The following is a 53,294-nucleotide window of genomic DNA, read 5'->3' as shown; positions in this document are numbered from 1 at the left end:
CGGCACCGGGGGCGCCGGTGCCCTCCACCACGCGGCAGCGCAGGAGCCGGATCCGCTCCTCCCCCGCCATCGTCCAGGCGCCTGGAAAGGGCGAGAGACCGCGGATGAGGGCGCTGACCTCTCCGGCGGGGCGGGTCCAGTCGATGCGGGCCTCGGCCTTGTCGATCTTGGCCGCATAGGTCACGCCCTCCTCCGGCTGGGGCTGCGGGACGAGCGAGGGCAGGTGCATGAGCACGTCCACCATCGCCGCCGCGCCGATGCCGGACAGACGGTCGTGCAGGTCGCCGGTGGTCTCCTCCGCCCCGATGGGCGTAGTCACGCGGCTCAGCACCGGCCCGGTATCGAGCCCCGCCTCCATCCGCATGATGCAGATGCCCGTCTCGGGATCGCCCGCCATCACGGCGCGGTGGATCGGCGCGGCCCCGCGCCAGCGCGGCAGGAGCGAGGCATGCACGTTGAGGCAGCCGTGGCGTGGCGCGTCCAGGACCGGGCGGGGCAGGATCAGCCCGTAGGCCACGACGACGGCGACATCCGCCCCCAGCGCGGCGAAGGCGGCGCGATCCTCCTCGCCCTTCAGCGTCGCGGGGTGGCGGACCTCGATCCCCAGCGCCTCGGCCCGGGCCTGGACCGGCGAGGGGCGCGGCTTCTGCCCGCGTCCCGCGGGCCGGGGCGGCTGGGTGTAGGCGCAGATGACCTTATGCTGCGCCGCCACCGCATCCAACACGGGGACCGAGAAGTCGGGCGTGCCCATGAAGACGATCCGCATCACGCCCCCCGCAGCTTCGCGTACTTCGCCAGCAGCCGGTCCCGCTTCAGCCGCGACAGGCGGTGGACATAGAGCCGCCCGTCCAGGTGGTCGATCTGGTGCTGCACGCTTGTCGCCCAGAGGCCGACGAAATCGCGATCCTGCACCGTCCCGTCCGCGCCGAGGAACCGGACGGTCACCGCCCGGGGGCGCGAGACGATTGCCGAGACGCCCGGCAAGTTGGGCGAGGCCTCCTCGTGCTCGCGCGGCTGCACGCTGGCATGGAGGATCTCGGGATTGGCCATCCGCACCGCCTGGCCCCGCGCGTCCGAGGCGTCGACCACGGCGAGGCGCAGCGGGATGCCCAGCTGGACGGCGGCGAGGCCGACGCCCGGCATCGCCTCCATCGCATCCACCATCTCGTCCCAGATCGCGCGGATCTCGTCCGTGATCGCCCCGACCGGCGCGGCGGGAATCCGCAGCCGCCGGTCGGGCCAGAGCACGAAGGGGCGATGGCCGGACGGCGCGCTCACGCCGCCGCCTCTTCCGCCCGGTCGGTGCAGAGGATGCCGTCCAGATGGTCGAGCTCGTGCAGGATGCAGCGCGCCGCGATGCCCTCGAACCGGCCCTCGCGGGGGGTGCCGTCCACCTCCTGCCAGGCGAGGTCCACCCGGACGGGGCGGCGGACGCGGCAGGGCGTATCGGGGATCGACAGGCAGCCCTCCTCCACCACCTCGGTCGCGACGGACAGGCCCATCACGACCGGGTTCACGAAGATCATGGGCGCGGGCGCGCCCTCCTTCCAGGCGGTGTCGACGACGAAGAGCCGGATCGCCCGCCCCACCTGCGGCGCGGCGAGGCCGCGGCCGGGGGCGGCGTACATCGCCCGCAGCATCGCGTCCGCCAGCGCGGAGAGGCCGGGCCCGAACCGCGTGACGGGGTCGCACAGCTCGCGCAGGACGGGGTCTGGCACGAGACGGATCGACAGCTCGCCCTGCCCCGCAATCTCGTCGGCCAGCGCCCCGGTCACGCCCGCGCCCGCTCGCGCTTCAGCTTCTGCATCTTGCGGGTGATCATCTGGCGCTTCAGCGGCTTGAGGTAGTCGATGAACAGCTTGCCGTCGAGATGGTCGATCTCGTGCTGGACGCAGACCGCCCAGAGCCCGTCGAACCGGTCCCGGTGGGTTTCGCCGTCGAGGCCGAGCCATTCGACATCGACCTCCGCCGGCCGTTCGACATCGGCATACTGGTCCGGGATCGACAGGCAGCCTTCCTCGTAGGTCCGCACCTCCTCCGAGGCGCCGACCACGCGCGGATTGAAGAGGACCATAGGCTTCGGAGCCGCGTCCTCCTCCTTGACGCAGTCCATGACCAGCAGGCGGATCATCTGCCCGACCTGCGGCGCGGCGAGACCGATTCCCGGCGCCTCGTACATGGTCTGCAGCATGTCCTCGGCCAGCCGGCGCAGGTCGTCCGTCACCTCGGCCACGGGGGCGGCCCTGGCCTTCAGGCGCGGATCGGGATGGATCAGGATCGGCAGCGTCGTCATGCGGCGGCATGTAGGCGAAGGCCGGGCGTCACGCAACTGTCGCACGGCGCCGACGCGGGAGGGGTTGCGCCCGCCCGCCCGATGGCTAGCGTCCGCGCATTCCCCAAAAGCAGCGAGGCCCGCCCATGTTCGACGATCCCAAGCCGCGGCGCGGCACCGGCTCGACCAAGTGGGACGGGATGGCGATGCTGATGGGACCGGACGTGCCGGGCGACGCGATCCCGATGTGGGTGGCGCAGATGGATTTCGACCCGCCGCCGCCGGTCGAGCGGGCGCTGATGGCGACCGTCGCGGCCGGCGAGCTGGGCTATTTCACCACCACGCCTCAGATGTTCGAGGCGACCGCCTGGTGGATGGAGACGCGGCACGGCTGGGCGGCGGATCCGGGCCAGATGTTCGCGACCCACGGTCTCGGCAACGCGATCGGCCTGCTGCTGCAGACCCTGACCGCGCCGGGCGACGGTGTGGTCATCTTCGCCCCCGTCTACCACGAGTTCCGCAATAAGATCGCCCGCAACGGACGCCGCGCGGTCGAGGTGCCGCTGGCGATCGGGTCCGACGGCGTGTTCGGGATGGATCTCGACGCCGCCGCCGCGATCCTCGACGGGACCGAGCGGATGGTCATCATCTCGGCCCCGCACAACCCCGCCGGCCGGGTCTGGACGGTCGAGGAGCTGCGCGCCCTCGCCGCCTTCAGCGCCGAGCGTGACCTGATCCTCGTCTCGGACGAGATCCACCAGGACCTGACGCTGCCCGGCTTCGCCCATGTTCCGGCCCTGACGGCGGCGCCCGAGCATCGCGACCGGATCGTCGTGCTGACCGCGGCCTCCAAGACCTTCGACATCGCCGGGCTGCGGACCGGCTGCGCCCACATCCCCGATGCGGGCCTGCGCGAGACCTTCGGGCAACTGCACCGCGCGCTCGACATCCAGCCCAACCGCATGGGCGTCGAGGCGACGCGCGCCGCCTACAGCCCCGAGGGGGCGGAGTGGGTGGACGCGCTGGTCGCGCATCTCGACGGCAACCGGCAGGCCTGGGAGGCGGCGCTCGCCGCCATCCCGGGGGTGAGCGCGATGCCGATGCAGGGCACCTACCTCTCCTGGGTCGACTTCTCGGGCACCGGCATGGACCAGGCCGAGATCGACCGGCGGGTCATGCAGGCCGCGCGCCTGATCCCCTCGCCGGGACCGGCGCTGGGTCCGGGGGGCGAGCTGCACCACCGGTTCAACCTCGCCACGACCCGCGGGCGGGTCGAGGAGGCGGGCGCCCGCCTCGCCGAGGCCTTCTCCGACCTGCAGTAGCCTTCAGGACTTGCGGGGGCGGATCCGGCGGTAGAGCCGCCGGTTCAGCCCCACGAACTCCTCGAAAAGCGCGCCAGGCCCGTAGCGCATCCCCTTGAGGTAGAGGTATCCCAGCCCGCCGCCGAGGATCGCGCCGAGCGTGTCGACGATCAGGTCGCCCATCGTGTCGGGCAGGCCGCTCTTCTGCATGTTGGTGCCGAGGGTCTGGTCGACCGCGTATTCGAAGATCTCCCACACGACGCCGATCGCCATCGCGACGCAGGCCGACAGCACCGCCAGCGCCCAGGGCGGGGCGGCATAGCTGTCGCCCTCGAACAGCATGAAGATCATCAGGAAGGCGAAGATGCCGAAGGCGGCGGCCGAACCGAAATGCAGCGCAAGGTCCCACCACCAGAACCGCTCGTAATAGCCCGACATCTCGCCGAGGAAGATCGTGGCGAAGATGAACAGCACGATGAGCGTCAGGAAAGTGGCGGGCAGGCGCACCCCCATCATCCGCGCCACCTTGTCCGGCAGGAACGTGGCGCCCAGCGTCAGGACGGCCACGGTCAGCTGCAGCCAGTTCTGCTGCCATCCCAGGGTCACCGCCTCGACCGCCAGGACCGCGCGGATCGCCCAGAGAAGTAACGGATTCATCGTATCGGCCTCGTCATATGCGCCCCGCGCCCCCTATATTGCCCGACATGGAGCACAAGCATAACGGCACGCTCACGGTTGCATCCTACAATGTCCGCGCCGGCCTCGGCAGCGACCTGAGGCGGGATGCGCGGCGGGTGTTGCACACGATCGCGGGCCTCGGCGCCGATATCGTCGCGCTGCAGGAAGCCGACTTCCGCATGGGACCGCGCCCGACCGCCCTGCCCTTCGACATGGTGCGGGCCGAGACGGGGCTCGAGCCGGTGGCGGTGGAGAGCGAGGTGTCGATCGGCTGGCACGGCAACGCCATCCTCGCCCGGCCCGGCCTCCCGGTGGAGGAGATCCGCCGCCTCGACCTGCCGGGGCTGGAGCCGCGCGGCGCGCTGGCGGTGGATTTCGGCGGCGCGCTGCCGCTGCGGGTGGTCGGGGTGCATCTGGGGCTGCTGCGCCGGTCGCGGCGCCAGCAGCTCGACGCGCTGCGCGACACGCTCTCGGACTGGCCCGCCCTGCCCACCGCGATCCTCGGCGATTTCAACGAATGGTCCGGGCGGCGCGGCCTCGGCCGGATCGCGCGGGACTACCGCATCCTGACGCCGGGCCGGACCTTCCCCTCGACGCTGCCGATCGGGTCGCTCGACCGGGTGGTCCATTCGCCGGATCTCGACGTCAGCGTGCTGCACCTTCCCCGTCGCCGTGGCCCGCATGCCTCGGACCACCTTCCGGTGGCGGTGCGGATCGCCCGCGCCGGCTAGGTCCCGGGGCGAGGCCCGGCGGGATCAGAGCAGGCGCGGGATCAGCCCGGCGGGACGCTCCGAATCCGGCGCGTAGTCCAGCGGCGGGCGGTCCAGCGCGGCGGTCTGACGCTTGTACTCGTAGAGACGCTCGCCCTCCGCCTCCTCGCTGCCGATGACGAGGCAATCGGCGACATGGCGCGGCCCGTCATAGAGCGCGACATGCCCCCGCAGCAGCGGCGCCCCGGCCGCGTCGAGCGAGAAGCCGCCGTCCCAGATGCGGCGCAGGCGGAACACGTTGTCCCCGTCATGCACGCAGAGCCGGTTCGACTTGCGCAGCATCGCCACCCGGGCCTCTTCGAGGCCCTTGCGCACGGCTTCGGGAAGAATGTCGTTCATGGTCGGGCCCGTCCTGTCGTCGGCGCCGCCCCCAGATTGGGGCGCTCGCCGCGAAGGATGAAACCATCAACGTAAATTTCAAGTAACCGTTTTTGCCGCATCGCGGCGTGCGACATGCCCGCATTCCGGGCCGGATGCCCGGATATTCAGCGCGCCTTGGGCCGCAGCAGATGCGGCCGCGCAGCATCGTAGAGCGCGCTGTCCGGAAAATCCTGCGCCGCGCCCAGCGCGGGCCCCACGAGAATCAGCGCCGTGCGCGTGATCTTCGCGTCCCGCACCTTGCCGTGGATGTCCGACAGCGTCCCGCGGAGAATCGCCTGGTCCGGCCACGAGGCGCGGTAGACCACCGCCACCGGACACTCCGCGCCATAGAAGGGCGTCAGCCGCCGTTCGATGTCGCGCAGCGCCCGGATGCCCAGATGGATCGCCAGCGTCGCGCCGGTGGCGGCGAAGTTCTCCAGCGTCTCGCCGTTCGGCATCGCGGTCGACTTCATGCTCATCCGCGTCAGCACGATCGACTGCGCCACGTCCGGCACTGTCAGCTCCTGCCTCAGCGCCGCGGCGGCGGCGGCATAGGCGGGCACGCCGGGCACGATCTCGAAGTCCACGCCGTCGCGCCGGAGCAGCCGGATCTGCTCGGCGATCGCGCCGTAGAGCGAGGGATCCCCCGAATGGACCCGCGCCACGTCCTGCCCCCGCTCGCGGGCGGCGAGGATCTCGGCATGGGTCTCCTCCAGCGTCATCGGCGCGGTGTCCAGGACCCGCGCCCCCTCGGGCGCCCCCGCGACTACCGCCTCCGGCACCAGGCTGCCGGCATAGAGACAGACCGGACAGGCGGCGATGATGCGCTGCGCCTTCAGCGTCAGCAGCTCGGGATCCCCGGGGCCGGCGCCCACGAACCAGACCTTCATCGCGCGGCCTCCCCCGTCGTCCGTGCCCCGGACAGGTCCCCGTCGATGCGGCGCGCATAGCCGCGCGGGGTATACATCCGCGGCCCCTCGCCGAGCCGGGCGAGCCGGCTGTTCGAGGACCCCACCAGCACCACCGTCAGCATGTCCACCTCGTCCACCTCCAGCGCGTCGAGCCGGCGATGGACCAGCCGCTCCCCCTCGCGCCCCAGATTGGTGGCGAGCAGGACCGGCGTGTCCGCGGGGCGATGCGCCAGCAGGATGTCCCGCGCCTCGGCCAGCAGGGTGCGCCGCGTCTTCGAGACCGGGTTGTAGAAGGCGACGACGAAATCCCCCTCCGCCGCCGCATGCAGGCGCCGCAGGATGTCGTCCCGCGGGGTCAGCAGGTCCGACAGCGAGATCGTGCAGAAATCGTGCCCCAGCGGCGCGCCCGCCCGGGCGGCGGCCGCCTGCAGCGCGCTGATGCCCGGCACGCAGACCACCTCGGCCCGGCGCGCGGCGTCGCTCACGCCGCCCTGGTCCGGCGCGCGGTCGAGCAGTTCGAAGACCAGCGCCCCCATCGCGTAGATCCCCGCATCGCCCGAGCAGACGAGTGCCACGTCCACCCCCTCGCCCGCGCGCTCCAGCGCGTAGCGGCAGCGCGCCTCCTCCCCGCCGAGGGGGAAGTCGGCCCGCGCCTTGCCCGCCGCCAGCGGCCCCAGCAGGTCGATGTAGAGCCCGTAGCCGACCAGCTCCTCCGCCTCGGCGAGCAGCCTCGACGCCTCGGGCGCGCGCCACGAGGCCTGGCCCGGCCCGATCCCGACCACCGAGAGCCGGCCGCGCCGACGCCCCCCCGGCGCGGCGATCGGCGCCGGCGCCCGCGCCACCGCGCAGGTCGCGTTCGCGCTCTTGCGCTTGGTCACGGCCAGCACGGCCTCCGCCCCGGCAGAGGCCAGCGCCGCGCCCTCGGACACGCCGTGGCAGCCGATCTCGGCGAAGACCACGTCCGAGGGCGTGGCGAGGCGGGGCGCCTCCGCCTCCAGCTCCGCGGGGGTGAACAGCCGCAGCGGCAGGCCGAGATCGCGGGCCAGCGCGATCACCGCGGGCTCGTCGGCCTTGATGTCCACCGTGGCGACGGCCGCCAGCGCGGCAGGGTCGATCCCCGCCTCCGACAGCGTTTCGCGCACCAAGGCGGCGAGATCGGCGGGCGGCGTGTCCCGCGCGCAGCCGACGCCCAGCACATGGGTCCGCGGGTGGAAGGTCAGGCCCGGTCCGCCCCCCTCGCGCAGCAGCGCGACCGGCGCGCCCTCCACCCGCCGGATGCGGGCCGGCAGCGGATCCAGCCAGTCCGCCCGCCCGCGCAGCAGGTAGGACCCGCCGGACAGCAGCCCGGCCATGACCGGCCCCGCCTCGCCCACGACCGACCAGCCGGGCGGCGGCGCGTCGAGCGCGACGCCGAGGGCGAGGTCCCCCGCCGTCGTGATCGCCGCGGCCGCGCCCAGCCCGTCCGACAGGCGGCGGGCGATCCCGTTCGCCCCCCGATGCCCGCCCAGGAGAGGCACCGCGGCCGAGCCGTCCTCGGCCAGCGCCACGACCGGCGGCTCCGCCCGCTTGTCCGACAGGAGCGGCGCGACGGCGCGGATCAGGATCCCGGCCGCGCAGAGTCCCACGACCGGCACCCCCGCGGCGAAGAGATCGCGCAGATGCGCCATCGTGTCGTCGAACCAGGCATCCGCCCGGGCCACCCGGCCCGCCCGCCCGTGGACCTGCGCCCCCAGCAGCCCGGCGGCCCGATGGGCCAGCTCTTCCCCCGAGGCGCCCAGCGCCACCACGACCGGCGTCACAGCCATGGATCGCCCCCCTTCGTCACCAGAATGAGCGAGAAATACGGCGCCGCCTGCGGCGCCTCGTCCAGCGGGCAGACGATCTCGTCGGCGAAACCGGCGCGGGCCACGTAGGTCGCGCGCGCCGTCAGCCCCAGCCGGTCCAGCACCGCGCGGATCTTCGGCAGATGCCGGCCGACCTTCAGGATCGCGACGGCCTCGGACGCGGCGATGCGCCCCTCCATCTCGGCCTCGGACAGGGGGCCGGGCAGGACCGTCAGCCGCTCGTTGCGCGCCACCAGCGGCCGCCCCGCCGCCGCCGCGCAGGCGGTGAGAGAGGTCACGCCCGGCACCACCCGGCACTCGAACCGGGCCGAGAGGCGGGCATGCAGGTACATGAACGAGCCGTAGAAGAACGGATCCCCCTCGCAGAGACAGACGACGTCGCGTCCTGCGTCCAGGTGCTCGGCGATCCGCGCCGCCCCGTCGTCATAGGCGGCCTGCGCCGGCGCCCGCGCCGTCGTCATCGGCACGTCGATCACGATCTCCGTCGCGCCCGGCGGAATCAGATCGGCCACGATCGACCGGGCGAGGCTGTCCCCCCCGGCGAGCGCCGGATAGGCGATCACGCGCGCCCCCCCGATCAGCCGCGCCGCGCGCAGCGTCACGAGATCCGCCGCCCCCGGGCCGACCCCGACACCGTGCAGCACGCCGCTCATCCGCGCGCCCCCGCCCCGGCCGCCAGCGGCGCACGGCCGCCCGGAGGAGCCCCGACCGCGGACCCAGCCACCGGCCCCCCCCCATCCGCGAAGATCGGTCCCACGGGCACCTGCCCCGGCAGGCGCGCCCGCCCCCTGCTCTTATCTTGCCGGAAAATACTCCGGCGACCGACCCGGAGGGACCGCGACGACAGGCAGGGGCTCATCGCTTCACGAGGCTCCACTGCATCACCGTCATCGAGGGCCGCCAGCCGGTGAGGCGCCCCACCGGCTCGGCCCGCTCGACCGACAGCCGGACGAGGTCTCCGCCCTGCCGGGCGTGCAGCGCCATGAGCACCGCCTCGCTCTCCAGCGTCACCGCGTTGGCCACCAGCCGCCCCAGCGGGCGCAGCGCGCCCCAGGCGGCAGCGAAGACCTCTTCCGACAATCCGCCGCCGACGAAGATCGCGTCGGGCGGATCCAGCCCCTCCAGCGCCGCGGGCGCCGCGCCCTCGACGATGCGCAGGCCCGGCGCGCCGAGGGCGAGCGCGTTCTCCGCCGCCATGGCGCGGCGGTCGGCGCGCGGCTCGATCCCCACCGCGCGGGCGTAGCGGGCGGCGCGGATCCACTCGATCGCGACCGAGCCCGAGCCGGTGCCGATGTCCCACAGGAGCGCGCCCCGCATCGGCATCAGCTTGGCCAGCGTCGCCGCGCGCACCTCGCGCTTGGTCATCGTCCCGTCCGAGCGGAAGAGATCGTCGGAGAGGCCCGGCACCCGGGGCTGGAGCGCGCAGCCGGGATCGGCCACGCACTCGACCGCCAAAGTGTTGAAGGCCGGCACCTCGTGGTCCCATTCCGCCGCGATCCCGTCGAACCGCCGCTCCCCCGCCCCGCCCATCGCGGCGAGACAGGTCATGGGGGAGCGCCCGTAGCCGCGCTCGGCCAGGAAGCGGGCGATCCGGGCCGGGGTCTCGGCCCCCGTGGTCAGGATCAAGAGGCGCGCATCCGGCTGGATGAAGGCGATCATCTGCTCGACGGGCCGGCCGTGGACGGTCAACGTCTCGACATCGGCGAGGGACCAGCCCATCCGCGCCGCCGCCAGCTGGAAGGCCGAGAGCTGGGGATGGAAGACGATCTCGGCGGGCGGGATCGCCCGCCCGATCCGCGCCCCGACCGAGAACCAGAGCGGATCGCCCGTGACCAGCACCACGGCCCGGCGGACCCGCATCGACCGGATCGTGTCGATCATCGCGTCGAAGGGCGACGGCCAGGCGATCCGCTCGGCCGTCACCGCGTCCGACAGGCGGTGGTGCCGCTCGCCGCCGAGGATCACCTCGGCCGCCTCGACCACGGCGCGGGTGGCGGGGGTCAGCCCCGCCATCCCGTCCTCGCCGATGCCGACGACATGCAGCCAGGGCGCGGCGGCCCCGTCCTGCCCCTGCGCCACGGGGACCGGCCCGCTCAATGGACCGGCCCTTCCGTCCGCAGCCCGGCGGCCAGCGCGTTCACCGCGGCCGAGGCCATGGCCGACCCGCCGCGCCGCCCCTTCAGCGCGGCGAAGGGGGCGCCGCGCGGATCCCGCGCGAGCTCGGCCTTGGATTCCGCCGCGCCGACGAAGCCGACCGGAAATCCCAGGATCGCCGCCGGGCGCGGCGCGCCCTCGTCCAGCAGCTCCAGCAGCCGGAACAGCGCCGTCGGTGCGTTGCCGATGGCGACCACCGCGCCGCCCAGCCGGTCCGCCCAGAGATCGACCGCCGCCGCGCTGCGCGTCGTGGCGCCCGCCTGCGCCAGCCCCGGCACGGCGGGATCGTTCAGCGTCACGACCACCTCGTTCCCCGCCGGCAGCGCCCGCCGGATGATCCCCGCCGCCACCATCTCGCAATCGCAGAGTACCGGCGCCCCGCCGGCCAGCGCCGCCGCGCCGGAGGCGGCGACGTCCGGCGAGATGGCGAGCCGGTCCGCGATCTCGACCATGCCGCAGGCATGGATCAGCCGGATCACCATGGGCTTCAGCTCCTCCGGAAACCGGTCCAGCCGCGCCTCGCGCCGCACGGTGGCGAAGCTCTCGGCATAGATCGCGGCCGGGTCGCGCAGGTAGGGGCGCATCACCGGCCCCGCGCCGGCGGAGGCGTCCGGCCGGAGTATTTGGGGCAAGATAAGAGCATCAGCGGCGCGCCTTCGAGTGCAGGACGCTGCGGGGCCCGAGCGGGTGGTCCGCCTGCGGATAGGGGGCGTGGTGGTGGTCGTGATCGCCGGGACCGTGGTGATGATGCCCGTGCCCGTGCCCGTGCGCATGATCGTCCCCGTGCGCATGATCGTCCCCGTGCGCGTGATCGTCCCCGTGATCGTGGGGCAGGCCATGCGCGTGCTGGTGGGCGTGCAGGTTCTCGGCCGAGAGCCGGCAGAGCCCGGTGCAGAACGTGTCGCAGAGCCTGCAATCGGCGACGTTGGAGCCGGGGGCCGAGGCGCCCTGCCCCTCGACATGGTGATGGTGGCTCTCCTGCACCGCGCCGACCTCGCCCTCGAAGCCGGGGATCGCGGCGCGGTACTTGCACAGGGTGCAGACCTGCGGCGGCGGGTCGTCGAAGGCGGGGTGGTGGCGGTCCCCGGCGCGGATATGGACATGCCGCCCTTCCTCCATCGCCAGGACCTGCTCGCGCCAGGGGCAGATCGCGCAGTTCGGGATCACCGCCCCGCCGGCGATCTCGCGGACGCGGGTCGCGAAGGTCTCGATCACCTTCGGATGGTCGCCCAGATAGGGCGCCTTGACGAAGGTGATGTCCGGATAGGCGCGCGCCGCGACATCGGTGAAGCCGTGGATCCGGTCGATCAGGATCCCCGAGAACAGGAAATAGGGAAAGACGATGACCCGCCGGTAGGGCAGCCGGGCGACATGGTCGAGGCAGGGCTCGACCAGCGGGAAGGTGACGCCCGAATAGCCGGTCTCGACCCAAGCGAAGCCCATCCCCTCGGCCAGCATCCGCGCCACCTTGGCCACGTTGCCGTTGGCGTCGGGATCCGAGGCGCCGCGGCCGATCACGACGAGGCAGGTCTCGTGAAGCGGCAGGGGTCCGTGTTCGGCGTTCGCCGCGTCGACCGCCTCGCGGATGCGGCCTTCGGCCGCCTGCAGCATCAGGGGATCGACGCCGAGCTCGCGGCCGTAGCGTACCTCGATCCCGTGGGTGGCGGCGTAGGTGTTGAGCACCGTCGGGATGTCGTTCTTGGAGTGCATCGCGGCGAAGAGCATGCCCGGCACGGCGAGGATCCGCTCGCATCCCGCCGCGCGCAGCCGGTCGAGCCCGTCGCGCAGCACGGGATTGGCGAATTCCAGATAGCCGTACTCGACCGGCCAGTCGGGGGGCAGAAGCGCCGGCAGGCGCTCGGCCAGCACCTTGAACTCGTCGACCGCGGCCTGGCTGCGCGAGCCGTGGCCGCAGATCATGACGCCCGTCCTGGGGGCCGGGCCCGGCGCGGCGTCGCTCACGCCTGCTGCTCCTCGCCCTCGGCCTCGTCCTCGGGATCGGCCTTCCTCTCGCCCCGCAGCGCCCCCCACAGGCCCAGCGCGATGGCGAGACCGATCGCCGCGCCCGCGACCCAGTGGTCGTGCCCGGCCAGCCCGGCGAGGTGGCCGGGATGGGCGGCGGCGGGGCCGGCGGCGAGGAGGAGGACGGCAAGGATCGGGCGCATGGGGATCTCCCAACAGGACATGGGTCCGGGATCAGCGCGCGTTCGACGACGCGGCGGCTGGGTCCCCGTCAGGGTCGACCCGCCCGCCGCCAACCGCTCTGGCCACCGGGGCTTCGTCTGCCGCCCTCCCTATCCACGGGGCGGGCCGGGGGCAAACGCGAATCCGGCGGGGCGTGGCGCGAAGGCGACCCTGCGCGGATGCAGGGCGGCTGTGGAGGTCCCCCCGGGTGCCCCGCGCCGCCCCGCGCCCTACCTCGGAAGGGACACCGAGACGAGGAGATGAATCATGGGCCGGCTGGTCGACGGAGAATGGCAGACCGAGGCGCAGTTCGCCGATGCGGACGGCAGCTTCAAGCGCAAGGACTCGGGTTTCCGCAACTGGGTCACCGCCGATGGCGGCGCGGGGCCGAGCGGCGCGGGCGGCTTCCCGGCCGAGAGCGGACGGTATCACCTCTACGTCTCCTATGCCTGCCCCTGGGCGCACCGGACGCTGATCTTCCGCGCGCTCAAGGGGCTGGAGGAGCATATCGGCGTGTCGGTCGTGCATCCCGACATGCTGGACGAGGGCTGGGAGCTCCGGACCGATTTCGACGGCGCGACGGGGGACGATCTCTACGGGCTGCCCTACCTGCGCGACCTCTACCTCAAGGCCGAGCCGGGCCTCACCTCGAAGGTGACCGTCCCGGTCCTCTGGGACAAGGAGCGCGAGACCATCGTCTCGAACGAGAGCGCCGAGATCATCCGCATGCTCAATTCGGCCTGGGACGGGATCACCGGCAATACCGACGATTACTGGCCGCAGGACCTGCGCGAGGCGATCGAGCCGGTCAACGCCCGGATCTACGACACGGTGAACAACGGCGTCTACAAGGCCGGCTTCGCCACGAAGCAGGACGCCTACGAGCGGGCGGCGACCGAACTCTTCGACTCGCTCGACTGGCTGGAGGACCGGCTCGGCGCCAGCCGCTACCTCATGGGCGAGCGGATCACAGAGGCGGACTGGCGGCTCTTCACCACGCTCTACCGGTTCGATCCGGTCTATCACGGGCATTTCAAATGCGCCCGCAACAAGCTGATCGAGATGCCGAACCTCTGGGGCTACACGCGGGAACTCTACCAGGTGCCCGGCGTGGCAGGGACCTGCCGGCTGGACCACATCGTGCGGCACTACCATTACAGCCATCCGAGCGTGAACCCCGCGCGGATCGTGCCGATCGGGCCGCGTCCGGATTACGACGCGCCCCATGGCCGGGGCTGATTGCCCCGCCTACCTCGCGGCGGAATCCTGCGGGCGGCCGTAATGCTCCACCAGCGCGGCGAGATCGGCGGCCGGCGTGCCGCCGCCGATCACCGCCCGGGCCTGCGGCGACATCGCGAAGGCGCCGCCCCGCGTGAGGTCGGCATCGTCAGTGACGGCGATCAGGCGCAGGTCCGGCCGGCGGAACTGGCAGAAATCGGCGAGGGCGGCGATCCCGTCGAGGTCGAAGTTCACGATGGCGATGTCGGTCCCGGCCGGACGCAGCGATTCGAGCCCGGCCTCCGTCGTCTCGACGCGTTCCACGTTGAAACCGGCGCCCCGCAGATGGGCCGCCCAATTCGCCGCCCGGTCGGAGGGCGCGTCGACGAGCAGGACGTTCATGGACAGCCTTTCGGAACGGGATCGGCACCGCCCGGGCCCGGGGCCCGGCAGCGCCGTTACGGACAAGGGTCGGCTTGCAGGAATGGGTTGGCCGGGCTTGCAACGTCCGGGCGGGTGGTATTGATCCCTCGGCCATGACGATTTCACCGACCTGGATCACCCTCTGCGACACCTGCAAGCGTCCCGGCTGGGCCGAGGGCGACATGGCAGAGACGGACGGCACGCGGCTCGCCGCCCTCGTCGAGGCGCGCGTGCCGCCGGGGGGCGCGGTGCGGACGCGCCGCGTGTCCTGCACGATGGGCTGCGAGCGGGCCTGCAACGTGATCGTGCAGGGCGCCGGCCGGATCGGCTACTCGCTCGGCACCTTCGAGCCGACGGAAGCGGCGGCGGAGGCGATCGCCGCCTATGCCGCCCTGCACGCAGAAAGCGAGACCGGCCGTGTGCCGTTCCGCGACTGGCCACAGGGGGTGAAGGGGCATTTCGTCTCGCGCCACCTGCCCGTGCCGGAGCCGGGGGACGAATGAGCCGGGACCATGGCGGGGGGGTCGACGCCGCCCGGGCCCGCCACGGCGGGACGCGCGCCGACTGGCTGGATCTCTCGACCGGGATCAACCCCGTACCCTATCCCGTGGGCCAGCTCTCGGGGGGCGCCTGGACGGACCTGCCCGACCGGGCGGCGAACGGGGACTTCGTCGCCGCGGCCCGGTCGTTCTGGAGGGTGCCGGACGGGGCGACGGTCCTGCCCGTCCCCGGCGCCTCGGCCCCGATCGCGCGGATCCCGATGCTGTTCGGGCCCGGCCGGGTCGCGATCCCCGGGCCGACCTACAACGAGCACGCGGCCGCCTTCCGCGCTTGCGGCTGGACCGTCGCCGAGGCGGAGGACGGCCCGGCGGAGGCGCGGGTGCTGGTCCACCCGAACAATCCCGACGGCCGCCTCTGGCCGGAACCGCCCGCCGGGCCCGGCCCCACGATCATCGACGAGAGCTTCTGCGACGTGGCGCCGGATCGCAGCCATGTCGCCCGGACCGGGGCGCCCGGCACGATCGTGCTGAAGAGCTTCGGCAAGTTCTGGGGCCTGGCGGGGCTGCGCCTCGGCTGCGTCATCGCGCATCCGGACACGCTGGCGCCCCCGGGGCGCGCCTCGCTGGCGGACATGCTGGGCCCCTGGGCGGTCTCGGGCCCCGCGCTCGAGATCGGGGCCCGCGCGCTGCGCGACCGCGCCTGGGCAGAAAGGACGCGGGCCCGGCTCGTCCGTGACGCTGCCCGGCTCGACGCGGCCGCGACCGGGGCGGGCGCGCGGCTGGTCGGGGGCACGTCGCTCTTCCGGCTCTACGAGGTGGCGGAGGCCGCCCGCTGGCACGACGGCCTCGCGGAAGAGCGGATCCTGACGCGGGTCTTCCCCTGGTCGACCCGGCATCTCCGTCTCGGCCTGCCCGCGCCGGCCGACTTCCCCCGGTTCGAGGCCGCGCTCGCGCGCCTGCGGGAGGGCGGGCGGGGCGATGGCGCAGCCGAGCGGCGGCCGCCCTCCCCGGGACCGGGACGATGACGGGCGCCCTGCTCGCCGCGCTGCTGCTCGACGCCGCGCTGGGCGAGCCGCGCGCGCTGTGGGACCGCTGGCCCCATCCCACGATCCTGATGGGACGCGCGGTCGCGGCGCTGGACCGGCGGATGAACGGCGGGACGCGCCCGCTCCTCGCCGGGGCGGGGGCCTACGCGCTGCTCGCCGGCGGCGCCCTCCTCCTCGGGTCCGTCCTCGCCGCGCTGCCGGGGCAGCTGGTCGACATCGCCCTCGTCGCCATCCTGCTCGCCCAGCGCTCGCTGGTGGAGCATGTGGCGGCGGTCGCGCAGGCCCTGCGGCAATCGGTGCCGGAGGGGCGCCGGGCCGTCGCCCGGATCGTCGGCCGGGACACCGCCGCGATGGACGCGCCCGCCATCGCCCGGGCCGCGATCGAGAGCGCGGCCGAGAACTTCTCGGACGGGATCGTCGCGCCCGCCTTCTGGTTCCTGATCGGCGGGCTGCCGGGACTGCTGCTCTACAAGGTCACGAACACCGCCGATTCGATGATCGGCTACCGCACGCCCCGGCACGAGCGCTTCGGCAAGGTCGCGGCCCGCGCCGACGACGTGCTGAACTGGATCCCGGCGCGGCTGACCGCGCTGGCCTTCCGCGCGCTCGCCCCCGGCGCGCGCTGGCGCGACATCGCGGACGAGGCGCGCCTGCACCGCTCGCCCAATGCGGGCTGGCCGGAGGCGGCGCTGGCCCGGGTGCTGGACGTCGCCCTGTCGGGGCCGCGCAGCTATCACGGGCGGATGCGCGACTTTCCCTTCGTGAACCCGCGCGGCCGGCGGGAGGCGGGACCGGAAGAGATCGACGCCGCGGTCCGGACGCTCTGGCGCGTCTGGGGCGGGGCGGTCGCGCTGCTGGCCGTCGCGCTGACGGCCGCCGCCCTGCTGAACTGACCGGCCCGGCGCGGGCCGCCCGGACCGCCGCGGGCGCGCCCCGCGGGACCGCTCCCCGGTCGCTCACGTTCCCCTGACCCCCGCTTGCCCCGGCAGGCCGGGCGGATACCCTGCAGGCGACCAGCCCGACCGACCGGAGATCGCCATGCGCCGCGCCGCCCCCCTCGCCCTTCTCGCCGCGCTCGGCGCCGCCCCTCTCGCCGCGCAGGACAGCGCCCCCTGCGGCGGCGATTTCGGGACCTTCCTGCAGGGGGTGGAGGCCGAGGCGGTCGCGTCGGGCATCGATCCCGCCACCGCCTCCGCCTTCGTCGCGGGCCTCGGCCCGGACCCGGAGGTGATCGCCGCCGACCGGCGGCAGGGGGTGTTCCAGCTCGACTTCCTGACCTTCTCGCGCCGGCTCATCAGCCAGGACCGGATCGACCGGGGGCGCGCGATGGCGGATCGCCATGCGACGACCTTCGACCGGATCGAGGCGGAATACGGCGTGCCGCGCGGCGTCCTCCTCGCCTTCTGGGCGTTCGAGACCGATTACGGCGCCGTGCAGGGCGATTTCGGCACGCTCGACGCGCTCGCCACGCTGGCGCACGATTGCCGCCGGCCCGAGCTCTTCCGCCCGCAACTGGTCGCCGCGGCCGAACTCTTCGCGATGGGCGAGATCGACCATGCCACGACGGGGGCCTGGGCGGGCGAGATCGGGCAGGTCCAGATGCTGCCCGCCGACATCCTCGAGAACGGACGGGACGGCGACGGCGACGGGCGGATCGACCTCAAGGGCTCCGCTCCCGACGCGCTGATGTCGGGCGGGGCGATGCTGCAAGCGCTGGGCTGGCGCGCGGACGAGCCCTGGCTCGTCGAGGTGACGGTGCCGGACGGGCTCGACTGGGCGAGCACCGGGCTGAACCATCCGCGCCCCGTGGCAAACTGGGCGGCGGCCGGGGTGGCCGCGCGGGACGGCGCGCTGCCGGGCGGGGGGCCCGGGACGGGGCTGGAGGCGCGGCTGCTGCTGCCGCAGGGGCGGAACGGGCCGGCCTTCCTCGCCTATCCCAATTTCGACGTCTACTTCGAATGGAACCAGTCCTTCGTCTACGTCACCACCGCCGCCTATTTCGCGACCCGCCTGATGGGCGCGCCGATCTACCTGGCGGGCGACCCCGATCCCGGCCTGAGCGGCGAGCAGATGATCGCCCTGCAGGAAAAGCTCGTCGCGCGCGGGCACGATGTCGGCGGGGTGGACGGCATCCTCGGCGAGCGGACGCGCGAGGCGGTGCAGGTCGAGCAGCAACGGCTCGGCCTGCCCGCCGATGCCTGGCCGACGCCGGCCCTGCTGGGCGCGCTCTGATCCGGTAGCGTCGCGCATCCGGTTGCAATCCGCAACCGGATGCCTAGATGGGGGGCATGACAGCCCCCTGCCCCATCGCGCTCACCATGGACGTGCTCGGCGACCGCTGGAGCCTCGTCGTGCTGCGCGACATCATGTTCGGCGGGCGCCGCACCTTCCGCGACCTTCTCTCCGGCTCGCCCGAGGGGATCGCGTCCAACATCCTCTCCGCCCGGCTGAAGCGGCTGGTGGCGGAGGGGCTGCTGACGAAGCGCCCCGACCCCGGGCACAGCCAGCGCGTCCACTACACGCTCACCGCCCCCGCCATCGCGCTGGTGCCGGTGATGGCCACGCTCAGCGCCTGGGGCCGGGCCCACCGGCCCGGCGCCGGCAGCGCCTGTTCCTGCGGGCAACTCGCCCAGCTGGACGGGGCGGCCGACTGGCAGGCGGTGATGGACGCGCTGACCGCGCGCCACCTCGCCGATCCCGAGGGCGGCCTGACCGCCCCCCTTCCCCCCATCCTCGCGCGGCTCGCCACCCCGCCCGGCCGCGCCCAGACGGAGACCATGCCATGACCGACGCCACGATCGACACTTCCACGGAGACTGCCGCCGCGCCCGAGGGCTCCGCCCCGCCCGGCCCGGCCGAACGCAGCGGGCCGAAGAAGGCCGTCATCTACCGGATGGAGATGCCGGACCATTTCTGCCCCTACGGCTTCAATTCGCTGAAGCTGCTGGAGCGGCGCGGCTACGAGGTCGAGGATCATACCCTCACCTCCCGCGCCGAGATCGACGCCTTCAAGGCCGAGCACGGGGTGAAGACGACGCCGCAGACCTGGATCGACGGGACACGCGTCGGCGGCTGGGATGCCGTCTCCGAGCGGCTGAACCACCGCACGGTCGCCTTCGGCGGCCGCTACCAGCCGGTGCTCGCGATCTTCGCCGTCTCGGCGCTCGCCGCGATCTTCATGGCCTGGGGCTACCCGGATGCGACCGAGCGGCCGATGGGCCTCGTCGGCCTCTTCATCGCCTTCGCCACGTCGATCCTCGCCGTGCAGAAGCTGCAGAACGTCGAGAGCTTCCAGAAGATGTTCACCGGCTACGACCTCCTGACCCAGAAGGAGCCGCGCTACGGCTACGCCTATCCGTTCCTCGAGGGGCTGTCGGGCGTGCTGATGATCGGCGGCGTGCTAATGTGGCTCGCCGCGCCGATCATGATCGTGATCGGCGGGATCGGCGCGGTGTCGGTCGCCAAGGCCGTCTGGATCGACAAGCGCGAGCTGAAATGCGCCTGCGTCGGCGGCGACAGCGACGTGCCGCTCGGCTTCGTCAGCTTCTCGGAGAATGCCGCGATGCTGCTGATGGGCCTCTGGACGCTGGTCTGGATGATGGGCTGACGCCGCCCCGGGGCACCACGCCCCCGGCCCCGGACGCCGCCTCCGGGCTGGGGCCCCGCCGACCGACGAGCGGCCGGGACGGCGCCCCTAGGCGGCCGCCTTCGGCCCCAGCTTCAGATGCACCTCGTCGAGGTCGATCTCGCCCAGGGGCATCTTGTTGTCGGGGTTCTCGAAATCGTAGCGGAAGAGCTGGAAGTCCCGGCGGTAGCATTCCCACATCAGGTGCATCGACAGGTCGTCGAAATAGGCGCCGACGGGATGCGCCCGCTTCGGACCGTGGCCCTCGCTCTCGTTGAACCTCGGCACGGCGGAAAGGTCGACCGCGACGGGGGTGTCGGTCCTCTCCAGCACGGCCGCCATCCCCTCGTCGAACCGTTCGGTCCAGAAGATGTGGTCGTAGCGGCCGCCATTTTGGATGAAGGTCGAGACATGGCCCGAAATGGCCGACCAGTGGATGTCGGGATCCATCGGCTTGCGCCAGCGGATCGTGTCGCGGGCGAAGAGCAGGAAGCGCCGGAAGCTGGCCACCTGGTCGAACTCGAACCCGTTCTCGGGGCTGCCCACGTCGATCCCGTATTTCTGCACCAGCATCGGCACGAGGTTCCCGCGATAGCGGCGCCCGTTGCGCTGGATGCCCGCGATCTTGTCGAAGAACGAGGACAGGATCCGCGTGTAAGGGTTGCGCACGCAGGTGAAGGCAAAGCTGCGATGCGCCGCGACATTCGCGCTGATCGGCCCTTGGCTCTCCTCCTGGTTCCACTTGTGCAGGCCGGTCTTCGCATCGTGGATGTCGCCTTCGAAGAAGCGGCCGTGATCGGAGTAGAACATGATCTGCCCGATCGTGGAGCAGGCGCATTTGGGCACGACCCGGTAGACCATGCTCTCGCTCTCGGTCATCCAGGTTCCGGGAAAGCCCATCTCGCCGCTCCTCGTCTCGCTGCGGAGGGGACGGTGCGAAATTACGCCTGTCTCTTCAACGCCCCTTCACGCTATCACGCGATGACACGACGACGCCGCGACCAAAAGGCCACCCCGCCCGAATGGTGAAGATCGCCTTCATCCTGCTCTGTCACAAGGACCCGCAGGCCGTGATCCAGCAGGCCCGGCAGCTGACCGCCGTGGGCGATTGCGTCTCGATCCATTTCGACGCCAACGCCCCCCGCGCCGAGTGGGACGAGATCCGCGCCGCGCTGGAGGGCGAGCCGAACGTGACCTTCGCGCGGCGCCGCCTGCGCTGCGGCTGGGGGGAGTGGAGCCTGGTCGAGGCCTCGCTCGGCGCGATCCGCGCCGCGCTCGACGCCTTTCCCCGGGCGACCCACCTCTACATGGTCTCGGGCGATTGCATGGCGATCAAGTCCGCCGCCTACGCCCATCGCCGGCTGGCGGACGAGGATGCCGACTTCATCGAGAGCGTCGACTTCTTCGACAGCGACTGGATCAAGACCGGGATCAAGGAGGAGCGGCTGGTCTACCGGCACTATTTCAACGAACGCACCGCGAAGCGGGCCTTCTACGCCGCGATGGGCCTGCAGAGGCGGCTGGGGCTGCGGCGGGCCATCCCGCGCGACCTGTCGATCCGCATCGGCAGCCAGTGGTGGTGCCTGCGCCGCGGCACGGTCGAGGCGGTCCTCGACTTCCTGGCCGAGCGGCCCGACGTGGTCCGGTTCTTCCGCCGGACCTGGATCCCTGACGAGACCTTCTTCCAGACCCTCGTGCGGCATCTCGTCCCCGAGACCCAGATCAGGTCGCGGACGCTGACCTTCCTGATGTTCACCGATTACGGGATGCCGGTGACATTCTACAACGACCATTACGACATGCTGCTGTCGCAGGATTATCTCTTCGCGCGCAAGATCTCGCCCGAGGCGAAGGTGCTGCGCACCCGGCTCGGCCGGCTCTACGCCTCGGACCGGACCGAGTTCGCGATCTCGGGCGAGGGGCGGCGCCTGTTCCAGTTCCTCACCGGGCGCGGCCGGGTCGGACAGCGCTTCGCCCCCCGCTTCTGGGAGAGCGAGGCCTCGGGCGCGCGCGAGCGCGAGCTGCTGATCGTGGCCTGCAAGAAATGGCACGTGGCCAAGCGGCTCGTGGGGTCGATCAAGCACCACACGAACATCCCCGCCCTCGACTACATCTTCGACGAGGAGAGCGCCGAGCTGCCCGATCTCGGCGGGATCCAGGCCACGATCCCCAAGCGGCACCGCCACCGGCGGACCCTGATGCGGATGCTGTTCGACTTCTACGACAGCGACCGGCTGCTGATCTGCCTCGACACCGGGTCGACCGACCTGATGCACGACTTCTTCTCGGACCGGCCCAATGTCCGCCTGCTCGAGATCGAATGCCAGTTCGACGATGCCTATCTCGAGGGCCATGCCCGCCGCGTCGGCCTGGCCGGCGCGCGGTCGAGCGCCGAGACCATGGCCCAGCTCCTGCCCACGCTGCGCAACGATCTGCGGGGCGAGGTGGACCGGCTGCGTGACGCGCGCTTCCCCGCCCATTACCGGCTGCGCCAGGCCTCGGGGGTGGAGCAGAACGCCGCCGCGATCGAGGGATTCCTCTCGGTGCCGGCAGCCACCGCGCGGGCGCTGGCACAGACCCCGAACCTCTTCCAGGACTGAAGGAAAGCCCGATGGCCCACCGATACGACGACAGCAACATCTTCGCCCGGATCCTGCGGGGCGAGATCCCGAACAGGACCGTGCACGAGAGCGAGCACAGCCTCGCCTTCGAGGACATCCAGCCGCAGGCGCCGGTCCATGTCCTCGTGATCCCGAAGGGTGCCTATGTCGGCCTCGACCATTTCCTCGCGGCCGCGAGCGAGGCCGAGCAGCTCGACTTCAACCGCACCGTGGCCGAGGTGATCCGCCTCAAGGACCTCGGCGACGGATTCCGCGCGATCTCGAACGCCCGGGCCCACGGGCTGCAGGAGGTGCCGCATTACCACCTGCACATCCTGGGCGGCCGGTCCCTGGGCCGGATGCTGGCCGAGGGCTGAGGCGCGGCCCGGCGGGAGGGACGGCCCTTCGGTCGGCTCCCGGTCCCGCACCCGGAACCCGGGCGTCCGGGGGCGGGGGACGGACGCGGCGATCGACCGGACCGCGCGCGCGGTCCGGACCTGGCGGCGGGAGGGCAGCCAACCCCTCCGCCGAGAGCGGGGGCCCCTTGACCCTGCGTTACACAGGCGGCCAGCCCCGACCCGCTCCGCGGCCGCGGGTCCGATGATGGGCGCGGCAGGTCTCTGCCTCCCCGCGAAGGACAGGGGCCGGGCGCGTCCTCTCCGGCCGACCGAGTGTTTCCCCGCCCGCGCGCGCCGCGGTGGGGGGCGCTGCACGGCCGCGCCGGAGGCTTCGCAGCGGAGCGGTCGTCGGCTCCTCAGCCTGGACCGCCGGGCCAGTCCGACCCATCGAGGATCACCAGGGATGAACGCGCCCTCCCTGCCGGGGCGGCCGCCCCTTCGCAGGGATCCCGGATACCTCGGCCGCCGGGCGGTGCCGGGCGCCCGCCCGTCGGACTGGGTCCCGGCCGGCCCCGTCAGGCCGCGCTCTTCTCCGAGGTGATCGACAGGAACACGTCCTCGAGATCCGCCTCCTCGGTCCGCACGTCCTCGATCGTCACGCCGGCCTCGCGGATCGCGTCGAGGACCTGCCCCGCTGTCGCCCTGCGGCTGTCGAAGGAGAAGGCGAGCGTCCCGCCCTCGCGCGCATCGCAGCGGATCGTGGGCGGCAGGCCGGCGGGGGGCGGGGTGGGCTCGCGCGGGCGCACCACCAGCGTCTTGCCCGTCACCTGCCCCAGCAGGTTCGCCGTCGTGTCGCGGGCGACGATCTCGCCGTGGTTCACGATGGCGATCTCGTCGCACATCTCCTCGGCCTCCTCGAGGTAATGCGTCGTCAGGATGATCGTCATGCCCTGCCGGTTCAGCATCCGCACGTTCTGCCAGAGCTGCTGGCGCAGCTCGATGTCCACCCCGGCGGTCGGCTCGTCGAGGACGAGGATCGGCGGGGAATGGACCAGCGCCTTGCCCAGCAGCAGCCGGCGGCGCATCCCCCCGGAGAGCGAGCGGGCATAGGCCTCGGCCTTGTCGGCGAGGCCGATCAGGTCGAGGATCTCCTCGGTGCGGCGGCGGCCCTTCGGCACGCCGTAGAGGCCGGCCTGCACTTCGAGGCTGCCGCGCGGGGTGAAGAAGGGGTCGAGGTTGGGCTCCTGCGGCATGATCCCGATGGCGGCGCGCGACTGGCGCGGGTTCACGTCCTGGTCGAAGCCCCAGATCCGCACGGACCCGGCCGACTTGACGACCAGCCCGGCGAGGATGTTGATCAGCGTCGACTTGCCCGCGCCGTTCGGGCCCAGCAGGCCGAAGATCGAGCCGCGCCGCACCTCGAGGTCGATGCCCTTCAGCGCCTCCTTCGCCTCGGACCGGCCGGTCGCGGCGTAGGTCTTGCGCAGGCCCGTGATCTTGATCGCATTTTCGGTCATATCCGGCCTGTCCCCTTGCCCCGGCCCGCGGGCCGGGCCATTTTCCGGGTCGATCTAGGCCGGGACGGGCGCGATGTCCAACCGGCGCCGGAGCGACCAGCCGACGGGACAGGACATGACCGAGACGATGAAGACCGACAGCCCGAACGCCCCGCCGCCGCCGGAGGTGACGGTGACGGACCAGTGGCGCGTGGCCTGCGACGGGTCCGGCCCCGGCCTCGGCCATCCGCGCGTCTGGCTGTCGATCCCGGCGGACAGGGGCTGGGTCGAATGCGGCTATTGCGACCGCCGGTTCGTGCACGAGACCCATGCCGAGGATCTCGGTCATGCCCGGCGCGGCTCGGACGACGACCTGCCGGGCCGGACCGGAAAGCCCGGCGCGCATCCGGGGATCCCCTGATCCTTCGGCCGCTGACCGAGGCGGACCGCGCGCCGCTGGCCGAGCTCTGGTTCGAGGGCTGGACCGTCGCGCATGCCGCGATCTGCCCGCCCGAGCTGGTCGCGCTGCGGAGCCGGGACGATTTCCGGCGCCGGATCGATGCCGACCCGGCCTCCTTCCTGGTGACGGGCCCGCCCGGCGCGCCGGAGGGGTTCGTCCGGATCGTGGGGGCGGAGCTCGACCAGGTCTACGTCGCGCCGGACCGGATGGGCACCGGCCTCGCCGCGCCGATGATGGCCGCGGCCGAGGCGGAGATGGCCGCGCGCGGAATTCGCGACGCCCATCTCATCGCCACGCTCGGCAACGACCGCGCCGCGCGGTTCTACGAACGGCAGGGCTGGCGCGATACCGGGATCCGGCGGGTCGAGGTGGGAACCTCGGCCGGGCCCTTCGCGCTGGATGTCCGGCGCTTCGAGAAGCGGCTGGCCTGACGCCCCCTGCCCCCCCTCGGATGGACGCCCCCCGCCCGGCGGGCTAGACCCTAGGCACGCGCGACAGAGGGGATCGAGACATGGCGTTCGGCAAGGGCCACCATCTGCACCTGATCGACGGATCGGCCTTCATCTTCCGCGCCTATCACGCGCTGCCGCCGCTGACGCGCAAGTCCGACGGGCTGCCCGTGGGGGCGGTCTCGGGCTTCTGCAACATGCTGCAGAAATACGTCGAGGGGAATACGGGGAGCGATGCCGCCACTCATGTCGCGGTCGTGTTCGACAAGGGCAGCCACACCTTCCGCAACGACCTCTACGATCAGTACAAGGCCAACCGGGACGAGATGCCCGAGGATCTGCGCCCGCAGATCCCGCTGACCCGCGCCGCGACCGAGGCGTTCAACATCGCCTGCAAGGAGCTGGAGGGGTTCGAGGCGGACGACATCATCGCCACCCTGTCCTGCCGCGCGCGCGAGGCGGGCGGGCGGGTCACCATCGTCTCGTCGGACAAGGATCTGATGCAGCTGGTCGGCGACGGGGTCGAGATGCTCGACCCGATGAAGAACCGCCGCATCGACCGCGACGGCGTGTTCGAGAAGTTCGGCGTCTGGCCCGACCGCGTGGTCGACGTGCAGGCCCTGGCCGGCGACAGCGTCGACAACGTGCCCGGCGCGCCCGGCATCGGGATCAAGACGGCGGCCCTGCTGATCAACGAATACGGCTCGCTCGAGGCGCTGCTGGACCGCGCGGAGGAGATCAAGCAACCCAAGCGCCGGCAGACCCTGGTCGAGAAGCGCGACCAGATCGAGATGAGCAAGCGGCTCGTCCAGCTCGACTGCGACATGGCGCTCGACTTCACGCTGGACGACCTCGAGATCCGCGACCCCGATCCCGAGCGGCTGCTGGACTTCCTGAACGAGATGGAATTCCGCACCATCACCCGCCGCGTGGCCGAGAAGATGGGGGTGGAGGCGCCCGCCGTGGCCGACGCGCCGGCGCCCGATACGGACGACACCGCCCTGCCCCAGCCCGAGGCGATCCCCTTCGACCACGCGACCTACGAGAAGGTCGGCACGGCGGAGGAGCTGCAGGTCTGGATCGACCGGATCCGGGCGCTCGGCTTCGTCAGCGTCGATACCGAGACGACCTCGCTCGACGAGATGCGGGCCGAGCTGGTCGGCGTGTCGCTCTCCGTCGAGGCGGGCCGGGCCTGCTACATCCCCCTCGCCCACCGGCCCGAGGGGACGGGCGACCTCTTCGGCAGCGAGGCGCTGGCCGAGGGGCAGATGCCGCTCGATCGGGCGCTGGCACTGCTGAAGCCGGTGCTCGAGGATCCCGCGATCCTCAAGATCGCGCACAACATGAAGTACGACCTCAAGGTCTTGGGCCGCTACGGGATCGACGTGGCCCCGGTCGAGGACACGATGCTGATGAGCTACGCGCTCAATGCCGGGATCCACAATCACGGCATGGACGAGCTGTCCGAGCGCTATCTCGGCCACGTCCCCATCGCGATCAAGACGCTGATCGGGTCGGGCAAGGCCCAGCGCACCTTCGACCGGGTGCCGCTGGAGGACGCGGTGCGCTACGCGGCCGAGGATGCCGACATCACGCTGCGCCTGTGGCAGACGTTCCGGCCGCAACTCCCCGCCCACCACGTCACGACGGTCTACGAGACGCTGGAGCGCCCCCTGATCGGCGTGCTCGCGCGGATGGAGCGCAAGGGCGTGCAGGTGGATCGCGACACGCTCAGCCGCATGTCCGGCGCCTTCGCCCAGAAGATGGCGCAGCTGGAGGAGGAGATCCATTCCCTCGCGGGCCGCGAATTCAACGTGGGCTCGCCCAAGCAGCTGGGCGAGATCCTGTTCGACGAGATGTCGCTGACCCTGCCCGACGGCAAGATGCCCAAGCGCGGCAAGACCGGGGCGTATTCGACCGGGGCCGACATCCTGGAGGACATGGCGACGATCCACGACCTGCCGCGCCGCATCCTCGACTGGCGGCAGATCAGCAAGTTGAAGTCGACCTATACAGACGCGCTGCAGGACCACATCAATCCCGAGACGGGGCGGGTCCACACCTCCTACTCGATCGCGGGCGCCAACACGGGACGCCTCGCCTCGACCGACCCCAACCTGCAGAACATCCCGATCCGGACGGAGGAGGGCCGCCGCATCCGCGAGGCCTTCGTCGCGCCCGAGGGGCGGGTGCTGGTCAGCCTCGACTATTCCCAGATCGAGCTGCGCATCCTCGCCCACGTCGCCGGGATCGACGCGCTGAAGGAGGCGTTCGCCGAGGGGCAGGACATCCACGCCGCGACCGCGTCCGAGATGTTCAATGTGCCGCTCGCCGAGATGACGCCCGAGATCCGCCGCCAGGCCAAGGCGATCAACTTCGGCGTCATCTACGGCATTTCCGGCTTCGGCCTCGCCCGCAACCTGCGGATCCCGCGGGAGGAGGCGCAGGGCTTCATCGACCGCTACTTCGAGCGCTTCCCGGGCATCCGAACCTACATGGACGATACCGTGCGCTTCGCCCGGGACACGGGCTATGTCGAGACGCTGTTCGGCCGGCGCATCAACACGCCCGAGATCAACGCCAAGGGGCCGACCGCCGGCTTCGCCCGGCGCGCCGCGATCAACGCCCCGATCCAGGGCACCGCCGCCGACGTGATCCGCCGCGCGATGATCCGGATGGAGGACGCGACCCGGGACCTGCCCGCCTCGATGCTGCTGCAGGTCCACGACGAGCTGCTGTTCGAGGTCGACGAGGGCGCGGCCGACGAGCTGATCGCCCGCGCGCGCGACGTGATGGAGGAGGCGCCGTTGCCGGCGGTCGACCTCTCCGTCCGGCTGCTGGTCGAGGGCGGCAAGGGCGGCAGCTGGGCCGCCGCGCACTGAGCTGCGGATTGGCAGGGCCGGGGTACGGGCAGTCGTCCGGAGCCCGACCTTCACCGCCCCCGGGCTCCGTAGGGTGCGTGCTCGTCACGCACCACCGCCGCCAGACCCGTAGGGTGCGTGCTCGTCACGCACCACCGCCGCCGGTCCCGCGGGGGTGCGTGCCGACCACGCCCCCCGTTCGCGCGATCAGCCGGCGCAGGCCGCGCTGACCTCGGGCGCCTCGCCTGCCGGGACGACGGTGAATTCCACGCTGTAGAGCGTCGCGTCGCCGTTGCGGGCGGTGATCGTCCAGAGGCCGGGCAGCAACTCGCCCTCTCCCTCGAAGATGTAGTAGAATCCCGTCGGCTCGCTGCCCGAGATCGTCGAGGGGTAGAGGAATTCCGGCACCCCCTCCTCGCCGCTCGCCATCGCGTCCTCTTCCGGCGTCGCGGCCTCCTCGCCCTCGACGCCCGGCTCGGGAAGGAGCGGCGGCTCGACCTCGATCTCGACCGAGGGGTAGCCGGCCGCGTCGGCGGCGCGCGCCTTCACGCCCATCCCGATGCCGATCTCGGCCGGGATGGTGTGGGTCTGGGCGACAATTGTGGTGTCTCCGGCGCAGACGGCACCGATCTCGACCTCCGCCAGCGCGGGATCGATCGTGTCGGCGGCCGTCGCGGGGCCGGCCAGAAGCGTACCGCACGCGGCGGCGGTGAGGATCGCGGTCTTCATCGGGATGTCTCCGGAAGGGATTTCCCGATGAACCTTCCGCCGGTCACGCCGGTTCCCGGCGCGGCCCTCCCCCGGCGGAAACCGGCCGCGGGTCACATCCCGCAGGCCTGCAGCAGCCCGTCGCCCTGCCGGGCCTGCACCACCTCGAAATCGAGCGAGTAGATCACCACGCCGTTCGCGCTGGCCGTCACGGTCCAGTTGCCCACCGCCGCTTCCTGCGGGGTCTCGAACCGGTAGAAGAAGCCGGACATCCCCTGGTCGGACAGGCCGGCCGAATACTGCTCGCGCGTGGGACCGCCGGGGGTGAAGGGGGGATGGTCGACGGTGATCGTGGCGTCCGGCACGCCGCCGGGCACGTTGACCTGCGCCCGGATGCCGAAGCCCATGCCGACCACGGCCGGCACCGTCTGGGTGCGCGCGATGAAGGCGATGTCGGCGGCCGACCCGCTCTGCCCGAACTCGCCGGCGCAGACGACACCGGCCTGCCAGGCGGCGACCGAGGCGCCGATCTGCTCGGCCCGGGCCGCGGTCGCGCCGAAGGCGGCGAGGATCGCCGCCGCTGCCAGGTGTCGCTTCATGCCTCGTCTCCCGTCCTCGTGCGGGGCGAAGGGTATCGCAGCCGGGCGAGAAGGAAAGCCCCGACGGGGTCAGCCCAGGGCCGCGGCGCGGATATCGGCGTCGACATGCGGCAGGAACGGCTCGAAGTTGCGGGCGAACATCGCCACCAGCCGGGCCGCCTGCGCATCGTAGGCGCCGCGATCCGCCCAGGTGCCGCGCGGATCCAGCAGCGCGTCGTCGAGTCCGGGGACCGAGACAGGCACCTCGAAGCCGAAATTGGGATCCTTGCGCAGGCGCCCCTCGGCCAGCCGCCCATCCATGGCCGCGGCGAGAAGCGCGCGCGTCGCCTTGATCGGCATCCGGCGTCCGGTCCCGTAGGGCCCGCCGGTCCAGCCGGTATTGACCAGCCAGCAGGTCGCTCCGTGGCTCGCCATCCTTTCCTGCAGGAGCTTGCCGTAGACCTCGGGGCGGCGCGGCATGAAGGGCGCGCCAAAGCAGGTGGAGAAGGTGGGCTCGGGCTCGGTCACGCCGCGCTCGGTGCCGGCGACCTTCGAGGTGAAGCCCGAGAGGAAATGGTACATGGCCTGCGCGGGGGTCAGCCGCGCGATCGGGGGCAGCACGCCGAAGGCGTCGCAGGTCAGCATGATGATGGTGGAGGGATGCCCGCCCCGCCCGGTGGCCGAGGCGTTGGGAATGGCCTCCATCGGGTAGGCGCAGCGCATGTTGGCGGTCAGCGAGGTGTCGTCGAAATCGGGCGTTCCGTCCGCCTTGAACACCATGTTCTCGATCACCGTGCCCTCGCGGAAGCAGGTGTCGTAGATCTCGGGCTCGCTCTCGCGCGAGAGCCCGATCGTCTTGGCGTAGCAGCCGCCCTCGAAGTTGAAGGTGCCGCTGTCCGACCAGCCATGCTCGTCGTCGCCGATCAGCACCCGCGCCGGGTCGGCCGAGAGCGTCGTCTTGCCGGTCCCGGACAGGCCGAAGAAGATCGCGGTGTCGACCGGGTTGCCCGGGGCGTGGTTGGCCGAGCAATGCATCGGCATCACGCCCTTCTCGGGCAGCAGGTAGTTCAGCAGGGTGAAGACGCTCTTCTTGTTCTCGCCCGCATATTCGGTGCCGGCGATCAGGATCAGCCGCTTCTCGAGGTTCATCGCGATCACCGTGCCCGTCCGGCAGCCATGCCGCTCGGGATCGGCGGCGAAGCCCGGCAGGTTGAGGATCGTGCAGTCGGGAACGAAGCCGTCCAGCGCCTCCGCCTCGGGTCGGCGCAGCAGGTGCCGGATGAACAGCGCGTGCCAGGCAAGCTCGGTCACCACGCGCACGTCCAGCCGGTGCGCGGGGTCGGCGCCGGCCTGCAGGTCCTGCACGTGCAGGTCGCGGCCCCGCAGATGCGCCTTCATGTCCGCCTCGAGCCGGTCGAAGGCCTCCGGGCTCATCGGTGCGTTGTTCTCCCACCAGATGTGCTGCTCGGTGGCCGGGCTGCGGACGATGAACTTGTCCTTGGGGGATCGGCCGGTATGCCGCCCCGTCGTCACGGCGATCGCGCCGGCGGCGGTCCGCACCCCCTCGCCGGCCGCGACCGCGGCCTCGGCCAAGGCGACCGCGTCGAGGTTGTAGAACACCGCGCCGGCCCCGCCGAAGCCCTGCATCTCCAGCGTCGTGGCGGGGGTGTGGGTCAGATCGCGCATCGGCTCGCTCCTGCTGTCGCCGGCCCCAGGGGGCGGGGCCATGACCCTGCGGTAGCGGGGCATTCGCAAGCTGAACAGGACGTTAGCGCAACCGGCGCGGATGTTTGCGCCACCAGCCGCAGGAGCTGCGAACTCATCGGTCGCCGCGCCCCCGGACTGGGTCAATTTTCGGGAAAGACGGTGCGGCTTTTTAGTCATTGCTTACCGCTTTTCGCCGCAAATGGGGCACAGACTGGCCGCAAGCATCCCGTGGGGGATTGATTCGCATTGGCAAAGTACGGAGAGACTCGTGGAAAAACAGGCAGACGACACACAAGAGCAGCAAGGGTAACGTCCCGATGTCCAACAAGATCGCTTTGGTGGACGACGACAGGAACATCCTGACGTCCGTCCAGATGACGCTCGAGGCCGAGGGCTTCGAGGTGCAGACCTACAATGACGGCCAGTCCGCGCTCGATGCCTTCAACAAGCAGATGCCCGAGCTGGCCGTGCTCGACATCAAGATGCCCCGCATGGACGGCATGGACCTGCTGCAGCGGCTCCGCCAGAAGACGTCGATGCCGGTCATCTTCCTGACCTCCAAGGACGACGAGATCGACGAGGTGCTCGGCCTGCGCATGGGCGCGGACGACTACGTCAAGAAACCGTTCTCGCAGCGCCTGCTGGTCGAGCGGATCCGCGCCCTGCTGCGCCGGCAGGAGGCGATCGCCTCGGATGCCGGACCGGTCGACGACGAGCACAAGGTCATGGTGCGCGGCAACCTGACGATGGACCCGCTGCGCCATTCGGTCACCTGGAAGGGGACCGACGTGTCGCTGACCGTGACCGAGTTCCTGCTGCTCCAGGCCCTCGCCCAGCGGCCCGGCTTCGTGAAGAGCCGCGACCAGCTGATGGACGTGGCCTATGACGACCAAGTCTATGTCGACGACCGCACCATCGACAGCCACATCAAGCGCCTGCGCCGCAAGATGCGCCAGGCCGACGAGGAGTTCTCGGCGATCGAGACGCTCTACGGCATCGGCTACCGCTACAACGAGGAATAGGGCCCGACCATGACGGCCGCGCCGCAGATCGACGTCCGCGATCTCAACTCGGTCCGCCGCGCGGCCCGGGCCCTGGGCGCGCGCCCGGGCCAGCGGGCCAAGGTCGACGGCGGCACGACCGAGGTGCTGCTGGGCGAGGACTGGGTCCGCCCGGCCGAGGACGGGGCCGCCGCGCCCCGCCGCGCCCGCGCCCGGCGCGGTCTGGCGGCGCTGCAGACCTCGCCGCTGGCGCGCAAGATCGTCACCTTCAATCTCGTCGGTCTCTGCCTGCTCGTCTCGGGCATGCTCTACCTCGCGCCGGGGCGCGACAACCTCGTCTACCAGCGGGGCTCCGGCCTCGTCAGCGAGACCGAGCTGATCGCCGACGTGTTCGAGGCGCAGCTCCCCGCCGGGGCCCCCGTCAACCTGATCACCGGCGACGGGATCGACCCCGTCGCCACGCTGTCCGGTCTCGACCTCTCGAACGGGATCGAGGTGATGGTCTTCGACACGGCCGGCAGCCTCGTCACGCGCGGGCGCGCCCTGCAGGGCACGCCCGACGTCGCGGGGCTGGAGGGCAGGTCCGCCCCGACCGTCATCAGCGACTTCGTCAACCGCGTCTCGACCGGCATCGCCGGCTGGCTGTCGCCGGACGGGACCGCCGCGCTGGCCTCTCCGCTCGACGTCGCGACCGACCTCGCCGGCCGGGCCCTGCGGGACGGCACCGCGGTCGAGACCCGGACGGGCGACGGCGGCACGGTGCTCTTCGTGGCGACCCCGATCCTGCAGGGGGGCGACCCGGTCGGCGCCATCGCCGTGATGTCCCGCGCGGGCGAGATCGACGCCCTTCTGAGGCAGGAGCGGGAGCAGGTCCTGCAGATGTTCCTGGTGGGAATCCTGATCTCGGTCGCGCTGTCGCTGATGCTCGCCTCGACCATCGCCAACCCGATCGCCGAGCTGGCCGCCGCGGCCGAGGCCGGGCGCGACCGCAACGCCCGCAAGATGAGCCCCGACCGCATCCGCATCCCCGACCTCTCCGCCCGCCCCGACGAGATCGGCCGCCTCTCCGCCGCGCTGCGCGGCATGGTCGCCGCCCTCTACGAGCGGATCGAGACGAACGAGCAGTTCGCCGCCGACGTCGCGCACGAGATCAAGAACCCCCTCGCCTCGCTCCGCTCCGCCGTCGGCACGCTCGAGATCGTCAAGAAGGAGGAGCAGCGGCAGAAGATGCTCCAGCTGATCGAGCACGACCTGCAGCGGCTCGACCGGCTGGTCACCGACATCTCCTCCGCCTCGCGCCTCGACAGCGAGCTGGTACGCGAGGACGAAGCGCCGTTCGACCTGCTCAAGATGCTGGGCAACCTCAACGACTTCCTCGGGGAGGAGGCGCGGACGAAGGGGATCGAGTTCATCGCCGACCTGCCCGACCAGTCGATCATCGTCTCGGGCCTCGAAGGGCGGCTCGCGCAGGTCTTCGTCAACCTGATCACCAACGCGATCTCGTTCTGCGAGGATGGCGACGCGATCCGCATCTGGGCCCGGCGGCGCCAGAACCGCGTCCTGATCGTGGTCGAGGATACCGGCCCCGGCATCCCCGAGGAGGCGCTGACCAAGATCTTCCAGCGCTTCTACTCCGAGCGGCCCGAGAAGCAGTTCGGAAACAATTCGGGGCTCGGCCTCGCGATCTCCAAGCAGATCGTCGAGGCGCATGGCGGCGTGATCTGGGCCGAGAACATCCGTCCCACCGATGCCGACCCGACCTCCGGCCCGCTCGGCGCCCGCTTCGTCGTCGGCCTGCCGGTCTGACGGCCCGGCCGTGGGCGACCCCGGCAAGGAGGCCGGCGCCTCACGCCCCGCCGGGGCCGACCCGGGCGGCGCGGCGCCGGACGCCCCCCGCCGGGGCGCCCCCCGCCAGGACGGCGGCGCCGGGCGGCTCACCCTCCACGCCACGGCCGTGGCGCTGGACGGGCGCGCGCTGCTGATCCGCGGCCCCTCCGGCTCGGGCAAGTCCGCCCTCGCCTTTCAGCTGATGGCGCTGGGCGCGGGGCTGATCGCCGACGACCTCGTGATCCTGACCGCCGGGCCGACCGGGCCGGTCGCCGCTTGCCCGCCGGCCGGGGCCGGCCGGATCGAGGCACGCGGCATCGGCATCCTCGCCGCGCCGGCCCATCCCCCCTGCACCGTCGCGCTGGTATTCGACCGCGGCCACCGCGAGCGCGAACGGATGCCGCCGCGTCGCAGCACCGCCCTGCTTGGCTTCCCCGTGCCGCTCGTTCACGATCCGGGGACGGGCGATGTCGCCTCCGTGCTTTATCATTATCTTCGGTTCGGTCCGGCATCCTGAAGGTCGACCATGGCCCATCCTGCCCCGCCCGCTGCGTCCGGGGCCGCCCGCGACGACGGGCGGCAACGCATCGTCCTCGTCACCGGCCCCTCCGGAGCCGGACGGACGACCGCGGTCAACGCGCTGGAGGATCTGGGCTGGGAAGTGATCGACAACCTCCCGCTCTCGCTCCTGCCCCGGCTGATCGACGGCCCGCCCCTGGACCGGCCGCTGGCGCTGGGACTCGACGTGCGGAACCGCGATTTCGGCGTCGATGCGCTGATCGAGGCGATCGACCGCCTCGCCGCGCGCCCCGACGTGGCCGAGGAGGTGCTCTACGTCGATGCCGATGTCGACACGCTGCTGCGCCGCTATTCCGAGACGCGCCGCCGCCACCCCCTCTCGCCCGAGGGGCCGCCGATCGTCGGGATCGAGCAGGAGATCGCCCTTCTCGCGCCGATCCGGGGGCGCGCCGATACGCTGATCGCGACGGGCGATCTGACCCCGCACGACCTGCGGGCCGAGATCACCGAGCGCTTCGGCGGCGGCGGCTCCGGCCCGCTCGCCATCTCGGTCGAGAGCTTCTCGTACAAGCGCGGCCTGCCGCGCGGGGCAGACATCGTGCTCGACGTGCGCTTCCTGCGGAATCCGCATTGGGAGCCCGGGCTGCGCCGGCTGACCGGCACCGACGCGGCGGTGCGCGCCCATGTCGAGGGCGACCCGCGGCATCGTCCCTTCTTCGAGCGGACCGAAGCACTGCTGCTCTCGCTCCTTCCCGAGTACCGGGCCGAGGGCAAGAGCCACCTGACCGTCGCCTTCGGGTGCACCGGCGGGCAACACCGTAGCGTCGCTCTCGCGGATGCGATGGCGCATGCCCTTGCGCGGCAGGGGTGGCAGGTATCTATTCGTCACAGGGAATTGGAACGTCGTGCCGCCGCCGGGGCCAGTGATGGGGCAGGCGGCGCGGCCGAGCGGGGACAGGACCGGTGATCGGTATCGTCATCGTGGCCCACGGGGGCCTGGCGCGGGAATACCTGTCCGCGGTCGAACACGTGGTCGGCCGCCAGGACGGCATGCGGGCGGTCTCGATCGGACCCGATGACGATCGCGGCGCCAAGCAGGGCGAGATCTGCGCCGCCGCCGACGAGGTCGATACCGGCGACGGCGTGATCGTCGTCACCGACATGTTCGGCGGCTCGCCCTCGAACCTGTCCCTGCGCGCCTGCGGACTGGCGGACCGGCGCATCCTCTACGGCGCGAACCTGCCCCTGCTGATCAAGCTGGCCAAGTCGCGCCGCTGCCCGATCGACGAGGCGGCCGGACGCGCGATGGAGGCGGGGCGCAAGTATATCGACTGCCACCAGGTCAGCGTCGAAGCCTGCCGCGCCTGGGGGACCTGACCCGTGGTGCAGACCGTCTCGCGGCGATTGAAGATCGTCAACGTCAAGGGGCTCCACGCCCGCGCCTCCGCCAGGCTGGCCGAGGTGGTCGAACGGTTCGACGCCTCCGCCACGATCCGCAAGGACGGGCTCGACGCCGCCGGGGACAGCATCATGGGCCTGCTCATGCTCGCCGCCTCGAAGGGAACCTTCATCGAGGTCGAGACGCGCGGCGCCGAGGCCGAGAAGCTTGCGGACGCGATCGAGACCCTGGTGGCCGACAAGTTCGGCGAGGGCGACTGAATCCGGGGGCGGTCGCCGGCGTTCACCGGGGATAAAGGGTTCGGGCGGATAAGGACGCGAGACGTCCGAAGGGATCCGCCATGAACATTGCCGATTACCGCGCCCGCTTCCAGGTCGACGAGGATTTCCTGTCCCGGCTGGGCCGGGCCTGGGCGCGGGTCGAACCGCTGATGCCCCCCCTGCTCGAGGCGTTCTACGCCCGGATCCGCAGCCGGCCGGAACTCGCGCGGTTCTTCTCGTCCGAGGCGCACATGGCCAGCGCCGCCGGCAAGCAGATGGAGCATTGGCGTCTGCTCTTCACCGACGGCTTCGGTGAGCGCTACTTCGCCTCCGCCGAGCGGGTGGGCATCGTCCATTACCGGATCGACCTCTTCTTCCGCGATTACATGGCGCTCTACATGCTCGCGGGGGAGCGGCTGGTCGCCGCGATCCAGTCCGGCGCCTCCCGCTGGCGCGGCGGCGACAGCGACCGGCTGGTCCAGGCCGCGATCCGCGCCCTCTTCATGGATATCGAGGCGGTCACGGCCGCCTATTACCGCATCCAGTCGGCCGAGCGGGATCACGCGCTGGCCTGCCTCGCCACCGCGATCGGCGGGCTCGGCAGCGGCGCTCTCGCGACCCGGGTGGACACGTCCGGCGACGTCCCCTTCCCGCAGATGTTCGAGGGGACGCGAGCCTCCTTCGACGAGCTGGCGGAACGGCTGCAGGGGGTGTTCGGGGGTGTCTCTGACAATGCCGTGCGGATCCGCACCATGGCGGCGGAGCTGAACCGCATGGCCAGCGACCTGTCGACGCGTGCCCAGGACCAGGCCGCGGCGGTGGAGCAGTCCACGGCCGCCGTCAGCCAGCTCTCCTCCACCGTCACCGCGAACGAGGCCGTCTCGCGCGAGGCGGTCACCGTGTCCGAGAGCAACCGGGCGGAGGCCGATGCCGGCCTGACCCATGCCGAGGCGGCGGAGGCGGCGATGGGCACCATCCGCACCGCCTTCGGCGAGATTGCGCAGGTCGTCTCCAGCATCGAGGAGATCAGCCTCCAGACGAACCTGCTCGCGCTCAATGCCAGCGTCGAGGCGGCGCGGGCCGGGGATGCGGGCAAGGGCTTTGCCGTCGTCGCCTCCGAGGTGCGGATGCTGGCCAAGCGCACGGCGGAACTGACCGATTCGATCCGCGCCCAGCTCGACCGCAGCGGCGCCTCGGTCGATACCGGCACCAACCTCGTCGGCGAGACGCGCGGCTCGCTGGCCAAGCTGCGGGACAGTGCCGGGACCATCGCCGAGAAGATCGGCGGCATGGTCACCTCCACCGCCGAACAGGCCATCGCCCTGCGCGAGGTCGAAGGGGCATTGTCCACGATCGACAGGACGACCCAGCACAACGCGCTGATCGCCACCGACGTGGCCGGCCATTGCAGCGATGTCCTCGCCGCGGCCGACGACATCGACAAGCCCTTCGACACCTTCGCCCAGACGCCCCCGGCCGAGTCGCCCCGCCGCGTGGCCTGAGGGCGGGGCACGGACCCCGCCCGGCCGGTGCGCCGGTTCCGCCGCAGCGCACCGGCCGGGCCATGCGGCCAACCGGTTGGGGCGCCGGCGTCGGCACGCTGCTCGCGCACGGACCGACGAACGCCCCCCCCCGCATGACGGGCGGGATCGCGGACCGGGCGTGTCTCGGGCGACTCGGGCCCGGTCGCCGGGTCTGCACCGGCGTCCTGCCCCGGCTTCCAAGCCTTCCGGGTCTGCACCGGCATCCTGCCCGGGTCCTCCACGCCTACCGGGTCGGAACCGGCGTCTCGCCCGGACCTTCCACGCCTAACGGGTCGGGACCGGCGTCTCGCCCCGGTAATCGTAGAAGCCGCGCTGGCTCTTGCGGCCCAGCCAGCCGGCCTCGACGTATTTCACCAGCAGCGGACAGGGGCGGTACTTGGTGTCCGCCAGCCCGTCATGCAGCACGTTCATGATCGACAGGCAGGTATCCAGCCCGATGAAATCCGCCAGCTCCAGCGGCCCCATCGGGTGGTTCGCCCCCAGCTTCATCGAGGTGTCGATGGACGCGACCGAGCCGACCCCCTCGTAGAGCGTGTAGATCGCCTCGTTGATCATCGGGATCAGGATCCGGTTCACGATGAAGGCCGGGAAATCCTCGGAGGTGGAGGCCGTCTTGCCCAGCCGCTCCACCACGCCCGAACAGGCGGTGAAGGTCGCCTCGTCGGTGGCGATGCCGCGGATCAACTCGACCAGCTGCATCACCGGCACCGGATTCATGAAGTGGAAACCCATGAACTTCTCGGGCCGGTCCGTCCGCGCCGCCAACCGGGTGATCGAGATCGACGACGTGTTCGAGGTCAGGATCGTCTCCGGCCCCAGATGCGGCGTCAGCTCGGCGAAGATCGCGTGCTTGACGTCCTCGCGCTCGGTCGCGGCCTCGATCACCAGGTCCGACCCGCCGAGATCGGCCAGATCCAGCGTCGACGAGATCCGGCCGAGCGCCGCCTCCCGGTCGTCCTCCGTCAGCGCGCCCTTGCTCACCTGCCGGTCGAGATTCCGGCCGATCGTGGCGCGCGCGGCTTCCAGCGCGTCGGCGCTGACATCGGTCAGCGCGACCTCGTAGCCCGCCACGGCGAGGACATGGGCGATCCCGTTGCCCATCTGTCCGGCGCCGATCACGCCCACCTTGCGGATATCCATGTCCCGGCCCCCGGCCTGTTTCCGTCCAGGGGCCGAGCCTAGGGCCCCGCCGGGCCCCTCTCAAGACCGCAGGCCACCGATTCATCGAATCTCAAGATTCGCGGCGGAAGATGGTCGCGGGTGAGACGAAAGTGGATGGGACGGATCATGGCCTTGGCCCGTGTCCGGCTGCCCGATGACGGGTGGCCGACCTGTACGTATGGCGCATCACGGCTCCGGTTCCGGGGGCCGCCGCGGCCGCTGACCGGCGGCTACATCGCCTGCCTGGGCGGCGGCGACACGATCGGGGGCGAGGTCCGCCGCCCCTGGCCCGAAGTGCTGGAGCGGGCCCTCGCCCGCCCCTGCCTCAATCTCGGCCTCGCCAATGCCTCGCCCGACGCCTTCCTGAACGATCCCGGCCTGCTCGACCTGGTGCGGGGGGCCGAGCTGACGGTGATCGAGGCGGTGGGCGCCCAGAACATGACGAACCGGCTCTACGCCGTGCATCCCCGGCGCAACGACCGGTTCATCGGGGCGCGCCCCCCGCTGGAGGCGCTGTTTCCCGAAGTGGACTTCGCGGATTTCTGCTTTACCCGGCACATGCTGGGCACGCTGGCGGGTCTCTCGCGCCGCCGCTTCTCGATCGTCCGGGCCGAGCTGCAGCAGGCCTGGATCGGCCGGATGCGGCAGCTGATCGCCGCAGCCGGCGGCCGCGCGGTGCTGGCCTGGCTCGCCCCCGCCGCCCCCCCGCGGGGCCCGGAAGAGGGCGGGACGCTGGGCCCCGACCCGCTCTTCGTCACTGCCGAGATGCTGAGCGCCCTGCGCGGCGACCTCGCGGCCCTCTGGATCCGCCCCGCCCCCGGCCCGGGCGACAGCGAGGACCGCCGGCACGACCGGATCGGCGCCGCTCTGGCCGGCCTGTCCGGCCCGCTGCTCGAGGCGCAGGCCGGACAGGAAGGGGCCTACAGCTTCTCGGTCAGCTCGGGCACCGCGGTGAAGAGGTCCGCGACCAGCCCGTAATCCGCCACCTGGAAGATCGGCGCGTCCTCGTCCTTGTTGATCGCGACGATGACCTTGCTGTCCTTCATGCCCGCAAGGTGCTGGATCGCGCCCGAGATGCCGACGGCGACGTAGAGCTCGGGCGCCACGACCTTGCCGGTCTGGCCGACCTGCCAGTCATTCGGCGCGTAGCCCGAATCCACCGCCGCGCGCGACGCGCCGACGGCGGCGCCCAGCTTGTCGGCCAGCTTCTCGATCATCGCGAAATCCTCCTTCGAGCCGATCCCGCGCCCGCCGGACACGACACGGCCCGCCGAGGTGAGTTCCGGCCGGTCGGAGGCGGCGACATGATCCTCGACCCATGAGGACAGGCCCGGATCCTCGCCGGCCGGGATCGTCTCGACCGGGGCGTTGCCGCCCGTGCCGGCCGCGTCGAAGGAGGTGGTGCGGATCGTCGCGACCTTCTTCGCATCCTTCGACTTCACGGTCTGGATCGCGTTGCCCGCATAGATCGGCCGCTCGAACGTGTCGGCATCGACGATGCCCGACACGTCCGACAGCACCATCACGTCCAGCAGCGCGGCGACGCGCGGCATCACGTTCTTGGCGTCGGTCGTGGCGGGGGCGACGACGTGATCGTAATCGGCGGCCAGCGCGGCCATCAGCGCCGCGACCGGTTCGGCCAGACGGTGGCCGTAGATCGCATCCTCGGCGAGCAGCACCTTCGCGACGCCCTCGATCCTGGCGGCTTCGGCGGCGGCATCGGCGGCCCGGGCGCCGGCGGCCAGCACGGTGACCTCGCCCAGCGGGGCGACGGCGGCCACGGCCTTGGCGGTGGCGTCCAGGCTCAGCGCGCCATCGGTGATTTCGGCAAGCAGCAGAACGGCCATCAGACGATCCCCTTTTCCTTGAGCGTCTCGACCAGCTCGTCGACGCTCTTGACCACGATCCCGGCCTGGCGCGCCTCGGGCTCGGTCGTCTTCACGACCTCGAGACGGGGCGTGACGTCCACGCCGTAATCGGCGGCGCTCTTCTCCTCGAGCGGCTTCTTCTTGGCCTTCATGATGTTCGGCAGGCTCGCGTAGCGCGGCTCGTTCAGGCGCAGGTCGACGCTGACGATGGCCGGCATCTTCACTTGAATCGTCTGCAGGCCGCCATCGACCTCGCGCGTGACCTTCGCGTTGCCTTCCGCGATCTCGACCTTGCTGGCGAAGGTCGCCTGGGCCCAGCCGAGCAGGGCCGAGAGCATCTGGCCCGTCGCGTTCATGTCGTTGTCGATCGCCTGCTTGCCGCAGAGCACGAGGCCCGGCTGCTCCTCCTCGGCGATCTTCGCCAGGATCTTGGCCACGGCGAGCGGCTCGATATCCTGGTGCACGTCCTCCGCCGCGACGACGAGGATGGCGCGGTCCGCACCCATCGCCAGCGCCGTGCGCAGCGTCTCCTGCGCCTGCTTCACGCCGATGGACACGGCGACGACCTCGCTGGCGGTGCCGGCCTCCTTCAGGCGGATCGCCTCCTCGACGGCGATCTCGTCGAAGGGGTTCATGCTCATCTTGACGTTGGCGAGATCGACGCCGGACCCGTCCGATTTGACGCGGACCTTCACGTTGTAGTCGATCACCCGCTTGACGGGGACGAGGACCTTCATGGGCGGAACTCCCTCAGATGTCGTTTCGCGGACCCTGTTATCGCGCCCCCCGGGGCCGAGACAGGGCAAAATCGACGCATCTTGGGGCCGGACGCGACGTTTACGCGCGCGTCAGGCCGCGGGACCCGCGCCCATGTCGAGGACGATCTTCCCGATATGGCTGCCCTCTTCCATCAGGGCATGGGCGCCGGCGGCCTCCTCCATCGGGAAGGTGCGATGGATCACCGGCGCGACACTCCCCGCCTCCAGCAGCGGCCAGACATGGCTGCGCAGGCTTTCGGCGATGCGGGCCTTGGCGAGGACCGATTGCGGCCGCAGGGTGGATCCGGTGATCGTCTGCCGCTTCATCATCATCGGGGCGAAGTCGACGCTGGCCTTCGGCCCGCCGAGGAAGGCGATCTGCACCAGCCGCCCCTCCATCGCCAGCGCCTCGAGATTGCGGGGGATGTAGTCGCCCCCGACCATGTCCAGGATCACGTCCGCGCCGCCGGCCGCCTTCAGCACGGCGACGAAATCCTCCTCGCGGTAGTTGATCGCCCGCTCGGCGCCGAGCCGCTCGCAGGCGGCGCATTTCTCGGCCGTGCCGGCGGTGGCGAAGACGCGGGCCCCCATCGCCCGGGCCAGCTGGATCGCGGTCGTGCCGATGCCGGACGACCCGCCATGGACGAGCAGCACCTCGCCCGCCGCCAGCCCGCCCCGCTGGAAGACGTTGGACCAGACGGTGAAGAAGGTCTCCGGCAGGCAGGCGGCGTCCTTCATCCCCATGCCCTGCGGCACCGGCAGGCAATGCGCGGCGGGCATGACGGCGTATTGCGCGTAGCCCCCACCGGGCAGCAGCGCGCAGACCGCGTCGCCCACCGCCAGATCCGTGACGCCGGGCCCGACCGCGTCGATCCGCCCGGCGCATTCCAGCCCCGGCAGGTCCGACGCGCCCGGCGGCGGGTCGTAGGCCCCCGCCCGCTGCAGCGCATCGGGCCGGTTCACCCCGGCGAAGGCGACGGCGATCCGCACCTCGCCCGCCTCCGGTACCGGGACCTCGCGGCTGGCGGGAACCAGCACCTCGGGCCCGCCGGGCCGGGCGATCTCGACGCAGCGCATCAGCTGCGTCATCGCGCGCTCCACCGACCCGGCAGGTCCTCGGGCCTCATGCCCCGTCCCGGCGCGCGCAACCCCGACATCGCCCGCTCCGCCATCCCGGCGAGACCGCCGATCACGGGGATGCTGCGCACTTTTCCCTTCACCTGTTCGATCCGCATCACGTCGTCGATCCGGCGCGAGATGAAGTCACGGGTCGCTTGCCCCTCCCAGCTGTCGTCGCCCAGCCAGAACAGCACGACCGAGGCCCAGACGGCCGAGAGCGTCGCCCGCTTGGAATACCAGTTGGCGTCGCGCGAGGTGTCGCCCAGCGCGGTCCAGACCGCGTCTGCGGTGCCCCAGATCAGCCGCGCGCCCTCCGGCGCCAGATGCGGCAGCGCGAAGAGCGCGGTGGCCCGGCGCGCCGCCTCCTTGTCCTCGATCGCCTCGAGCCGGATCTCCAGCGCCCGGGCCACGCGGTCGCGGAACCGCATCCCGGTCATGTCGGCCTCGGCGATGCGCCGGGTCATCTCGGCATCGCCCATCCGGTGCGATGCGGCGGCGATGTCGACCGCGCCGCGCGGGAACAGGCGCCGCACCTCGGACAGCCTCACGTCCTCCTGCGCCGCGACGATCGGCAGCAGCGCGTCGGACCATCCGTCGAAGGCGACATGCGGGGTCGCCGCGGCGACGAGGCGCGCCCGCAGCGCGGAATCGGGGTCGCGCCCCGTCTCCGGCGCGGGATCGGCAGCGGGATCGGCGGAATCGGTCATCATCTGGGCCTCCGGGTCTGCTGCCGGTGAGGATAGGCCGCCGCACCCGCGGTGCCAGAGGGGGCCACCCCTCCCCCGGCTGGACAAGCGCCCCCGCCGCCCCTATATCGGCCGCTCCTGCACTTGATCCAACTCCAGCTTAGAAAGGTGGTGAAAACCACATGCAGGTCAGCGTTCGCGACAACAACGTCGATCAGGCGCTCCGCGCCCTGAAGAAGAAGCTGCAGCGTGAGGGCGTCTTTCGCGAGATGAAGCTTCGGCAGCATTTCGAGAAGCCCTCCGAGAAGAAGGCGCGCGAGAAGGCCGAGGCGATCCGCCGTCAGCGCAAGCTCGCTCGCAAGAAACTGCAGCGCGAAGGTCTCCTCTGAGGACTCTTCCGCTTCCGGACACCACGTTCGAGACGACCCCCGGGCCTCGCGGCTTCGGGGGTTTGTCATGTCCGCCCCCCTGGCGGCGCACCTCCCGCTCTTATCTTGCCTCAAATACTCCGGGGTCCGGGGCGGAGCCCCGGGTCTCCACCCCGCCCTGCCCCCCGCGGCAGGGGGCGGGCCCCATCCCGCCTCACACCGGCAGCGCCGTCGTCTGCACGACCCGCCGCAGCGCGAAGGACGATTGCATCTGCGCCACACCGGGCAGGCCGGCAAGGTGGCGCCGGTGCAGGTCGGCGAAATCCTCGGTGTCGCGGCAGACGACCTTGAGCAGGTAATCGGCGCTGCCGGCCATCAGGTGGCATTCCAGCACCTCCGGCACGCGCGCCACGGCCGCCTCGAAGGCGTCCAGCAGCTCGTCCGCCTGCCCCGCCAGCGTGATCTCGACGAAGACCGTCGCCGGACGCCCGAGCGCCCGCGGATCGCAGAGCGCGACATAGCCGGTGATGTAGCCCTCGCGCTCGAGCCGCTGCACCCGCCGGTGGCAGGCCGAGGGCGAGAGCGCGATCCGCTCGGACAGGTCCGCGTTCGACAGCCGCCCGTCCCGCTGGAGCGCCCGGAGGATGCGCTCGTCCGTCGCGTCCAGCGCGGCCGATGACGGATTCTTCGAACGGGCGGCCATTTGGTGCGGGATCCTTCGATGATACCGCTATCAGGCGACACTCTTTCCGAAGCAATTGCAAGCGCCCTCCGCCACGCTGTCACCGACCGCGACCGACGAGGAGGACATCATGCGCATCGGCTGCCCGACCGAGATCAAGCCCCAGGAATACCGCGTCGGCCTGACGCCGCACGCCGCCCGCGAGGCGGTGGCCCATGGCCACGAGGTGATCGTGCAGGCGGGCGCCGGGATCGGCGCCGGCTTTCCCGATGCCGACTATCTCGCCGCCGGAGCCCGGCTGGCGGACACGGCCGAAGAGGTCTTCGCCGCCGCCGACATGATCGTGAAGGTGAAGGAGCCGCAGGCGCCCGAGCGCGCCCTGCTGCGCGAGGGGCAGGTCCTGTTCACCTATCTGCATCTCGCGCCCGACCCGGACCAGACCCGCGACCTGCTCGCCTCCGGGGCGACCTGCATCGCCTACGAGACGGTGACCGACCGCGCGGGCGGCCTGCCGCTGCTCGCCCCGATGTCGGAGGTGGCGGGAAAGCTCGCCCCGCAGATGGGCGCCTGGACCCTGCAGAAGGCGAATGGCGGACGCGGCGTGCTGATGGGCGGCGTGCCCGGCGTCGGCCCGGCCGAGGTCCTGGTGATCGGCGGCGGGGTCGTCGGCACCCATGCCGCGCGCGTCGCCGCCGGGATGGGGGCCGAGGTGACGGTGGTCGACCGGTCGCTGCCCCGCCTGCGCCATCTGGACGAGGTCTTCGGCGGCGTGTTCCGCACCCGCTACGCCAGCACGGGCAACATCGCCGAACTGGCCGCGCGGGCGGACATGATCGTCGGTGCGGTGCTGATCCCGGGCGCCGCCGCGCCGAAGCTGGTCTCGCGCGGGATGCTGGCGGACCTCAAGCCCGGCGCGGCGCTGGTCGACGTCGCCATCGACCAGGGCGGCTGCTTCGAGACCTCGCGCCCGACGACGCATGACGATCCGGTCTACGAGGTGGACGGGATCCTGCATTACTGCGTGGCCAACATGCCCGGCGCGGTCGCCCGCACCTCGACCATCGCGCTCGGCAACGCGACGATGCCCTACATGCTGGCGCTCGCGGACCGGGGCTGGGCGCAGGCCTGCGCCGCCGACCCGCACCTGGCCGCGGGGCTGAACGTCCATGCCGGGCGGCTGACCAACGAAGCCGTCGGGCAGGCGCTGGGGATCGAGGCGATCACCCCGGCCGAGGCGATCGGCTGAGGGGGGCCGGGGCGCGCGCCGGGCCCCAACCCCGTCCCGGCCCGGTCCGCCCCCTTCCCCCTTCGCGGGGAAGACAGATCCCCGGATCCCGCCCCCTCAGGGTGCGGGACGGCCCTTCAGCTGGTCGCGGATGTCGATCAGCACGTCGAGCTCGGACGGGCCGGTCTTCACCTCGGGCTCGACCTCGTCCGGCTTCTCGGCCATCGCCTTCACCCGGTTCACGTAGCGCACCAGCATGAAGACGACGAAGGCGATGATCAGGAAGTTGATGCAGGCGGTCAGGAACGCGCCGTAGGCGAAGATCGCGGCCCCGCTCTCGCGCGCGGCCTCGAGGCTGGTGCCCGGGGGCACGTCGCCCGACATCACGACATACATCGAGGTGAAGTCGATGCCGCCGATGATGAGGCCGATCACCGGGTTGATGAGGTCGTTCACGACGCTCTGCACGATGGCGGTGAAGGCGGCGCCGATGATGATCCCGACTGCGAGGTCCATCACGTTGCCCTTCGCGATGAAATCGCGGAATTCCTTGAGCATGGTCACAGTTCCGGAGTTTCCGGGCGCCCAACGCGCCCGGACACCCTAATGCCCCGTCACCTTCCCCACGGGGAAGGTGGAACCCGCGAAATCAGCCCCGCAGCGTGCCGCCTGTGGCCTTTTCGACCTTCTCGACCACCTTGCGCCCGACCGCCTCGATCTCGGCCTCGGTCAGGGTGGCGCCCCGCGGCTGCAGCCGGACCGTGATCGCCAGCGACTTGCGCCCCTCGCCCAGCGCGCCGCCCTCGAACTGGTCGAAGACGCGGACCTCGTCGATCAGCGCCTTGTCGGCGCCCGCGGCGGCGTTCGCCACGTCCGCGGCGGCCACGTCGCGGTCCAGAACGAAGGCGAAGTCGCGTTCGACCGGCTGCAGGTCCGAGGCGGCGAGCCGCGCGCGGGTCGCGCCGGTGCTGCGCGGCAGCGGGATCGCGGCCGGGTCGATCACCCAGGCGACGACCGGCCCCTTCACGTCCATCGCGCCCAGCACGGCGGGGTGAAGCTCGCCGAAGGTGGCGAGCACCTTCTTCGGCCCCAGGCAGACGCGCCCGTGCCGGCCGGGATGCCACCAGCCCTCGCCTCCGCGCAGGATCTGCGCCTTGGCCGGCGCGCCCATCGCGGCCAGCAGCGCCTCGGCATCGGCCTTGGCGTCGAACGTGTCAACCGGGCGGGACTCGCCGTGCACGTCCTTCGGGCCGGTCCGCCCGACGAGGATCCCGGCCAGCTGGCTGCCCTGCTCGCCCGGCTCGCCGCCGGCAAAGGCGTCGCCCAGCTCGAACAGCGCGAAGTCGGTCATGCCGCGCGCCTGGTTGCGGGCGGCCGCGCGCAGCAGCCCCGGCAGGAGCGAGGGGCGCATGTGGCTCATGTCGCTGGAGATCGGGTTCTCCAGCCGCGTCGCGTCGTCCCCGCCGCCGAACAGGGCCGCGCCCGCCCGGTCGATGAAGGAATAGGTGACGCATTCGTTGTAGCCGAGCGCGGCGGCCGACCGGCGGGCGGTCCCGGCGCGCAGCTGCATCGGCGTCAGGACCGGGGCGGGCAGGCCCGCCGGCACGGGCAGCGGCCGGCCCTTCAGCTTGGTCAGCGACGCGATCCGCGCCACCTCCTCGACCAGGTCCGCCTCGCCCTGCACGTCGGACCGCCAGGACGGCACCCGCGCCATGTCGCCGTCCATGACGAAGCCCAGCGCCTCCAGCGTCGCGCGCTGGGTCTCGGCCGGGATCTCCATCCCCACCAGCGACACGACCCGCGCGGGGTCGAGGCGGTAGGCGCGGGACATGTCCGGCGCGGCCCCGGCCACGACTATTTCGCTGACCTCGCCGCCGGCATGGTCGAGGATCATCGCGCAGGCGAGATCGCAGCCCTCGGCGGTGAAGGCGGGGTCGACGCCCCGCTCGAACCGGTAGCGGGCATCCGAGTTGATCTTCAGCGCCCGGCCGGTATGGGCCACGCGCACCGGGTCCCAGAACGCGCTCTCGACGAAGACGTCCACCGTCTCCCCGGTCACGCCGGTCGCCTCGCCGCCCATGATCCCGGCCAGGCTCTCGGGGCCGGTCTCGTCCGAGATCACGACCATGCCGGGCTGGAGCGTGTAGGTCCGCTCGTCCAGCGCCTCGATCGTCTCGCCACCCTGCGCCAGGTGGACGCGCAGCCCGCCCCGGACCTTGGCCGCGTCGAAGACGTGGAGCGGGCGGTTGCGGTCGTAGGTGAAGAAGTTCGTCACGTCGACGAGGAAGGAGATCGGGCGCAGCCCGATGGCCCGCAGCCGGTCCTGCAGCCATTGCGGCGACGGCCCGTTCTTCACGCCCCGGATCACCCGGCCGACGAAATGGGGGGCCACGTCCAGCGCCTCGGGCGCGATCTCCACCCCGATCGGGCAGGGGAAGGTCGCCTCGAACGCCGCCTGCGGCCGCGGCCGCAACGTGCCGAGGCCCCGCGCCGCCAGATCCCGCGCGATGCCCCGCACGCCCAGCGCGTCGCCCCGGTTCGGCGTGATCGCGATCTCGATCACGGGATCGACCTTGGCCGGGTCATGCGCGGCCAGCCAGTCGGGATAGCTCTGCCCGACCTCGCCGGAGGGCAGCTCGATGATGCCCTCGTGCTCGTCCGAAAGCTCCATCTCCCGCTCGGAGCACATCATGCCGTGGCTCTCGATCCCCCGGATCCTGCCCACGCCGATCGTCGTGTCGATGCCGGGCACGTAGGTGCCGGGGCGGGCCACGACGACGGTGATCCCGGCCCGCGCATTGGGGGCGCCGCAGATGATCTGCGTCTCGCCGCCGGGCAGGTCGACCTTGCAGACCTTCAGCTTGTCGGCGTCGGGATGCTTCTCGGCATGCGTGACCTTGCCGATGACGAAGTCCTTCAGCCGCTCGGCCGGATTCTCGATCCCCTCGACCTCGAGGCCGAGATCGGTGAGCGCGTCCGCGATCTCGGCGACGCTCGCCTGCGTGTCGAGATGGTCCTTGAGCCAGGACAGGGTGAATTTCATTGTCGCGTCCTCAGCTTTCGTCGCGTTCGGCGAGATCGTCCATGTCGCCCATGCGCCAGAGTTTGATTTCCCGCACCGTCCGGATCGTCGGTTTCGCCGCGAAGAGGATCGAGCCGATCAGGAAGAGCCACGTCGCCTCGATCGTCGTCGCCTCCCAGAAGAACAGGATCGAGCCGACCACGAAGCTCAGCGCCGCGCCGAAATCGACGATGGTGTAGAGCAGTTCGGACCGGGCGTAGTAGCGTTTCGTCCGTTCCGATCGCTGGCGGTTCTCGTGGCGGAAGAGTTGCATCTCGCCCTCCTGGTCGTTCGGCCTACCCCGCCTGCAGCCGCGGCATGTCGAGCGACGAGAACCCATAATGCCGCAGCCAGCGCAGGTCGCTGTCGAAGAAGGCGCGCAGGTCGGGGATGCCGTATTTCAGCATGGCGAGGCGGTCGATCCCGATGCCGAAGGCGAAGCCCTGCCATTCGTCCGGGTCGATCCCGGCGGCGCGCAGCACCTTGGGGTGGACCATGCCGGAGCCCAGCACCTCCAGCCAGTCGTCGCCCTGCCCCACGCGGACCTGGCCGTCGACCCATTCGCACTGGATGTCGACCTCGGCCGAGGGTTCGGTGAAGGGGAAGTGCGAGGCGCGGAACCGGGTCTTCACCTCCGTGCCGAAGAAGCGGGTGAAGAACTCCTCCAGCACCCATTTGAGGTTCGCCATCGAGATGTCGCGGTCGATGGCGAGCCCCTCGACCTGGTGGAACATCGGCGTGTGGGTCTGGTCGAAATCGGCGCGGTAGACGCGGCCCGGGCAGATGATGCGGATCGGGGCGCCCTGCGCCTCCATGCTGCGGATCTGGACCGGCGAGGTATGGGTGCGCAGCACGGCGGGCGGGCGGTTGTCGCCCTCCGCCCGGGCCATGTAGAACGTGTCCATCTCGGCCCGCGCGGGGTGGTGGCCGGGGATGTTCAGCGCGTCGAAATTGTACCAGTCGCTCTCGATCTGGGGGCCCTCGGCGACGGCGAAGCCGAGCGCGGCGAAGATCGCGGTGATCTCCTCGGTCACCTGGGTGACGGGGTGGATGCTGCCCTGTCGGCGGGCCCGGGCGGGGAGCGTGACGTCGATCGTCTCGCGCGCGAGCCGCGCGTCGAGGGCGGCGGCGGCGAGGGTCTCCTTGCGGGCGGCGATGGCGTCGGTCAGCTCGGACTTGAGCGCGTTGAGGGCGGGGCCGGCCTCCTGCCGCTGCTCGGGGGTCATCTTCCCCAGCTCGCGCATCTGCAGGCTGACCTCGCCCTTCTTGCCCAGCGCGGCGACGCGGATCTCCTCCAGCGCGGCCTCGGTCTCGGCCGCGGCGATCCGCTCCATCCATTTCGGCTTCAGATCGTCCATCGCGGCGGGCTCCTCGGCAAGACGGAGCGCCGGATAGCGCGCGGGCGGTCCAAGGGCAAGGCGCGCGGCCCCGGGGGGCCGTTAACCTCGACCTCGCGCGAACCGCCCCGGACGCGCCCCGCGCGGGCCATCCAGGCGCTGCGGGCGGGGGCGAGACCGGCCCCGTCCTCACGATGTCCTCACAGCCAGCAGGAGACCCGACCATGATGTCCCGCCTCGCCGCCGCCGCCCTCGTCGCCGTTCAGATCGCGGCCCTGCCGCAGGGCGCCGCGGCACAGTCCCACCAGGCCCCCGACAGCCTCTATTCCGGCCAGTGGTTCACCACGCCGGACGGCTGCTCGTACAGCCGCGCCCAGGCGCCCGGCTACCTGCCGACCTGGCATCTCATCGTGAACCCCCACCATATCGGCCAGCCGGCGCCGCACCGGGGCTGCCCCGCCATGCCGCGCTCGGCCCGATAGGCCGGGGCCGTCCCCCCCGCGGGAACCGCGGTGGCCGCCCGGCCCTGCCCCGGAAGCGGGCGGCCGGGCGGCCCGGATGCCGGAACGGAAAAGGGCCGCACCCGGCGGGGTGCGGCCCTGTCCTCGTCTCGGCGACGCCCCGGCTCAGGCCGGAAGCGCGTCCTTGGCCTTGGCGGCGATCGCGTTGAACGCCTCGGGCTCGTTCACGGCGAGATCGGCCAGAACCTTGCGGTCCACCTCGATCCCGGCCAGCGACAGGCCGTTGATGAAGCGGGAATAGGTCAGGCTCTCGTCATAGGCGCGGACGGCGGCGTTGATCCGCTGGATCCAGAGCGCGCGGAAGTTCCGCTTGCGGACCTTGCGGTCGCGCGTGGCGTACTGGTTGGCCTTGTCGACCGCCTGGCGGGCGACCTTGTAGGTGCGGCTGCGACGGTCGTAATAGCCCTTCGCGGCGTCGAGCACCTTCTTGTGGCGACGATGGGTGACGGTTCCACCTTTGACTCGCATGGATCAGTCCTCCTTCAGCGCGCGTAGGGCATCATCGGCTTGACGATCTGCTCGTCCGCCTTGGCCAGCGTCGTGGTGCCGCGGGCGTCGCGGATGAACTTGTTCGTCCGCTTGATCATGCCGTGGCGCTTGCCGGCCTGGCCGGCCTTGATCCGGCCGGAGGCCGTCATCGAGAACCGCTTCTTGCAGCTCGACTTGGTCTTCATCTTGGGCATTTCGGGTCTCCTGTTCGAGAGTGCCGTTTCGCGCGACTCGGCATGCCTCACCGGCCGGCCGCGCGGTCGAAGGGCGCCCTATAGAGGGAGGGCGGCCCGCTGGCAAGCCCCGCGGGGCGTCAGCCGGTATAGCGACCGATCACGCGGAAGAGCACGTCGGGGATCTCGCCGAACGTGTAGCCGCCCGGCTTGGTCGTCAGCGCGACGACGAGGAGGGTGCCGCCGATCAGCAGGACCAGCGAGGCGAGGCGCGGCGGCCGCCCGTCCGTCAGGGCCGAGGCGATGGCGGGCAGCGAGAAGACGAGCAGGATGAGCCCGATGGTGAGATAGAGATCCGCGTCCATGACCGCCCGCCCGTCCGATGCGCCTGCCCATGGGGGGCGGTCGTGACGCCGCCTCCCCCTGCGTCACCCTATTCCGCGTCGGCGCTGAAGATCAAACGTTCCTCGCAAGGGGCGACACGCAGGATGTTTGTGCTGCCCGGCGTGTTGAACGGCACGCCGGCGGTGACGACGATCGTGTCCTGCGGCCCGGCGAGGTTCTCGGCCCGCGCCGCGCGCACGGCGGCGACCACCGCCATCTTGAACCGGTCGACCGGCTCGACGATGACGCAGGCACAGCCCCAGGTGAGGCAGAGCCGGCGCGCCGTGTCCTGCTCCGACGTGAGCGCGAGGATCGGCACACGGGGGCGTTCGCGCGCCACCAGCGAGGCGGTCGTGCCCGACTGGCTGAAGCAGGCGATCGCCTTGATGTCCGTCGCCTCGGCGATCTCGCGCGCGGCCGAGACGATGCCGTCCGCGACCGAGCGGCGGGTGATCTTGCGCGAGCTCTCGATGATCTCGCGGTAGGTCGGGTCGGATTCCACCTCGGCGGCGACGTTGTCCATCGTGCGGACCGCCTCGATCGGGAAGGATCCGGCCGCGCTCTCGGCCGAGAGCATGACGGCGTCGGTCCCCTCGTAGATGGCGGCGGCGACGTCGCTGACCTCGGCCCGGGTGGGCATCGGGCTCTCGATCATGCTCTCGAGCATCTGGGTGGCCACGATCACCGGCTTGGCGGCGGTGCGGCACTTGCGCACGAGCTGCTTCTGGATCGGCGGGACGTTCTGCACGGGCAGCTCGACCCCCAGATCGCCGCGCGCGACCATGATCCCGTCGCTGACGGCGAGGATGTCGTCGAACGCCTTCACCGCGGCCGGCTTCTCGATCTTGGCGAGGACGGCGGCCCGTCCCCTGGCCAGTTCGCGCGCCTCGATCATGTCGGCAGGGCGCTGGACGAAGGACAGGGCCAGCCAGTCGACGCCCAGCTCGCAGGCGAATTCCAGGTCCTTGCGGTCCTTGTCCGACAGGGCGTGCAGCGGCAGCACCACGTCCGGCACGTTCACGCCCTTGCGGTTCGAGATCGTGCCGCCGACCGTCACCTCGCATTCGGCGAAGTCGCGGCCGCACTCGCGGACCTTCAGGCGGATCTTGCCGTCGTTGACCAGCAGCGAGGCGCCGGGCTCCAGCGCGTCGAAGATCTCCTTGTGGGGAAGCTGCACGCGCGTCGAATCGCCCGGCGCGTCGTCGAGGTCGAGCCGGAAGGCCTGCCCGGTCTCCAGCTCCTCGCCCTCGTCGTTGGCGAAGACGCCGACGCGCAGCTTCGGCCCCTGCAGGTCGGCGAGGATCCCGATCGGCGCGCCGAGATCGGCCTCGACCTTGCGGATGATCTCGTGCCGGGCCCGCTGCTCGTCATGGGTGCCGTGGCTCATGTTCAGGCGGAACACGTCGGCCCCCGCCTCGGCGAGGGCGCGGATCACCTCGTAGGTGGAGGAGGCCGGGCCGAGCGTGGCCACGATCTTGACGTTGCGGTGGCGTCGCATGTCGAACTTCCCTGTCTCATGGTGTCTGTCGGCGCGGGCGGCCCGAAACCAGGGGGGCTACCGCTAACACCCGTCGCGGGGCGGTATGGCGCAATTCCCTTCGGCTCACAACTGACCTATGCCCCGGTTCTGGTTAACACACGGTGAGGGGCCCTTGTCGGACACCGCCTTCCACATCCACGGCTCGGACCGGACCTCGCGCTGGCTGGTCATGGTCGATCACGCGACGAACCGCGTGCCGGACTGGGTGAACGGCGGCGATCTCGGCCTGCAGGCGGCCGACATGGCGCGTCACATCGCCTTCGATCCCGGGGCGCTGGGCTTCGCGCTGGCGCTCGGCGACGCGCTCGGCGCCACCGTCGTGTCGAGCGACTTCTCGCGCCTCGTGATCGACCCCAACCGGGGCGAGGACGATCCGACGCTGCTGATGCGGCTCTATGACGGGTCGGTCATCCCCGCCAACCGCGCCGCCGGCGCGGACGAGCGGGAGCGGCGCCTCGACCGCCTGCACCGCCCCTACCACCGGGCGGTCGAGGCGCTGGCGGCGCGCCGGAGCGATACCGTCCTGTGTTCGATCCACACCTTCACCCCGCAGCTGCGCGGGCGCCCGCCCCGGCCCTGGCAGGTCGGCATCCTGTCCTCGCCCCGCGACACCCGGCTCACCTCGGCGGTGCTGCGCCGGCTGTCGCGCGAGAGCGACCTGACGGTCGGGGACAACCAGCCCTATACCGGCGACCTGCCGGGCGATTCGATCGACCGGCACGGCCTCGCCCCGGGGCGGCCGAACGTGCTGGTCGAGATCCGCAACGACCTGCTGCCGGACGCGAAGGCGCAGCGGCACTGGGCCGGACGGATCGCGCCGGCCCTGACCGGCGGCCTGGCCGAGGCCGGCCTGTGAGCGGGGGGCAGCGACACCCCCCGGCCCGGACGC

General features: G+C 71.7%; 58 protein-coding genes and 1 pseudogene (1 of these 59 cut by a window edge). 26 read left to right on the top strand and 33 right to left on the bottom strand.

Going from position 1 to position 53,294, the window contains the following annotated elements; all coding sequences use genetic code 11:
- The 4 genes in view from fmt to def (BUE30_RS09690) are tightly spaced (each overlapping or abutting the next) and all read right to left on the bottom strand, a layout consistent with a single transcriptional unit that may run on beyond the window.
- Positions 1-766, bottom strand: partial view of a methionyl-tRNA formyltransferase gene (gene fmt, locus BUE30_RS09705; RefSeq protein ID WP_073329367.1) — the 5' portion only. The gene continues 131 nt to the left of window position 1, outside the view; the window shows 766 of its 897 coding nt (coding positions 1-766); the start codon lies at positions 764-766; the stop codon falls past the left edge of the window.
- The gene (gene def, locus BUE30_RS09700; protein ID WP_073329364.1) at positions 766-1,278 is read right to left on the bottom strand and encodes a peptide deformylase; all 513 of its coding nucleotides are present in this window, start codon (positions 1,276-1,278) and stop codon (positions 766-768) included. Before def (BUE30_RS09700) ends, fmt begins: the two co-directional genes overlap by 1 nt.
- Entirely contained in the window at positions 1,275-1,775 is a 501-nt protein-coding gene (gene def / locus BUE30_RS09695; protein WP_244526324.1) for a peptide deformylase, read from the bottom strand. Before def (BUE30_RS09695) ends, def (BUE30_RS09700) begins: the two co-directional genes overlap by 4 nt.
- Positions 1,772-2,293, bottom strand: a complete 522-nt coding sequence (gene def / locus BUE30_RS09690; RefSeq protein ID WP_073329361.1) for a peptide deformylase — start codon at positions 2,291-2,293, stop codon at positions 1,772-1,774. Before def (BUE30_RS09690) ends, def (BUE30_RS09695) begins: the two co-directional genes overlap by 4 nt.
- 125 nt (positions 2,294-2,418) lie before the next feature.
- Here def (BUE30_RS09690) and BUE30_RS09685 point away from each other — a divergent pair, with 125 nt between their 5' ends.
- Positions 2,419-3,594 (top strand): MalY/PatB family protein, encoded by a 1,176-nt coding sequence (locus BUE30_RS09685; RefSeq protein ID WP_073329357.1) that lies wholly within the window; start codon positions 2,419-2,421, stop codon positions 3,592-3,594.
- Positions 3,595-3,597: 3 nt separating this feature from the next.
- Here the strand turns inward: BUE30_RS09685 and BUE30_RS09680 are convergent, their stop codons facing one another.
- Positions 3,598-4,230 (bottom strand): DUF2238 domain-containing protein, encoded by a 633-nt coding sequence (locus BUE30_RS09680; RefSeq protein WP_073329354.1) that lies wholly within the window; start codon positions 4,228-4,230, stop codon positions 3,598-3,600.
- 47 nt (positions 4,231-4,277) lie between these two features.
- Between BUE30_RS09680 and BUE30_RS09675 the strand changes: the two genes are divergently transcribed.
- A complete protein-coding gene (locus tag BUE30_RS09675) occupies positions 4,278-4,982 on the top strand; it encodes an endonuclease/exonuclease/phosphatase family protein (RefSeq protein ID WP_073329351.1) in 705 nt (234 codons plus the stop codon).
- 24 nt (positions 4,983-5,006) lie between these two features.
- On the opposite strand, the gene BUE30_RS09670 is transcribed toward BUE30_RS09675, so the two are convergent.
- From BUE30_RS09670 to BUE30_RS09635, 8 genes are all read right to left on the bottom strand, one after another.
- Positions 5,007-5,360 (bottom strand): hypothetical protein, encoded by a 354-nt coding sequence (locus BUE30_RS09670; RefSeq protein WP_073329348.1) that lies wholly within the window; start codon positions 5,358-5,360, stop codon positions 5,007-5,009.
- 146 nt (positions 5,361-5,506) lie between these two features.
- Positions 5,507-6,271 carry a precorrin-4 C(11)-methyltransferase gene (gene cobM, locus BUE30_RS09665; protein ID WP_073329345.1) on the bottom strand — a complete coding sequence of 255 codons (765 nt, stop codon included), beginning with the start codon at positions 6,269-6,271 and terminating at the stop codon, positions 5,507-5,509.
- The gene (cobJ, locus tag BUE30_RS09660; protein WP_073329342.1) at positions 6,268-8,097 is read right to left on the bottom strand and encodes a precorrin-3B C(17)-methyltransferase; all 1,830 of its coding nucleotides are present in this window, start codon (positions 8,095-8,097) and stop codon (positions 6,268-6,270) included. The genes cobM and cobJ overlap by 4 nt, the downstream gene beginning before the upstream one ends.
- Positions 8,088-8,789, bottom strand: coding sequence for a precorrin-2 C(20)-methyltransferase (cobI, locus tag BUE30_RS09655; protein ID WP_073329339.1), 702 nt, complete (start codon positions 8,787-8,789; stop codon positions 8,088-8,090). Before cobI ends, cobJ begins: the two co-directional genes overlap by 10 nt.
- 202 nt (positions 8,790-8,991) lie before the next feature.
- Positions 8,992-10,233 carry a precorrin-6y C5,15-methyltransferase (decarboxylating) subunit CbiE gene (gene cbiE, locus BUE30_RS09650; protein WP_073329336.1) on the bottom strand — a complete coding sequence of 414 codons (1,242 nt, stop codon included), beginning with the start codon at positions 10,231-10,233 and terminating at the stop codon, positions 8,992-8,994.
- Positions 10,230-10,874 carry a precorrin-8X methylmutase gene (locus BUE30_RS09645; protein ID WP_073329333.1) on the bottom strand — a complete coding sequence of 215 codons (645 nt, stop codon included), beginning with the start codon at positions 10,872-10,874 and terminating at the stop codon, positions 10,230-10,232. Before BUE30_RS09645 ends, cbiE begins: the two co-directional genes overlap by 4 nt.
- Positions 10,875-10,932: 58 nt before the next feature.
- A complete protein-coding gene (locus tag BUE30_RS09640) occupies positions 10,933-12,210 on the bottom strand; it encodes a sirohydrochlorin chelatase (RefSeq protein ID WP_073329329.1) in 1,278 nt (425 codons plus the stop codon).
- 38 nt (positions 12,211-12,248) lie between these two features.
- Positions 12,249-12,455, bottom strand: a complete 207-nt coding sequence (locus BUE30_RS09635; protein WP_073329326.1) for a DUF6732 family protein — start codon at positions 12,453-12,455, stop codon at positions 12,249-12,251.
- A gap of 286 nt (positions 12,456-12,741) precedes the next feature.
- Here BUE30_RS09635 and BUE30_RS09630 point away from each other — a divergent pair, with 286 nt between their 5' ends.
- The gene (locus BUE30_RS09630) at positions 12,742-13,713 is read left to right on the top strand and encodes a glutathione S-transferase family protein (protein WP_073329323.1); all 972 of its coding nucleotides are present in this window, start codon (positions 12,742-12,744) and stop codon (positions 13,711-13,713) included.
- A 9-nt stretch (positions 13,714-13,722) separates the two neighbouring features.
- Here BUE30_RS09630 and BUE30_RS09625 read toward each other — a convergent pair whose 3' ends face one another.
- A complete protein-coding gene (locus BUE30_RS09625) occupies positions 13,723-14,094 on the bottom strand; it encodes a hypothetical protein (RefSeq protein ID WP_073329320.1) in 372 nt (123 codons plus the stop codon).
- Between the two features lie 134 nt (positions 14,095-14,228).
- On the opposite strand from BUE30_RS09625, the gene BUE30_RS09620 reads away from it, so the two are divergent.
- The 6 genes from BUE30_RS09620 (at position 14,229) to BUE30_RS09595 (ending at position 19,268) form a co-directional block, all read left to right on the top strand.
- On the top strand, positions 14,229-14,618 hold the full coding sequence (locus BUE30_RS09620; protein ID WP_073329317.1) for a DUF1636 family protein: 390 nt from the start codon (positions 14,229-14,231) through the stop codon (positions 14,616-14,618).
- On the top strand, positions 14,615-15,640 hold the full coding sequence (locus BUE30_RS09615; protein WP_073329314.1) for a threonine-phosphate decarboxylase: 1,026 nt from the start codon (positions 14,615-14,617) through the stop codon (positions 15,638-15,640). The genes BUE30_RS09620 and BUE30_RS09615 overlap by 4 nt, the downstream gene beginning before the upstream one ends.
- Positions 15,637-16,554, top strand: a complete 918-nt coding sequence (gene cbiB / locus BUE30_RS09610) for an adenosylcobinamide-phosphate synthase CbiB (RefSeq protein WP_073329311.1) — start codon at positions 15,637-15,639, stop codon at positions 16,552-16,554. Before BUE30_RS09615 ends, cbiB begins: the two co-directional genes overlap by 4 nt.
- Positions 16,555-16,699: 145 nt before the next feature.
- Complete coding sequence (locus tag BUE30_RS09605) at positions 16,700-17,893, top strand: lytic murein transglycosylase (RefSeq protein ID WP_073329308.1); 1,194 nt, start codon at positions 16,700-16,702, stop codon at positions 17,891-17,893.
- Between the two features lie 56 nt (positions 17,894-17,949).
- Positions 17,950-18,447, top strand: coding sequence for a winged helix-turn-helix transcriptional regulator (locus tag BUE30_RS09600; protein WP_212590713.1), 498 nt, complete (start codon positions 17,950-17,952; stop codon positions 18,445-18,447).
- Positions 18,444-19,268 carry a MauE/DoxX family redox-associated membrane protein gene (locus BUE30_RS09595; protein ID WP_280157194.1) on the top strand — a complete coding sequence of 275 codons (825 nt, stop codon included), beginning with the start codon at positions 18,444-18,446 and terminating at the stop codon, positions 19,266-19,268. The genes BUE30_RS09600 and BUE30_RS09595 overlap by 4 nt, the downstream gene beginning before the upstream one ends.
- An 87-nt stretch (positions 19,269-19,355) precedes the next feature.
- Here BUE30_RS09595 and BUE30_RS09590 read toward each other — a convergent pair whose 3' ends face one another.
- Complete coding sequence (locus tag BUE30_RS09590) at positions 19,356-20,186, bottom strand: sulfotransferase family protein (protein ID WP_073329300.1); 831 nt, start codon at positions 20,184-20,186, stop codon at positions 19,356-19,358.
- A 122-nt stretch (positions 20,187-20,308) separates the two neighbouring features.
- Here BUE30_RS09590 and BUE30_RS09585 point away from each other — a divergent pair, with 122 nt between their 5' ends.
- On the top strand, positions 20,309-21,886 hold the full coding sequence (locus tag BUE30_RS09585) for a DUF5928 domain-containing protein (RefSeq protein ID WP_073329298.1): 1,578 nt from the start codon (positions 20,309-20,311) through the stop codon (positions 21,884-21,886).
- Between the two features lie 11 nt (positions 21,887-21,897).
- On the top strand, positions 21,898-22,263 hold the full coding sequence (locus BUE30_RS09580) for an HIT domain-containing protein (protein ID WP_073329295.1): 366 nt from the start codon (positions 21,898-21,900) through the stop codon (positions 22,261-22,263).
- 536 nt (positions 22,264-22,799) lie between these two features.
- On the opposite strand, the gene BUE30_RS09575 is transcribed toward BUE30_RS09580, so the two are convergent.
- Complete coding sequence (locus BUE30_RS09575) at positions 22,800-23,741, bottom strand: ABC transporter ATP-binding protein (protein WP_073329292.1); 942 nt, start codon at positions 23,739-23,741, stop codon at positions 22,800-22,802.
- A gap of 127 nt (positions 23,742-23,868) precedes the next feature.
- Between BUE30_RS09575 and BUE30_RS09570 the strand changes: the two are divergent.
- From BUE30_RS09570 to polA, 3 genes and pseudogenes are all read left to right on the top strand, one after another.
- Positions 23,869-24,054 (top strand): annotated as a pseudogene (locus BUE30_RS09570) (zinc-finger domain-containing protein); the annotation flags it as partial.
- Positions 24,012-24,611 (top strand): GNAT family N-acetyltransferase, encoded by a 600-nt coding sequence (locus BUE30_RS17785; protein WP_083601307.1) that lies wholly within the window; start codon positions 24,012-24,014, stop codon positions 24,609-24,611. The pseudogene BUE30_RS09570 and the gene BUE30_RS17785, both read left to right, overlap by 43 nt.
- 80 nt (positions 24,612-24,691) lie before the next feature.
- Positions 24,692-27,511 carry a DNA polymerase I gene (gene polA / locus BUE30_RS09560; RefSeq protein ID WP_073329289.1) on the top strand — a complete coding sequence of 940 codons (2,820 nt, stop codon included), beginning with the start codon at positions 24,692-24,694 and terminating at the stop codon, positions 27,509-27,511.
- A gap of 186 nt (positions 27,512-27,697) precedes the next feature.
- Here the strand turns inward: polA and BUE30_RS09555 are convergent, their stop codons facing one another.
- From BUE30_RS09555 to BUE30_RS09545, 3 genes are all read right to left on the bottom strand, one after another.
- Entirely contained in the window at positions 27,698-28,219 is a 522-nt protein-coding gene (locus tag BUE30_RS09555) for a DUF3859 domain-containing protein (protein ID WP_073329286.1), read from the bottom strand.
- A gap of 92 nt (positions 28,220-28,311) precedes the next feature.
- A complete protein-coding gene (locus BUE30_RS09550; RefSeq protein ID WP_073329284.1) occupies positions 28,312-28,797 on the bottom strand; it encodes a DUF3859 domain-containing protein in 486 nt (161 codons plus the stop codon).
- A 69-nt stretch (positions 28,798-28,866) separates the two neighbouring features.
- Positions 28,867-30,462 carry a phosphoenolpyruvate carboxykinase gene (locus BUE30_RS09545; protein ID WP_073329281.1) on the bottom strand — a complete coding sequence of 532 codons (1,596 nt, stop codon included), beginning with the start codon at positions 30,460-30,462 and terminating at the stop codon, positions 28,867-28,869.
- A gap of 338 nt (positions 30,463-30,800) precedes the next feature.
- Here BUE30_RS09545 and BUE30_RS09540 point away from each other — a divergent pair, with 338 nt between their 5' ends.
- The 7 genes from BUE30_RS09540 to BUE30_RS09510 all read left to right on the top strand — a co-directional run bounded on the left by BUE30_RS09540 (position 30,801) and on the right by BUE30_RS09510 (position 36,991).
- Positions 30,801-31,505: a response regulator transcription factor gene (locus tag BUE30_RS09540; protein ID WP_073329279.1), complete on the top strand. Its 705-nt coding sequence runs from the start codon at positions 30,801-30,803 to the stop codon at positions 31,503-31,505.
- A gap of 9 nt (positions 31,506-31,514) precedes the next feature.
- On the top strand, positions 31,515-33,290 hold the full coding sequence (locus BUE30_RS09535; protein ID WP_073329277.1) for a sensor histidine kinase: 1,776 nt from the start codon (positions 31,515-31,517) through the stop codon (positions 33,288-33,290).
- A 10-nt stretch (positions 33,291-33,300) separates the two neighbouring features.
- On the top strand, positions 33,301-33,828 hold the full coding sequence (locus BUE30_RS09530; protein WP_244526323.1) for an HPr kinase/phosphorylase: 528 nt from the start codon (positions 33,301-33,303) through the stop codon (positions 33,826-33,828).
- Positions 33,829-33,837: 9 nt separating this feature from the next.
- Positions 33,838-34,797, top strand: coding sequence for an RNase adapter RapZ (gene rapZ / locus BUE30_RS09525; RefSeq protein WP_073329275.1), 960 nt, complete (start codon positions 33,838-33,840; stop codon positions 34,795-34,797).
- Positions 34,794-35,207: a PTS sugar transporter subunit IIA gene (locus tag BUE30_RS09520; RefSeq protein ID WP_073329273.1), complete on the top strand. Its 414-nt coding sequence runs from the start codon at positions 34,794-34,796 to the stop codon at positions 35,205-35,207. Before rapZ ends, BUE30_RS09520 begins: the two co-directional genes overlap by 4 nt.
- Before the next feature lie 3 nt (positions 35,208-35,210).
- Positions 35,211-35,489 (top strand): HPr family phosphocarrier protein, encoded by a 279-nt coding sequence (locus BUE30_RS09515; protein ID WP_073329270.1) that lies wholly within the window; start codon positions 35,211-35,213, stop codon positions 35,487-35,489.
- Between the two features lie 80 nt (positions 35,490-35,569).
- Positions 35,570-36,991, top strand: a complete 1,422-nt coding sequence (locus tag BUE30_RS09510; RefSeq protein WP_073329268.1) for a methyl-accepting chemotaxis protein — start codon at positions 35,570-35,572, stop codon at positions 36,989-36,991.
- A gap of 306 nt (positions 36,992-37,297) precedes the next feature.
- Here the strand turns inward: BUE30_RS09510 and BUE30_RS09505 are convergent, their stop codons facing one another.
- Positions 37,298-38,173 (bottom strand): 3-hydroxybutyryl-CoA dehydrogenase, encoded by an 876-nt coding sequence (locus BUE30_RS09505; RefSeq protein WP_073329266.1) that lies wholly within the window; start codon positions 38,171-38,173, stop codon positions 37,298-37,300.
- A 147-nt stretch (positions 38,174-38,320) separates the two neighbouring features.
- Here BUE30_RS09505 and BUE30_RS09500 point away from each other — a divergent pair, with 147 nt between their 5' ends.
- Positions 38,321-39,172, top strand: coding sequence for a DUF6473 family protein (locus BUE30_RS09500; protein ID WP_073330268.1), 852 nt, complete (start codon positions 38,321-38,323; stop codon positions 39,170-39,172).
- Here the strand turns inward: BUE30_RS09500 and BUE30_RS09495 are convergent.
- From BUE30_RS09495 to BUE30_RS09480, 4 genes are all read right to left on the bottom strand, one after another.
- The gene (locus tag BUE30_RS09495; protein WP_073329263.1) at positions 39,115-40,041 is read right to left on the bottom strand and encodes an electron transfer flavoprotein subunit alpha/FixB family protein; all 927 of its coding nucleotides are present in this window, start codon (positions 40,039-40,041) and stop codon (positions 39,115-39,117) included. The two genes, BUE30_RS09500 and BUE30_RS09495, sit on opposite strands and share 58 nt — an antisense overlap.
- On the bottom strand, positions 40,041-40,799 hold the full coding sequence (locus BUE30_RS09490) for an electron transfer flavoprotein subunit beta/FixA family protein (protein WP_073329260.1): 759 nt from the start codon (positions 40,797-40,799) through the stop codon (positions 40,041-40,043). The genes BUE30_RS09495 and BUE30_RS09490 overlap by 1 nt, the downstream gene beginning before the upstream one ends.
- A gap of 111 nt (positions 40,800-40,910) precedes the next feature.
- On the bottom strand, positions 40,911-41,909 hold the full coding sequence (locus tag BUE30_RS09485; protein ID WP_073330259.1) for an NAD(P)H-quinone oxidoreductase: 999 nt from the start codon (positions 41,907-41,909) through the stop codon (positions 40,911-40,913).
- Complete coding sequence (locus BUE30_RS09480; RefSeq protein ID WP_244526322.1) at positions 41,906-42,649, bottom strand: COQ9 family protein; 744 nt, start codon at positions 42,647-42,649, stop codon at positions 41,906-41,908. Before BUE30_RS09480 ends, BUE30_RS09485 begins: the two co-directional genes overlap by 4 nt.
- Positions 42,650-42,807: 158 nt before the next feature.
- Here BUE30_RS09480 and rpsU point away from each other — a divergent pair, with 158 nt between their 5' ends.
- The gene (gene rpsU, locus BUE30_RS09475) at positions 42,808-43,014 is read left to right on the top strand and encodes a 30S ribosomal protein S21 (protein ID WP_073329257.1); all 207 of its coding nucleotides are present in this window, start codon (positions 42,808-42,810) and stop codon (positions 43,012-43,014) included.
- Between the two features lie 193 nt (positions 43,015-43,207).
- Here the strand turns inward: rpsU and BUE30_RS09470 are convergent, their stop codons facing one another.
- Positions 43,208-43,696 carry an Lrp/AsnC family transcriptional regulator gene (locus BUE30_RS09470; RefSeq protein ID WP_073329254.1) on the bottom strand — a complete coding sequence of 163 codons (489 nt, stop codon included), beginning with the start codon at positions 43,694-43,696 and terminating at the stop codon, positions 43,208-43,210.
- 109 nt (positions 43,697-43,805) lie between these two features.
- On the opposite strand from BUE30_RS09470, the gene ald reads away from it, so the two are divergent.
- Positions 43,806-44,921: an alanine dehydrogenase gene (ald, locus tag BUE30_RS09465; protein ID WP_073329251.1), complete on the top strand. Its 1,116-nt coding sequence runs from the start codon at positions 43,806-43,808 to the stop codon at positions 44,919-44,921.
- A gap of 96 nt (positions 44,922-45,017) precedes the next feature.
- Here ald and mscL read toward each other — a convergent pair whose 3' ends face one another.
- The 4 genes from mscL to pheS all read right to left on the bottom strand — a co-directional run bounded on the left by mscL (position 45,018) and on the right by pheS (position 49,319).
- Positions 45,018-45,458, bottom strand: a complete 441-nt coding sequence (mscL, locus tag BUE30_RS09460; protein WP_073329248.1) for a large conductance mechanosensitive channel protein MscL — start codon at positions 45,456-45,458, stop codon at positions 45,018-45,020.
- A gap of 91 nt (positions 45,459-45,549) precedes the next feature.
- Entirely contained in the window at positions 45,550-47,943 is a 2,394-nt protein-coding gene (gene pheT, locus BUE30_RS09455) for a phenylalanine--tRNA ligase subunit beta (RefSeq protein WP_073329246.1), read from the bottom strand.
- Between the two features lie 10 nt (positions 47,944-47,953).
- Positions 47,954-48,235, bottom strand: a complete 282-nt coding sequence (locus BUE30_RS09450) for a YrhK family protein (RefSeq protein WP_073329244.1) — start codon at positions 48,233-48,235, stop codon at positions 47,954-47,956.
- Positions 48,236-48,257: 22 nt separating this feature from the next.
- The gene (gene pheS, locus BUE30_RS09445) at positions 48,258-49,319 is read right to left on the bottom strand and encodes a phenylalanine--tRNA ligase subunit alpha (protein WP_073329242.1); all 1,062 of its coding nucleotides are present in this window, start codon (positions 49,317-49,319) and stop codon (positions 48,258-48,260) included.
- 203 nt (positions 49,320-49,522) lie between these two features.
- Between pheS and BUE30_RS09440 the strand changes: the two genes are divergently transcribed.
- Entirely contained in the window at positions 49,523-49,780 is a 258-nt protein-coding gene (locus BUE30_RS09440; protein ID WP_073329239.1) for a hypothetical protein, read from the top strand.
- Positions 49,781-49,924: 144 nt separating this feature from the next.
- Here the strand turns inward: BUE30_RS09440 and rplT are convergent, their stop codons facing one another.
- From rplT to pyk, 4 genes are all read right to left on the bottom strand, one after another.
- The gene (gene rplT, locus BUE30_RS09435) at positions 49,925-50,287 is read right to left on the bottom strand and encodes a 50S ribosomal protein L20 (protein ID WP_073329237.1); all 363 of its coding nucleotides are present in this window, start codon (positions 50,285-50,287) and stop codon (positions 49,925-49,927) included.
- Positions 50,288-50,301: 14 nt separating this feature from the next.
- Positions 50,302-50,502 (bottom strand): 50S ribosomal protein L35, encoded by a 201-nt coding sequence (gene rpmI / locus BUE30_RS09430; RefSeq protein ID WP_073329234.1) that lies wholly within the window; start codon positions 50,500-50,502, stop codon positions 50,302-50,304.
- A 119-nt stretch (positions 50,503-50,621) separates the two neighbouring features.
- Positions 50,622-50,846: a hypothetical protein gene (locus BUE30_RS09425; protein WP_073329231.1), complete on the bottom strand. Its 225-nt coding sequence runs from the start codon at positions 50,844-50,846 to the stop codon at positions 50,622-50,624.
- A 68-nt stretch (positions 50,847-50,914) separates the two neighbouring features.
- A complete protein-coding gene (gene pyk, locus BUE30_RS09420) occupies positions 50,915-52,363 on the bottom strand; it encodes a pyruvate kinase (protein WP_073329226.1) in 1,449 nt (482 codons plus the stop codon).
- A gap of 118 nt (positions 52,364-52,481) precedes the next feature.
- Here pyk and BUE30_RS09415 point away from each other — a divergent pair, with 118 nt between their 5' ends.
- A complete protein-coding gene (locus tag BUE30_RS09415; RefSeq protein WP_073329221.1) occupies positions 52,482-53,261 on the top strand; it encodes an N-formylglutamate amidohydrolase in 780 nt (259 codons plus the stop codon).
- Positions 53,262-53,294: the final 33 nt, after the last annotated feature.

Origin of the sequence: Wenxinia saemankumensis (assembly GCF_900141735.1) — a bacterium.
GTDB lineage: Bacteria > Pseudomonadota > Alphaproteobacteria > Rhodobacterales > Rhodobacteraceae > Wenxinia > Wenxinia saemankumensis.
Note: the sequence above shows the minus strand (reverse complement) of the source record. Positions and strands in the feature narration are given on the sequence as shown.

What these genes read in the sequence shown, in the direction of transcription:
- BUE30_RS09575 (WP_073329292.1), bottom strand. Translation starts at nt 23,741, where the DNA reads ATGACCGAAAATGCGATCAAGATCACGGGCCTGCGCAAGACCTACGCC.
- polA (WP_073329289.1), top strand. Translation starts at nt 24,692, where the DNA reads ATGGCGTTCGGCAAGGGCCACCATCTGCACCTGATCGACGGATCGGCC.
- BUE30_RS09540 (WP_073329279.1), top strand. Translation starts at nt 30,801, where the DNA reads ATGTCCAACAAGATCGCTTTGGTGGACGACGACAGGAACATCCTGACG.
- BUE30_RS09645 (WP_073329333.1), bottom strand. Translation starts at nt 10,874, where the DNA reads ATGCGCCCCTACCTGCGCGACCCGGCCGCGATCTATGCCGAGAGCTTC.
- BUE30_RS09450 (WP_073329244.1), bottom strand. Translation starts at nt 48,235, where the DNA reads ATGCAACTCTTCCGCCACGAGAACCGCCAGCGATCGGAACGGACGAAA.
- ald (WP_073329251.1), top strand. Translation starts at nt 43,806, where the DNA reads ATGCGCATCGGCTGCCCGACCGAGATCAAGCCCCAGGAATACCGCGTC.
- BUE30_RS09670 (WP_073329348.1), bottom strand. Translation starts at nt 5,360, where the DNA reads ATGAACGACATTCTTCCCGAAGCCGTGCGCAAGGGCCTCGAAGAGGCC.
- BUE30_RS09550 (WP_073329284.1), bottom strand. Translation starts at nt 28,797, where the DNA reads ATGAAGCGACACCTGGCAGCGGCGGCGATCCTCGCCGCCTTCGGCGCG.
- BUE30_RS09620 (WP_073329317.1), top strand. Translation starts at nt 14,229, where the DNA reads ATGACGATTTCACCGACCTGGATCACCCTCTGCGACACCTGCAAGCGT.
- BUE30_RS09675 (WP_073329351.1), top strand. Translation starts at nt 4,278, where the DNA reads ATGGAGCACAAGCATAACGGCACGCTCACGGTTGCATCCTACAATGTC.
- def (WP_073329361.1), bottom strand. Translation starts at nt 2,293, where the DNA reads ATGACGACGCTGCCGATCCTGATCCATCCCGATCCGCGCCTGAAGGCC.
- BUE30_RS09555 (WP_073329286.1), bottom strand. Translation starts at nt 28,219, where the DNA reads ATGAAGACCGCGATCCTCACCGCCGCCGCGTGCGGTACGCTTCTGGCC.
- pheT (WP_073329246.1), bottom strand. Translation starts at nt 47,943, where the DNA reads ATGAAATTCACCCTGTCCTGGCTCAAGGACCATCTCGACACGCAGGCG.
- mscL (WP_073329248.1), bottom strand. Translation starts at nt 45,458, where the DNA reads ATGCTCAAGGAATTCCGCGATTTCATCGCGAAGGGCAACGTGATGGAC.
- cbiB (WP_073329311.1), top strand. Translation starts at nt 15,637, where the DNA reads ATGACGGGCGCCCTGCTCGCCGCGCTGCTGCTCGACGCCGCGCTGGGC.
- BUE30_RS09470 (WP_073329254.1), bottom strand. Translation starts at nt 43,696, where the DNA reads ATGGCCGCCCGTTCGAAGAATCCGTCATCGGCCGCGCTGGACGCGACG.
- BUE30_RS09635 (WP_073329326.1), bottom strand. Translation starts at nt 12,455, where the DNA reads ATGCGCCCGATCCTTGCCGTCCTCCTCCTCGCCGCCGGCCCCGCCGCC.
- BUE30_RS09500 (WP_073330268.1), top strand. Translation starts at nt 38,321, where the DNA reads ATGGCCTTGGCCCGTGTCCGGCTGCCCGATGACGGGTGGCCGACCTGT.
- pheS (WP_073329242.1), bottom strand. Translation starts at nt 49,319, where the DNA reads ATGGACGATCTGAAGCCGAAATGGATGGAGCGGATCGCCGCGGCCGAG.
- rpsU (WP_073329257.1), top strand. Translation starts at nt 42,808, where the DNA reads ATGCAGGTCAGCGTTCGCGACAACAACGTCGATCAGGCGCTCCGCGCC.
- BUE30_RS09425 (WP_073329231.1), bottom strand. Translation starts at nt 50,846, where the DNA reads ATGGACGCGGATCTCTATCTCACCATCGGGCTCATCCTGCTCGTCTTC.
- BUE30_RS09605 (WP_073329308.1), top strand. Translation starts at nt 16,700, where the DNA reads ATGCGCCGCGCCGCCCCCCTCGCCCTTCTCGCCGCGCTCGGCGCCGCC.
- cobJ (WP_073329342.1), bottom strand. Translation starts at nt 8,097, where the DNA reads ATGGCTGTGACGCCGGTCGTGGTGGCGCTGGGCGCCTCGGGGGAAGAG.
- BUE30_RS09510 (WP_073329268.1), top strand. Translation starts at nt 35,570, where the DNA reads ATGAACATTGCCGATTACCGCGCCCGCTTCCAGGTCGACGAGGATTTC.
- BUE30_RS09590 (WP_073329300.1), bottom strand. Translation starts at nt 20,186, where the DNA reads ATGGGCTTTCCCGGAACCTGGATGACCGAGAGCGAGAGCATGGTCTAC.
- BUE30_RS09415 (WP_073329221.1), top strand. Translation starts at nt 52,482, where the DNA reads ATGCCCCGGTTCTGGTTAACACACGGTGAGGGGCCCTTGTCGGACACC.
- BUE30_RS09535 (WP_073329277.1), top strand. Translation starts at nt 31,515, where the DNA reads ATGACGGCCGCGCCGCAGATCGACGTCCGCGATCTCAACTCGGTCCGC.
- BUE30_RS09480 (WP_244526322.1), bottom strand. Translation starts at nt 42,649, where the DNA reads ATGATGACCGATTCCGCCGATCCCGCTGCCGATCCCGCGCCGGAGACG.
- BUE30_RS09680 (WP_073329354.1), bottom strand. Translation starts at nt 4,230, where the DNA reads ATGAATCCGTTACTTCTCTGGGCGATCCGCGCGGTCCTGGCGGTCGAG.
- BUE30_RS09495 (WP_073329263.1), bottom strand. Translation starts at nt 40,041, where the DNA reads ATGGCCGTTCTGCTGCTTGCCGAAATCACCGATGGCGCGCTGAGCCTG.
- BUE30_RS09545 (WP_073329281.1), bottom strand. Translation starts at nt 30,462, where the DNA reads ATGCGCGATCTGACCCACACCCCCGCCACGACGCTGGAGATGCAGGGC.
- BUE30_RS09595 (WP_280157194.1), top strand. Translation starts at nt 18,444, where the DNA reads ATGACCGACGCCACGATCGACACTTCCACGGAGACTGCCGCCGCGCCC.
- BUE30_RS09630 (WP_073329323.1), top strand. Translation starts at nt 12,742, where the DNA reads ATGGGCCGGCTGGTCGACGGAGAATGGCAGACCGAGGCGCAGTTCGCC.
- BUE30_RS09505 (WP_073329266.1), bottom strand. Translation starts at nt 38,173, where the DNA reads ATGGATATCCGCAAGGTGGGCGTGATCGGCGCCGGACAGATGGGCAAC.
- BUE30_RS09585 (WP_073329298.1), top strand. Translation starts at nt 20,309, where the DNA reads ATGGTGAAGATCGCCTTCATCCTGCTCTGTCACAAGGACCCGCAGGCC.
- cobI (WP_073329339.1), bottom strand. Translation starts at nt 8,789, where the DNA reads ATGAGCGGCGTGCTGCACGGTGTCGGGGTCGGCCCGGGGGCGGCGGAT.
- BUE30_RS09485 (WP_073330259.1), bottom strand. Translation starts at nt 41,909, where the DNA reads ATGACGCAGCTGATGCGCTGCGTCGAGATCGCCCGGCCCGGCGGGCCC.
- BUE30_RS09490 (WP_073329260.1), bottom strand. Translation starts at nt 40,799, where the DNA reads ATGAAGGTCCTCGTCCCCGTCAAGCGGGTGATCGACTACAACGTGAAG.
- BUE30_RS09640 (WP_073329329.1), bottom strand. Translation starts at nt 12,210, where the DNA reads ATGATCTGCGGCCACGGCTCGCGCAGCCAGGCCGCGGTCGACGAGTTC.
- cobM (WP_073329345.1), bottom strand. Translation starts at nt 6,271, where the DNA reads ATGAAGGTCTGGTTCGTGGGCGCCGGCCCCGGGGATCCCGAGCTGCTG.
- BUE30_RS09685 (WP_073329357.1), top strand. Translation starts at nt 2,419, where the DNA reads ATGTTCGACGATCCCAAGCCGCGGCGCGGCACCGGCTCGACCAAGTGG.
- BUE30_RS09440 (WP_073329239.1), top strand. Translation starts at nt 49,523, where the DNA reads ATGATGTCCCGCCTCGCCGCCGCCGCCCTCGTCGCCGTTCAGATCGCG.
- BUE30_RS17785 (WP_083601307.1), top strand. Translation starts at nt 24,012, where the DNA reads ATGCGGCTATTGCGACCGCCGGTTCGTGCACGAGACCCATGCCGAGGA.
- pyk (WP_073329226.1), bottom strand. Translation starts at nt 52,363, where the DNA reads ATGCGACGCCACCGCAACGTCAAGATCGTGGCCACGCTCGGCCCGGCC.
- rplT (WP_073329237.1), bottom strand. Translation starts at nt 50,287, where the DNA reads ATGCGAGTCAAAGGTGGAACCGTCACCCATCGTCGCCACAAGAAGGTG.
- BUE30_RS09580 (WP_073329295.1), top strand. Translation starts at nt 21,898, where the DNA reads ATGGCCCACCGATACGACGACAGCAACATCTTCGCCCGGATCCTGCGG.
- rapZ (WP_073329275.1), top strand. Translation starts at nt 33,838, where the DNA reads ATGGCCCATCCTGCCCCGCCCGCTGCGTCCGGGGCCGCCCGCGACGAC.
- BUE30_RS09625 (WP_073329320.1), bottom strand. Translation starts at nt 14,094, where the DNA reads ATGAACGTCCTGCTCGTCGACGCGCCCTCCGACCGGGCGGCGAATTGG.
- rpmI (WP_073329234.1), bottom strand. Translation starts at nt 50,502, where the DNA reads ATGCCCAAGATGAAGACCAAGTCGAGCTGCAAGAAGCGGTTCTCGATG.
- BUE30_RS09600 (WP_212590713.1), top strand. Translation starts at nt 17,950, where the DNA reads ATGACAGCCCCCTGCCCCATCGCGCTCACCATGGACGTGCTCGGCGAC.
- BUE30_RS09615 (WP_073329314.1), top strand. Translation starts at nt 14,615, where the DNA reads ATGAGCCGGGACCATGGCGGGGGGGTCGACGCCGCCCGGGCCCGCCAC.